Here is a 57,671-nt window from a genome sequence, read left to right as displayed (position 1 = left end):
GCCGTAGTCTTCCGGCCGGACGTAGGGGTTGGAGCTGACGATCACGTTGGGGAGATAAGGGGTCGCCTCCGGCCCCTCGCGATGGACGATGAAGTTCTCCCCGTACTCGATCGCCTCGGGGACGTCGGCGTAGGCATGGAGCCGACCGGTGTCGGTGTGGAACGGCTCGCTGTCGTGGACCTGCTCGTAGAACGGAATCCGCGGATAGGTGCGGAAATTCATCAGGCATCCGCCCGGCGGGCCATACTTGCCGGCCATGATGTCCTTGAGCTTGTAGCCCGCCGTCGTCGTGCAGGTGTCGAGCAGGCGCTGGATGTAGACGTGGCGCTTGTCGGGAGCGGCGAAGGCGAAGTAGTCGCGGAAGCGCTTGTCTCCGGTGACATCCGCCAGGGCGTTGGCGATGCCCGCGAGAATCACGACGTCGTCCTTGCTGTCGAAGACCGGCGGGATGCCGCCTTTCCAGATCTGCAGGAAGGGATTCGAGCAGCTCGCGGTGATCTCCAGCCCTTCGAATTCGAGCCACGAGTTGGCCGGCAGCGCGATGTCGGAGTACTCGATCGACGCCGTCATCTGGATGTCGATCGAGACGATCATCTCCACGTTGGGGTTGACGTTCTTGATCACGCCATAGGCCCACTTGGCGTTGTTGATCAGGTTGACGTTGGAAAAGATGATCGCCTTGGTCGGGGTGGGCATGTGCGTCTTGCCGGTGAAGTTCTTCCGCCCGAATTTCGGCGTGTCGACGATCAGGGCCAGGTCGCCGTGGTTCCAGTAGGCGGGCTCCTCGTCCTTGGTGTACGCGTGCGTGCGGATCTCCTTGCCGTGCGCGTTCGGGTCGAGGTTGATGTGGAAGGGGTCCTCCGCCACCCAGCCCTTGAAGCCCGGCCCGGTCCACGGGGAGCCCTGAAAGAGGGCGGCCTTGTAGTTTCCGGCCCAGGTATGGCAGCCGGAGCCGGGCTTGCCGATGTTGCCGGTCAGCATGAGGGGCAGGTACGCGGCGCGATTCATCTCCGTGGCGTGAAACCAGTGATTGATCCCCTCGCCCTGATGGATCGCCACCGGCTTCAGCGTCGCGATGTCCTCGGCGAGCCGCTCGATCATCGCCCGGGGCGCCTGCGTGATCTCGGCGACGCTGTCCAGGTCGTAATCGCGCAGGTGAGTCCGGTAGAGCGTCCACAGAGTGGCGACCTCGACCTCCCTGCCGTCGACCAGCTTGACCTTGAACTCGCCCTCGAGCGCGGGCTTGAGCCCCTTCCGCTCCATCCGCTCGCCGACGTCGTCGCGGGTCACCGCAGCCGGAGCGTTCTTCGCCTCGTCCCAGACCACGAAGTCGCCGAGCTTTGCGTGCTGCTCGGGGGTAAGGCCCTGGATCTTCATCGAGGGACCGTCCGGAGAAAGGGAGCTGCGGTAGTCGGGGAAGATCTCGTGCGCGCGGAGGCGCCTCAGGTTGTCCTTGCGCACGAGCAACGGGAAATCGGTGAAACGCTTGACGAAGGCCTCGTCGTACCACTTCTTCTCGATCATCAGCCGGGTGACGCCGAGCCAGAGCGCCGCGTCGGTCTCGGGCCGGATCGGGATCCAGTAGTCGGCCTTGGTCGAAGGCGGGCCGTACTCCGGCGCGATCACGACGATCTTGGCGCCGCGCTCCATGCACTCGATGAACCAGTGGGAATCGGTCAACTTGTTCTCGACCAGGTTCTTCCCGTCCATGATGATGAGCTTGGAGAAGCGCAGGTCGTTGAAGTCGCAGTCGGAGGCCTGGAGCCCGTGCACCCACGGATGACCCGGGGCCTGATCGCCGTGCCAGGTGTAGTTGGAAAAATTGCGTCCCGCGAGAGCGTCCTTCTCGCCGACGCCGCGGATCTTCGCGTCGAGCAGCGCGAGCGAGTTGTTGAGGCGGTACATCCCGTACTTGCCGATCACGCCGAGCAGCCCCATGCCGCCGCGCATCTTGATCGTGCGCGTCCCCGCGCCCCGGGTCTCCTCGACCATCTCCGGCTGGTAGCCCTGGGCGAGCAGGCGCTTTTTCCCGGCCTCGCCGCTGTAGCGCGTCGCGATGGCGACCAGGGCCCTGGCGATGTCGTGGAAGGCGTCGTCCCACGAGATCTGGATGAACTCGTCCTGGCCGCGGGCGTCGAACATGTATTTCGCCCGGTTCTCCGGCGTCAGCTCCGGAAAACCGGCGTCGGCCCACGCCTTCCACCCTTTACGGACGATCGGATGCTTGAGGCGGTAAGGACCGTAGATGACCCGGTGAAACGTGTAGCCTTTGGCGCACTGCCTGGGGTTCCAGTTGGCCGTCGCCTTGTTGCCGTAAAGGTCGGCGTAGGTCTGGTAGTCGTAGGTGTTGCCGAGGCGGGTGACGATGCCGTTGCGCACGAAGGCCCTCACGCGGCAGGCGTGGGTGTCGTTGGGCGAGCAGACCCAGTCGAAGACGCGGTCGTAACGGTACTGGTCGCGGTAGATCTTTTCCCAGTTGCGGTCGATCGCCCCGGCCAGGGGATTTTCGGCCGCCTGGGCGGGCCTGAGAAGCTTGAAAGAGAAACCCGCCGTGATTCCCGCGGCGCCGGCTCCGATCCCCATCCATTTGAGAAAGTCCCGGCGGCTCAATCTAAGCATCTGTCGTTCTGCAGTCTCGTCGGCCATCCTCTTCTCCCGAGTTTCGGTTTTTCGCCTTTCGGTCGAACCGGAAACCAGAAACTATTTCGCGATTTTCAGATCCTGCCAGATCGTGACCGATTTCTTGCCGTCGCGATCGCCGGCGCTGCCGTTCCAGACGGCAAAGGCCACCGGTATCGTGCTCCCGGGTTTGAAAGCCACGGCGTTTTTTCCGGAAGGCTTCAAGCTGCGCTTGAACATCACGCGGTAGGAGCCCGCCGAGTAGATGCCCTTGGCCTCGACCTGCTGGTCCGCGGGCGGCCGCGCCCGCAGGGTCCCGAATCCCTGGGCGTTCAGATCCTCGGCCGGGCTCTTGCGCTGCGGGTCGGAAACGATGTTGCCGGCGCCCCATCCGGTGACGAAGGTCCTGTCGGACTGGAGCGTCAGGGCGTTGCGATAGGGCTGCTCCAGCGGCGAGCGCGTGAGATTGGGGTACGAGTCGATTCCCAGATTGGGATAGACCTTTTCGAGATCCTGGAACGCGGGCTCCAGGTCCGCCTGCCGCTCCGATTTCCACATCCAGATGTTGACGAAGCTGCCCGCCTCGCCCATCGCGAAGAAGGGCGGGTCGCTCTTCAGAGAGAACTGGACGGCCGCCGCGTCCCGGAAGTCCTGGGGGCGCATGGCGGTGTGGTCGTGCGTGGCGTCGGCCCAGACCATGAGCAGCGCGATGTCCTTGCCGTCGTGCAGCGCCCGGACGGTGACCTCTTCGGGCCGGTCGCTCCGCCACCACAGCGGCATCAGATGGAGGTTCACGGGAGGCGCCGATCGCCAGACGCCCGAATCCGGGTGCAGCGGCAGCTCTTTGACGCGCGGAGCCACGATCGTGAACTTCTTCATCTCCACGCGCTGGCGCTGGCGCTCGCTCGAAAGCGACAGCACGTAATGGACGAGGTGCCAGGCGTCCTCGCCGTACGCCCAGTCGCTCGACGGCATCGGGCTGCCGGGAATGCCGGCGATGATACGGCGGTACAGCGCGACGGGGTCGGGGCTTCCCTTGAAGATGCCGGCCGTAAGATCGCGCGGACGGGTCGGGTAGCCCTCGTCGTCGATTTGCTCCTGCACGCCGTCGCCCTTGGCGGTCGCCCCGTGGCAGGCGGCGCAGGCGTCCTTGAAGAGCTCCAGAGCCCTGGCTCTCGCGCTCGCGTTGTACGGCGGCTCCGGGGGCACCGCGATGACTCCCTCCCCACCCGTGCCGTCCGCGCCGGGGTTCCTGGCCGGCTTGACGACGAGCGGCTTCTCGGCGAGGGACTTGATGTAGTAAACCAGCGCCCAGCGCTGCTCGGCGGGTAGATGGCTCCAGGAAGGCATGGCCGAACCCGGCATGCCGCGCGTGATCGTATTGAAGAGATCCTGATCGGTCGGCACGCGGTCCCACGTCGATACCAGGCGATAGTTGGCGGCGACGAAATTTCTCGGTTTGGGATAGAGAAGATAAGCGGCCTCGCCGTCGCCCATGCCTCGAGCGCCGTGGCACGCTGCGCACTGCCTGGCGTAGATCTGTTTTCCGAGCGCGAGCAGCTTCGGCGTCGGCGCCGGCGGCTTGAGCTCCGCCGTCCGCGAGGCGGCGGCCAACAAGAGCCCCACGAGAGTTGCGGCCGAAGCGCAGAGGATTCGTTTCATGCCCGTCTCCAAAATCCCCGGCGTGGTCGAGCTGGAACGACCACGAGAGTTTGTTCGGGCGCCGGTCCGTTGACTCCGCGACACGAAGAGCGGTTCAACCGACCGCGCCGCCCCGTGCCTCAGCAAGAGACATACCAGCGGCTACTCCCGCGTCGTCACGGCGCCGGTCGGGCGCGAGGGCCGCAGCGCTTCCTGAAACTGGGAAAAGGGCCTGCGCGTTTTCCAAGAAATTGAAAATCCGCTCGCCGGGGAATCCGGATTGCGCAGGCGCGCACGGGTTTTGAGCTGGCACGTTTCGTGCGGCTGTCGTTACGGCGTGGATTTCGATCACCGCCCGTTCACGGTGGTGTGGGAGACGACCCAGGCCTGTGACCTGCGGTGTCTTCACTGCCGCGCGGAAGCCATTCCGGCCCGCAATCCCGGGGAGCTGACCGCCGACGAAGCACGGCGGCTGGTGGACGGCATCAGGGAATTCGGCCGGCCGTATCCCATCTTCGTTTTGACGGGAGGAGATCCGCTGAAGCGGCCCGATCTCTGCGAGATCGTCGCGTACGCTTCGGAAAAAGGCGTGCGGGTCGCGATGACGCCTTCGGCCACGCCGCTGGTGACACGCCAGAAGATAAAGGACCTGGCCGGTGCGGGGCTGGTTCGCCTGGCCGTGAGCCTGGATGGCAAGGATGCGGCCGCTCACGACGGTTTTCGCGGCGTTGAAGGCTCATTCCGCCTCACGCGGACGATCATCGACTGGTGCCGGGAGCTCGGGCTCGAGACCCAGATCCACACCACCGTCACCCGGCACAACTTCGAGGACCTGCCCGCGATCGCCGAGCTGATTGCTCCGTGGGGGATCAAGCTGTGGGCGCTGTTTTGCTTGATCGCCGTCGGGCGCGCCGCCCGTCCCGAGATCCGCAGGTTGAACATCAGCGCGCGCGATTTCGAAGCGCTGTTTCACCGCCTTTACGATTTGCTGAAAACCGCCCCTTACGACATCACGCCGCGCGAGGGCTACCATTTCAGGCGCGTCCTGCTGCAGAGAAGAGCGGCGGAGCTGGGCGTCCCCGCTCAGCACCTCGTCCAGGAGGCCGCGCAGCGCTCCTTGAGGCCGTCGGATCTCGCGCCTCCCGTGAGCGCCCCGAAGATCGTGCGCGCTCCCCTAGGCGTCAACGACGGGCGGGGAGTGGTCTTCGTCTCGTACAGGGGCGACGTGCAGCCGAGCGGCTTCCTGCCTCTGGTCGGCGGCAACGTCCGCGAGCGTTCCCTGGCGGAAATCTATCGCAGCTCGCCGCTCTTCGTCCGGGTGCGGGACTTTTCCCGGCTCAAGGGAAAATGCGGCGCTTGCGAGTTCAAGACGATTTGCGGCGGCAGCCGTTCCCGGGCGTACGCCCTGACCGGCGACGAGATGGAGAGCGATCCTTACTGCGTCTATCAGCCGCCGCAGTGGAAATCCCGCGTGCCGCGCGGGCCGGTCGCGGCCTCTCGCTGACCGCGCGGGCCGCGGCTCGGGGCTCGAGCCCGGCCCAATGTTCAAGTGAGTTCAAGCCGTTCAGTCGCTTCGCTTCGTTCGAGCCGTCCGCTTCGCCGCGGTCCAAACCAGGATGCGAGTCCAACGTAAAAGACCGGGAACCGGGAACCCGCCGGAAACGGGAAACCGGCTTGCTCCAGGCTCGATTCCGGGAAACGATTGCGTTCTCGGTGGAAACGTCCGATACAGATCGGTGAGGGCGCGGGCGCAACCATGGCGATTCGATTCCCCTTGATGGCTCTTTCCGGACTGCTCCTTCTCGTCGGCGTCTGGGCCGGGCTCGTGCGGCTGGGATGGGAGCTTCCCAGGCCCTTTGCGGATTTTTCCGACAATCATGGACCGCTCATGATCGTCGGCTTTCTCGGAACGCTGATCTGCCTCGAGCGGGCCGTGGCGCTCAAACGGCAGTGGCCCTACGGCGCTCCGATCCTTTCCGCTCTGGCCGCGGCAGGCGCGCTGCTCGGCCTTCCCGCGCAAGCGGCCGCAGCCGCCGCCACTCTCGGGAGCCTCTTTCTCGTCGCGGTCTTTGTCTTTCTCTACCGCCGCCAGCCGGCTCCGCACATCGCGCTGATGGGCGCCGGCGCCTCTCTCTGGCTGGGAGGAAACTTAGCCTGGTACTTTCAGTATCCCCTGAACCACGTCGTTCCCTGGTGGGCCGGCTTTCTGGCGGTGACGATCGCGGGGGAACGCCTGGAGCTTTCCCGGCTTCTCCGGCTGTCGACCTGGGACCGAATGAAGTTGCTGCTCGCGTCCGGCGTGCTCATTTTCGGTCCGTTCGTTTCCCTGAGGGATCCCTTGCTCGGCGCGCGGGTGGCCGGCGTCGGTCTTTTCGGCCTCGCGTTGTGGCTGCTGCGCTACGATCTCGCGTGGCGAACCGCGCGCCTGCACGGGCTGGGCCGCTTCATGGGCATCTCGCTGCTCTCGGGGTACGTCTGGCTCGCCGCCGCCGGCCTTTTGTGGATCGGCCTCCATGATTCTTTCGTGGCCGGCCCGCGCTACGACGCCATGCTCCATGCGGTCTTTGTCGGCTTCGTCTTTTCGATGATCTTCGCCCACGCGCCGATCATTTTCCCTTCGGTTACAGGGCTTCAGATGCCGTTCCAGCAGTTGTTCTACGGCCACCTGGCGTTGCTCCATCTCTCTCTGCTGCTGCGGCTCGCAGGCGATCTGCTGGAGCTTGCGGCGCTCCAGCGCTGGGGCGGGTTGCTCAATGCCGCCGCGATCCTGCTCTTCCTCGCGAACAACGCGCGCGCCGTAAGCAGGGGAAGATCGCTGAGCTCCACCGCTGATTCCCAGATCTGAACCGGAATTTTCCCGGTCTCTCCCAGTTTTAAGAATGGCTTTTTGTTTTTTTTCCGCGAGATCGAGGCAATCGGTCGCTGGCACGGCATTTGCGCGATCCGAGCACGACGGAGGTGATCGATGCCGCTCGACAGAGAAACGATCCTCGAGGCGCTGAAAAGCGTTTACGATCCCGAAATCCCGGTCGACGTCGTGAACCTGGGCTTGATTTACGAGGTCCGGGCGGAAGCCGGGCAGGTGTACGTCAAGATAACGACGACCGCCCCCGGCTGTCCGGTGGCGAACTGGATCGCAGCCCAAATCAAGAATGTAATCCGCAGATTGGCCGAGGCCGAGCTTTCCCGCACGGGGGCGCCGATCCCGGAGATCGTGGTCGAGACGGTATACGATCCGCCGTGGGACATGAGCAGGGTGAGCGAGGAAGGAAGGCGAATGCTGGGCTGGGCCTAGCATCCGCATCCTCCAGAGGCGCCCGAGACTTCTTTCAGGAGGAAAGTGATGAGCAATCAAACGGTGACGCTCGACATCCGGCCGGTTCCGGTCCGGGAAAAGCATCCGACCATCTTCCGCACGTTCGACGCCCTCGGGCCGGGGGAAACGCTTTTGCTGATCAACGACCACGATCCCAGGCCGCTCTATTATCAGTTCGCCGCCGAACGCGCGGGCGAGTTCGACTGGAGCTACGTCGAGCAGGGGCCGGAGACCTGGAAAGTGGAAATCCAAAAGAAAGGGGACTCGCGCCGGGGAGCGGAGGCCCTCGGGCACGGCCATGTCGAGCACCATCATTTCGAAAAGGCGACCGAGGTCTTGAAGCACGAGCACCGGGTGATCGAGCGGGTGCTTGCGGTCGTGCAAAAGCTCGCGGACACTTCGCGCCCGTTCGCCGCCGGCCCGTGGCAAAACGCGGTGGAGTTCATCCGCGGCTTCGCCGACCGTTGTCACCATCTGAAGGAGGAGCAGCTGCTCTTCCCCCTCCTGGAAAAGCACGGCATCCCTCGGGAAGGCGGGCCGATCGGCATGATGCTCATCGAGCACGAGGAAGGCCGCCGATACGTTCGGGCGATGGCCGAAGCCCTGGCGCTCGCGGAGACCGATCCGGAGGGTGCGAAAGGAGCGCTGGTTCAGAACGCCCGCGCCTACCTCCGGCTGCTCCGGGATCACATTCTCAAGGAGGACGAGATCCTCTTCAACATGGCCGACGGGAGCTTGACGGCGGAAGAGCAGAAACAGCTCGTGAGGGAGTTCGAGGAGCACGAGGAAAAGGAAGTCGGCGCGGGAGTGCACGAAAAGTACCTCACCCTGGTTCAAGAGCTGGAACGCGCTTGCGCTTGACCCCCTGGATTCCGCGGTTGTGATAGCGCGGGGAGCGCGGGGCAGCCCCTTTGCAGCAAAGCCGATGGGTTGGTGCCTCGGGGCGATCATCGGCCGGGCTGCCTCGATGAGAGCCGGTGCCCGGCAGCGACGGCTGGAGTCTTGCGGCACCAGGGCCTTGAGGTTTCACGTTTCCGCGTCTTTGCTGCTCCGGGGTCGCCCCGTGCGTTGGCGGCTCATCTGCGGAATCCGCGTTAACGAGTGCAATCCGCTGCTCGCTGCTCCCGCCCGGTTGCCGGTGGGATCATCGCGCCGGCGGCGGTCGAGCGTTTTCCCCCGTACCGGTTCCCCTTCGCTCCGCGCCTGACGCGCGCCCTCAGGTGAAGCAGAAGGCGGTCTGTGCTATATTCGGTCGGTCCGACAAGACCGACACGGATGAGGCTTCCGTCCCAATCGTTTCCCGACTACAGCTGGGCCAGAGAGCGGATGGTCCGCGAGCATGTCATTGGCCGGGGCATCGAGGACGCGCGCGTCGTGGCGGCCATGCGCAAGATCCCCCGCCACCTGTTCGTCGACGCCGCGCTTGCGGACCGCGCCTATGACGACCGCTCTCTGCCCATCGGCAGAGAGCAGACGATTTCTCAGCCGTTCATGGCCGCCTTCATGACAGCGGCGCTTCGTTTGGCTCCCGAGCAGAAGGTGCTCGAGGTCGGCACGGGGTCCGGCTATCAGACCGCGCTGCTTGCGGAGATGCTCGTCAACGTCTTCTCGGTCGAGAGCATCCCGTTCCTGGCGGCGCGGGCGCGTCGGCTTCTCGACCGCCTGGGCTATTTCAACGCGGCGATCCGCGTGGGCGACGGAACTCTGGGGTGGCCCGAGCACGCGCCCTACGACGCGATCGTCGTGACCGCGGCCGGTCCGGCGCCGCCCCGACCGTTGCTCGAGCAGCTCGCCGTCGGAGGCCGGATGGTGATTCCGCTGGGCGATCGCGACTCCCAGGAGCTGAAGCTGATCGTCCGGACGAGACTCGGCTTCAGACAGGAAAGCCTGGGGGAATGCCGGTTCGTCACGCTGCAGGGAAAATTCGGGTGGCGCGGCTGAGGCGGCCCGTCGGCTGTACCCTGGTCGCGGCGCTCGTGGCGTTTGCAGGGTGCGCTCCCCAGCTCCCGCGCGCGCCTTCGCCGGCGCGCGGAGGGATCTTCCACGTCGTTCGACCCGGCGAGACTCTCTACCGCATCGGCAAGGTCTACGACGTTCCCTTCGAGGAGCTGGCGCGCATCAATCGGATCCGCGATCCCGGGCACATCCGCGTCGGGCAGCGGCTCTTCATTCCGGGCGCCGCTCGGCAGCTCCCGGTGGAGGTCATCACGCCGGCAGAGCCCGCGAGCGCGCCGCCCGTGGACGCGGAACCCCTTTCCGCGCGCGATCGCTTTCTCTGGCCCGTGAACGGCACGATTCATTCCCATTACGGCCCGCGCGGCGCCAGCTTTCACGACGGCATCGATATCGCCGCTCCCGAAGGCACCCCCATCCGGGTCATCGCCGACGGCGTGGTGATCTACAGCGACCAGCTTCGCGGCTACGGCAACATCGTGATCGTGCGCCATGAGCGGGAAGTGGTGTCGGTTTACGCCCACAATCAAGTCAACCTGGCGCGCGAAGGTCAGCGGGTTTCCCGGGGAGAGGTCATCGCCCGCGTGGGGAGCACGGGACGGGTTTCCGGGCCGCACCTCCATTTCGAAATCCGCAGGAACAACTTCGCTCAGGATCCGCTCGTCTATCTGCCTCAGCCGTGCTGCGCCGCCGCGACCGACGGATCGTCCCCGGAAAGCTAGGCCGCTTGCTCGGGCACGAAGATCTATCGAGCTGCGGAGCGAAACGCGGGCCGGCTGCTCCCGCCGTTTGCAGTCCGTGCGGCGCGCATCTATAACCAATTGGATAGCGAAAAGCGGAGGGGAACGGAGGGGAACGACGTCATGAACGAGCTGTCGGCCTTGCGTACCGACGTGATTGGAAGCCTGCTGCGGCCTGCCTCTTTGAAACAGGCGCGCGCCGCCTACGACGAGGGGAAGATAAGCGCCGAGGAGCTGCGGGCGTGCGAGGACGAGGCGATCCGACAGGCGGTCCGCCTGCAGGAGGCGGCCGGGCTGGACGTGGTCACCGACGGCGAGTACCGCCGATTGAACTTTCAGGACAGTTTCGGCGAGTCCGTTACGGGATACGACGCCGGCAGGGCCACGCTCAGGTTCTACGAGAGACGCGTCGAGGGAAGCCGGCCGCTGCAACGGTGGGAGATTCCGGATCGCGGCGAAGAAAAGGGAGCCGCCGTGTCGCAGCGGCGGCCCGTGGTGGAGCGGTTGCGCCTGGCGAGGAACCGGCCGCTCGAAGAGTACCGATTCGTCAGCGCAGTGGCGTCCAGACCCGCGAAGGTGACGCTGATCGGCCCCGACCGGATCACACAGCGTTTCGACTGGCAGAGCTCGCGGGCGGTCTATCCCACCGTGGACGATTTCGTAGCCGACGTGGTGGCGATCGAGCGCGAGATGATTCGCGGCCTGGTGGAGGCCGGTTGCCGTTACATTCAGATTGACGCACCGAGCTATACCGCGTACGTCGACCCGCCGTCGCTCGAGGCGATGCGGGAGCGCGGCGAGGATCCCGAGATCAACTTCAGCCGCTCCCTGAGGGCCGACAATCGGGTGGTGGAGGGGTTCCCGGGGGTGACGTTCGGCATTCATCTATGCCGCGGCAACCAGCGCAGCATGTGGCACCGCGAAGGGAGTTACGACGCCATCGCCGAGCGGCTGCTGAACGAGCTCGCGCACGATCGTTTCCTGCTCGAGTACGATACGCCGCGCGCCGGCGGCTTCGAGCCGCTGCGCTTTCTGCCCAAGGGAAAAGTGGTCGTGCTCGGCCTGGTGAGCACCAAGGTGCCCCGCCTGGAGACCGTGGACGAGCTCAGGCGGCGCATCGACGAAGCCGCAAGGTACGTTCCGCTCGAGCAGCTCGCCGTCAGCCCGCAGTGCGGTTTTTCCTCCGACGTCGTCGGCAACCTGCTCAGCGAGGACGACCAGAAGCGCAAGCTGGAGCTGGTGGTCGAGACGGCACGGCAAGTCTGGAAATAGTTTCCGGATTGAAGAGCCGACCGGAAAGCATGAACCGCCGGTCTCTGTCTACGAATCAGCGGAGTTCGGTATTTCGTTGAGGCGCGGGGCAACCCCTTTGCAGCAAAGCCGATGGGTTGGTGCCTCGGGGCGATCATCGGCCGGGCTGCCTCGATGAGAGCCGGTGCCCGACGGGGACGGTCTGAGCCTCGAGGCTGCAGGGCCTTGAGGTTTCACGTTTCTGCGTCTTTGCTGCTCCGGGGCTGCCCCGTTTCGTCGGCACATCGATCGTTGAGGCGCGGGGCAACCCCTTTGCAGCAAAGCCGATGGGTTGGTGGCTCGGAGCGATCATCGGCCGGGCTGCCTCGATGAGAGCCGGTGCCCGGCAGCGACGGTAGGAGCCTTGCGGCACCAGGGCCTTGAGGTTTCACGTTTCTGCGTCTTTGCTGCTTCGGGGTTGCCCCGTGCGTTGGCGCACGTTGATGCGTCGGTGAGGTCGATCCCGGCGGGGCGGATGCGTACCTGGAGAGATCACTCTTCAGGAGAAAGGCGGGCAGAGCCCCGGACCGCGGTTTCGCTCTCCGGGTCGAACAGGTGCAGCTCGTCCGGATCGACGGCAAAGCCAGCGCACCCGCCGGAAGGCGGGGCGGAACGAGGCGCGCACGCGGCCGTGATCCACTGCCCGCCGACATCGGCATGAACCAGCGTTTCGGCGCCGAGCGGCTCGAGCAGGCGGACCTCTCCCGTGATGGGAGCGCGATTCCCTTCGGGCACCGGCCTGAGGTGCTCGGGCCTGACGCCGAGCTTGAGCATTCGGCCTTGCCAGGCGGAGAGGAACGAAAACTTCGCGCGCGGCAAACGCAGGTCGAGCCCTTTCGCCTCGAGGCGATACTCTCCGGCTGCCTCGATGACGCGCACCTCGAGGAAGTTCATCGCCGGCGAGCCGATGAATCCGGCGACGAAGAGGCTCCGCGGGGAGCGGTAAAGCTCCATCGGCCGGCCCTCCTGCACGACGGCTCCGCGGTTCATCACAACGATCCGGTCGCCCAGCGTCATCGCTTCCGTCTGGTCGTGCGTCACGTAGATCATGGTGGTCGACAGGCGGGCGTGAATCTGCTTGATCTCGGAGCGCATTCTGAGCCTGAGCTGGGCGTCGAGATTGCTGAGCGGCTCGTCGAACAGAAAGAGATCGGGCTTGCGGACCATCGCCCGTCCCATCGCCACCCTCTGTCTCTCGCCGCCCGAGAGAGCGGCCGGCTTTCGATCGAGCAGGGCGGCGAGCCCGAGCAGCTCCGCCGTTTCCCGTACGCGCCGGTCGATCTCCCGGCGATCGAGGGCGCGCAGTTTCAGGCCGAACGCCAGGTTCTCGTAAACCGTCATGTGCGGATAGAGAGCATAGCTCTGGAACACCATGGCGATGTTCCGGTCCCTCGGCGCCACCCCGTTCACCAGGCGGTCGCCGATGTAGATCTGTCCCGAGGTCGCCTCCTCGAGCCCGGCGATCAGGCGCAGAACCGTTGTCTTGCCGCAGCCCGACGGGCCCACCAGCACCGTGAGCTGCCGGTCGGGAATTTCCAGCGTGACGCGGTCGATCGCGCCGGTCCCGCCGTACCTTTTCGAAACCTCTTTCAGGAGTACGCCCGCCACGGATGCGTCTTACACCCTCGCAGCGGGGCATCGCAATGTTGTCCGCAGCAAGCTTTTGTGCTACCTGAACGGCATGGCGCACGATACCGAGAGCATCCGGCAGGCGATTCGAGACATACCGGACTTCCCGAAACCGGGGATCGTCTTCAGGGATATCACCCCGCTGCTGGGCGACGGGGCCCTGTTCGCCAGGACCATCGACATCCTAGCCGAACGCTACCGGTTCCAGGGCGTGGATACGGTCCTGGGCATCGAGTCACGGGGGTTCATCATCGGGGCGGCTCTGGCCTACAAGCTGGGGGCGGGCTTTTGCATCGTGCGCAAGCCGGGAAAACTGCCGTACGAGACCCACAGCGCCAGCTACGACCTGGAGTACGGCAAGGACACGTTGGAGATCCACGTGGACGCGATTCACCCGCGCTCCCGCGTGGTGATCGCGGACGATCTCATCGCGACCGGGGGCACGGCTGCGGCGACCGCCGAGCTGGTTTCCAGGCTCGGCGGGACGGTGGTGGAGTGCGCCTTCGTCATCGAGCTGTCGTTCTTGAAGGGAAGGGAGAAGCTCAAGCCTCACAGCGTCTACTCGATCGTCAGCTACGACTCCGAGTAGAGCCGGCTGCCGCCGCGGCGCGGCCGTTTCTTGACATCCCCCGGAGAGGGCCTGTAAGTTGGATGAGTTCCCGGCGAATGCCCGGAAAAGCGCTCAGGCTCCGCCGCGCCTCGCATGACGAGGTCTCCATTTTCACTCTGGAAAAGCGTGAATGAAAAGAATAGAAGAGATGAGCCTCTGGGAGCGACTCTATTTCCCGGAGGTGATCCGCGGTCTTTTCGTCACCGGATACCGTTTCTGGCGCAACCTCGTGATCCATGCCCTGCATCAGGTGGGCCTGGCGCGGGATCTCGAGGCGTCGATCACCGTGCAGTATCCGGACGAGCGGGCTCCGTACCCCGATACCTACCGGGGACGGCACCGGCTGACGCTGAAGGAAGACGGGACGGTCCAGTGCACGGCGTGCTTCCTCTGCGCCACGGCGTGCCCGGCGGAATGCATCTATATCGAGGCCGGAGAGTACCCCGAAAATCCGGTGGAGAAATTTCCGGTCCGCTACGAGATCGACACGCTGCGATGCATCTACTGCGGTTTTTGCGTGGAGGCCTGTCCCTGTGACGCCATCCGCATGGACTCCGGAACCCACCCAGGGAACCTGGGGTCGTCGCGGCGCGATTTCGTCGAGGACAAGGAAACGTTGATGCAGCGCTCGAGGGACCTGGCGGAGAAAGGCAAAGAAGGGCTCTACGAGCAGTACGTGAGACCGTACCGGCATGTCTGAGGCGCTTCGAGGGCCGGTCCCGGGAGACCGGCCGGCGAAACCCAAGGAGGAGCTTATGTCCAACTCGCAGAAGGAAACGAATTCCCTCGGAGGCGGCATTACGACCCGGCCGTTGCCCGCTTCGCGCAAGGTGTACGTTCAAAGCCCGTCGCGGCCCGACGTGAAAGTGGCGATGAGGGAGATCGTTCTGTCCGACACGCTCAACGGGCGCTCGGGCCCCGGCCGCGCCAACCCTCCGTTGATGGTTTACGATTCCTCGGGGCCCTATACCGATCCCGCCGTCGAGACCGACATCCGCAAGGGGCTCAGGCCGTTGCGCCTCGACTGGATCAAGGCCCGCGGCGACGTCGAGGAGCGGCCGGAGCCCAGCTACCGCCCCCCGGCGAACGGGTCGAGCGGGGATCGGGGAGAGCGATTCCCCGAGGCGTCGCGCCGTCCGGTGCTGCGCGCGAAGCCGGGCTGCAACGTCACGCAGATGCACTACGCGCGCAAGGGCATCATCACCCCGGAGATGGAGTACGTCGCGATCCGGGAAAACCTCGGCCGGCAGCAGGCGTTCGAGAACGGCACCGGGAAGCGCGGCGGCGAAAGCTTCGGCGCCTCGATCCCCAGGTTCGTCACCCCCGAGTTCGTGCGCGACGAGGTCGCCCGGGGACGGGCGATCATTCCGGCCAACATCAACCACCCCGAGAGCGAGCCGATGATCATCGGCCGGAATTTCCTGGTCAAGATCAACGCCAACATCGGCAATTCGGCGGTCGCCTCCTCGATCGAGGAGGAAGTGGAAAAGATGATCTGGGCCACGCGCTGGGGCTCCGACACGGTGATGGATCTTTCCACCGGCGACAACATCCACGAGACCCGCGAGTGGATCCTGCGCAACTCGCCGGTGCCGGTCGGCACGGTGCCGATCTATCAGGCGCTCGAAAAGGTCGGCGGCAAGGCCGAAGAGCTGACGTGGGAGATCTACCGGGACACGCTGATCGAGCAGGCGGAGCAGGGCGTGGACTATTTCACGATCCACGCCGGGGTGCTGTTGCGCTACATACCGCTCACCGCCAGGCGGGTGACCGGCATCGTATCGCGGGGCGGCTCGATTCTCGCGAAGTGGTGTCTGGCGCACCACAAGGAGAATTTCCTCTATACGCACTTCGAGGAGATCTGCGAGATCATGAAGGCCTATGACGTCGCTTTCTCGCTCGGCGACGGTTTGCGGCCGGGCTCCATCGCCGACGCCAACGACGAAGCGCAGTTCGCCGAGCTGGAAACCCTCGGCGAGCTGACGCGGATCGCGTGGAAGCACGACGTTCAGGTGATGATCGAAGGGCCGGGCCACGTGCCGATGCACCTGATCCGCGAGAACATGACCAAGCAGCTCGAGCTCTGCCACGAGGCACCGTTCTATACCCTCGGTCCGCTGACCACCGACATCGCGCCGGGCTACGACCACATCACCAGCGCCATCGGCGCCGCCATGATCGGCTGGTACGGGACGGCGATGCTCTGCTACGTCACGCCGAAGGAGCATCTCGGCCTTCCGGACAAAAAGGACGTGAAGGACGGCGTCATCGCCTACAAGATCGCCGCCCACGCGGCCGATCTGGCGAAGGGCCATCCCGGCGCTCAGCTGCGCGACGACGTGCTCAGCCAGGCGCGGTTCGAGTTCCGCTGGGAGGACCAGTTCAACCTGAGCCTCGACCCGGAGACGGCGCGGGCGTTTCACGACGAGACCCTCCCGGCCCAGGGAGCCAAGCTGGCGCACTTCTGCTCGATGTGCGGCCCGCACTTCTGCTCGATGAAGATCACGCAGGACGTGCGCGACTACGCGGCGGAGAAGGGGATCGACGAGCAGGCGGCTCTGGACGCCGGGATGAGAGAGAAGGCCGAGGAGTTCAGGAAAAGCGGGGCGAAGATCTACCGGGAGGTGACGCCCGACGTCGCCGAAGCGGGCGGGCTCAGCGCCGCGGCGAAGGAATGAGGCCGGCCGGTCGCGCGGCCGTGGGGGCGGGCTCGGGCCCGCCCTTTTTTTTGCCGTCGGGCCGCCCGGCGGCGCCGCGGCTCAAGCCCCCGTCAGCCGGCGCAGCGCCTCGTTGTACTTTTCGCGGGTTTTACTCACGACCTCGGGGGGGAGCTCCGGCGCCGGCGGCTTCATGTCCCAGCCCAGGCTCAGCAAATAGTCGCGTACGTACTGCTTGTCGAAGCTGTCCGGGGTTTTCCCGGGCCGGTAGCCTTCGGCCGGCCAGAAGCGCGAGGAGTCCGGCGTCAGCAGCTCGTCGATCAGGATCAGGCGGTCGCCGTCGAGGCCGAACTCGAGCTTGGTGTCCGCGATGAGGATGCCCCTGGCCTCGGCCATCTCTCTTGCCCGGCGGTAGATCGCGATGCTCGTATCGCGAATCGCTCGCGCGAGCTCGACTCCGATCCGCTCGGCCATCTGGTCGAAGGTGATGTTGACGTCGTGCTCCCCGACCGGAGCTTTGGTCGAAGGCGTGAAGATCGGCTCTTCCAGGCGAGCGGCCTCCGGCAGCCCCGGCGGAAGCTCGACGCCGCAGACTCTCCCGGTCTCGCGGTATTCTTTCCAGCCGGAGCCGGCCAGATAGCCGCGGATGATGCATTCGACGGGCACCGGCTTCGCCTTCCGCACCAGCATCGCGCGCCCGTCCAGCCACTCCCGGTGCGGGCGGCAGGCCGGAGGGAAGTCGTCGGGACGGATGCTGATCATGTGGTGCGGAACGATGTCCTGCATCACGCCGAACCAGTAGGCCGAGAGGGCGGTGAGCACCCGGCCCTTGTCGGGGATCTCCGTCGGCAGAACGACGTCGAAGGCCGAAATCCGGTCCGTGGCGACCAGGAGCAAGCGGTCGCCGAAGTCGTAGATGTCCCTGACCTTGCCCCGGCCGAACAGGGTCAGGCCCGGCAGAGTGTCTTTTTCCATATTCTATCCGGGAGCTCGTAACTGCGTAGACATCGCGTCATGGCTCGTGTCGAGTTCAAGGGTTCAAAAGTTCAAGGGTTCAAGAGTTCAAAAGTTCAGGGGTTCAAGGGTTCAAGTGGGTTCAGGCCGTTGGATCGCTTCGCTCCGTTCGAGCCGCTGCCGTGCGGAGCGCCGCAGAAGACGCAACCGGACCCGTGACTCGGGACCTGGGGGACCGCGACGAACGGAAGCCCGCCCTAGAGGATCTCTTTCAGCGCCGCCTCGTTGAATCCCGTCAGCCGGGTCTTGCCTTTGATGATCACGGGCCGCTTGAGCAGGTTCTGGTCCTTGAGCATCAGCCGGATCGCTTCCTCCCTGGAAGGCGGCTTCTGCTTCATGTTCTTTTCGCGGTAGAGCGGCGTCCGCGGGTTCAAGAACTCCTCGATGGGCCCGTCGCCGATGATCTCGCGCAGCTCCCGCTCGGTCAGCGGGTTCCTGCCGTATTCCCTCTCCTCGAAATCGACCTTTCTGGCTTGCAAGAAACTTCTTGCTTTGCGGCACGTCGTTCACGTCGCCTTGTAGATGAACCTGAGCTTGCCGGCCATACCTGCTCCTCGCCTCCTCACTTGAAGAATTTCGCCACGCGGGCGAAGGCCTCGGGATGCACCTCGTTGCGCTTGGGATACCCTCCCGAGAGCGGCACCGTGGCGTCGATGATGGCCACCGCGTCGCCGAGCCATCCGCGGAAGCTCTGCACCTCGCGGATGATCTCGATGTCCTTGTCCCAGTGGACCCGGGTCGCCACCGCCCACATCACCTCACGCTCGTTGAAGACGTCGACGTCGTCGTCGACGATCACCGCCAGCTTGAGGTTGGGCATCTCCACGAACGCCTGCATGCCCGCCTTGTTGGGCTCGTTCTCGAACTCCTTCTTGATCGAGATGTAGCAGATGCAACGGCCCGCTCCGGACGGCGGCAGATGGACCGCCCGGACGCCCGGAATGTTCTTCCTGATCACGTTATAGACGCTGCCTTCCTTGGGGATGCTGCCGAGGTTCCAGTGGTCCATGTGGCCCGGCCAGAAATCCTCGACGATGGCGTCCTTGCGGGCCGTGATCGCCGTCACCTCGATGACCGGGACCTTCATCTCGACCTGATAGTACCCGAGGATCTCGCCGAAGGGATTCTGGCTGTCGCGAACCCCCGGCGGGATCTCGCCCTCGATGATCACCTCGGCGTCGGCGGGGACGAGAAACTTCTCGCCCCATGTCGTCGAGGGCGTAAGGCGCAGCGGTTCGCCGAGAAAGGCCGACGCGGTGAGGTAATCGTCGTTGCCGTAAGGCGTCATGCAGCAGGTCGAGAGAAAGAAGGCCGGATGGTGGCCCAGAATCACGATCACCGGCGCCCGCTCGTTGTGCTCCTCGTATTCCGTGGCGATGGCCTCGAGGTGGTGGTGCTTGTGGGCCGAAAAGCTCATGCGCCGCGGCTCGTAGTAGCGGTTCTTGGTGAAAGTGATGTCGTAGAAATCCGCGTTGAAGCCCTTCATCGCGCAGGCCATGGTGAGATAGGGGCCGACGTCATCCTTCTGGTGCATCGGAATCGGCAGCACCCGCAGATCGGCTTTGTCCCCCCGCAGCACGGTCTCTTTCACCGGCGCTTTTTCCGGAGCGATGACCTCGACGCTGCCCCGCTTGAGCTCGCGCCGGGCGACCTCCAGGCTGAGGTCCATCGGCGATTTGAGGTCTCCCATGTCGAGCGAATCGGCGACGAACTGGCGCGTCACCCAGGGGTTGTAGAACAGGGGAAACCGGGAAGGCTCGCCGTTGAGCGCCGGGACGTTCTCGAACAGCACCATCTTGGCCTCGTTGCGCAGGTCGAGGTGCTTGAGGTAGGCGATGGTCTCGTACTGGTTGCAGTCGATACGGTTCTTTTCCCGGATCACCGAGCCGGGGCGGTTCCTTTCTTCCTGCGCGATGAAAGTGTGAAGGTCTTTTGGCATAAGTCTCCTCTCGAGCGTGCCGCTTCGCGGCGAGTGAAAAGTTCAGGTTATAGTCGCTTCGCTGCCGTTCAGGCGGTTCGAGCCGTTCAACCGCTTCGCTCCGTTCAGGCCGCCGTCGTACGGAGCGCCGCGCAGACGCAAGCTTCCGGGCTCCGGACTCGGGATGCCGGGCGGCGAGATGCGCGAGATCTCGCCATTCGCAATCCGCAATCAACTTGAAAGCTGCTCACGGCTCGCTGCTGACTGACCGGAAACCTGAAGGCCGGCAACCGTTACTTCCGGCCCTCCCTGGGCTCTGCCCGCCGATGAACTCCCTAGTAACTAGATGAAGAGCCGGGCGAGTGCAAGGGGCTCGGTGGAACCGGAGACCACTCGAGACGCGGCCGGCGCGGCGGTCAGATCATGGTCTGGCCGCCGCAGACGTTGATTGCCTGCCCGGTGATGCCGCGAGCGAGGTCGGAAGCAACGTAGACAACGATCTCCGCGACCTCGCCGGCATCGAGGAAGCGCCTGATGGGCACGGCCGCGATCGCCTGTTTCTTGAACTCCTCCGGGGTGGTGCCGAGATACGCGGCGGTGTCCGCGATCCCCCGGGCGGCCATTTCGGTTTCGACCCAGCCGGGACAGATGGCGTTGACCGTGATGCCGCGGCCGACCAGCTCCAGGGCGAGCGCGCGCGTGAAGCCGATCAGGCCGTGCTTGGTCGCGCAGTAGGCCGCATAGCCCGCAACGCCGAATTTTCCCAGGACCGAGGAGATGTTGATGATCCGTCCTCCGGCGTGGTCCGGCATGTGCCTCAAGACCGCCTTGGTGACCCGGTAGGTCCCGGTGAGGTTGGTGTCGACGATGTCGGCCCAGCGGGTCTCGTCCGGATCGCTCATGAGCGTCATCCCGGAGACCCCCGCGTTGTTGACGAGAATGTGAACGGCGCCCCAGCGCTCGGCCACGGCGGCAACGCCGCGCTCGACCTCGCTCCTTTGCCGGATATCCATCGGGACGGCCATCGCCCGGCCGCCACTCCCGGAGACCTCGGCGACCGCCGACTCCAGACGGTTCAAGTTTCGTCCAGCGATGGCCACAAACGCTCCGTTTTTGGCCAAATTGATCCCGATCGCCTTCCCGATCCCGCTCCCGCCGCCCGTCACCAGAGCTACCTTGCCGCGTACCATGAGGCCCTCGAAGCCGCTGAAAGAGCCGTATAAGTAGCGGGTTTTTTGTGAAAAAGCAACGAGAGCCTGGGACATTGGCCGGGCGGCGCGAGAAGCGAAGCAGCGGCGGTCACGAGGCTGGTATCCTTCTTGCTCGCGGAGGCTTTGGTGAATTCGGTGGTGCGCAGACAGGCCATCGTTGCCCGGGCCGGCTCCTGCCGAGCGCGGCCAATGGGCCGTTGCCTCGCAGGCCGCCGGCCCATCCTCCCCGCGAGCGGGCTATCCGGCGCCCGGGGCAGAGCCGAAGCTTCACGTTCCCGTGCCCGCGCTCGCCGGTCTCGGCCCATGCCGGGTGGTGTCTGCGCAAAAATGAAGCCCCCGCAACGTTACAGGGGCCGTTAAACCGGCTTTACTGGGTTCTCGCGGGCGTAATAAAATGACCGAAACCGACTAGGAGCGTCTTCATGGACATCATGCAACTTCTGGCGTTCGGCGTCGAGCAGGACGCTTCCGATTGCCATATCAGCTCGGGAGAGCCGCCGCTTCTCCGCGTACGCGGCGACTTGAAGAAGCTCGACCATCCGCCGCTTACCAAGGAGCAGGTCCACGACCTCATCTACGACATCATGAACGACGCCCAGCGCAAGACGTTCGAGGAGACGCATGAGTGCGACTTCTCCTTCGAGCTGGGGTCGGTCGCGCGCTTCCGCGTCAACGTGTTCATGCAGCGCAAGGGCGAGGCCGCCGTCTTCCGGACGATTCCGACCAAGATCCTCACGCTCGAGGAGCTGGGCATGCCGCCCGTGCTGAAGCAGCTCTGCGACAAGGAAAAGGGGCTGATCCTGGTGACCGGGCCGACGGGATCCGGCAAATCGACGACGCTGGCGGCGATGATCGACTATCTCAACAACACCTTCGAAGGCCACATCCTCACCATCGAGGACCCGATCGAGTTCGTGCACCAGTCGAAGAAGTGCCTAGTCAACCAGCGCGAGCTGGGGCCGCACACGCATTCGTTCGCCAACGCGCTGCGCGCGGCCCTGCGCGAGGACCCCGACGTGATCCTGGTGGGCGAGATGCGCGACCTCGAGACCATCCAGCTCGCGCTCACCGCGGCGGAGACCGGCCACATCGTCTTCGGCACTCTGCACACCTCGAGCGCTCCCAAGACGGTCGACCGCGTCATCGACGTCTTTCCGCCGGCGCAGCAGGCCCAGATCCGGGCGCAGTTCGCCGAGTCGATCGAGGCGGTGATCACCCAGACGCTGCTCAAGAAAAAGTCCGGCGGTCGGGTGGCGGCGCTCGAGATCATGACCGGGACCACCGCTATCCGCAACCTGATCCGCGAGGGGAAGATCCATCAGATTCCCGGAACCATGCAGGTCAGCCAGAAGGACGGCATGCAGACGATGGACATGGCGCTGCAGGCGCTGGTTGCCAAAGGCGTGGTGACCAAGGAAGAGGCGCAATCCCGGAGCTCCAACCCCAACCTGTTCGCGTCCGCCGCGGGGGGCGTGGTGGGGGGCCGGCTCTAGCCTCTTCGCGGAGGCTGCCATGTTGATCGAGGATCTGCTCAAAACCATGGTGGATCACGACGCGTCGGACCTCTACCTCACGGTAGCCAAGCCCCCCATGTACCGCATCGACGGAAAAATCCGTCCGATCGGCGACAAACCCTTCACTCCTCAGGACATCGAGGTTCTCATCAAGTGCGTCATGAACGAGCGGCAGCTGAAGGAGTTCAACGAGACGATGGAGATGAACCTGGCGATCTCGCTCCCGGGGGTGAGCCGGTTCCGCGTGAACGCTTTCCGCCAGCGCAGCTCTTCGGGCATGGTGATCCGCCGCGTCAAGACCGAGGTCGCGTCGCTCGCGGACCTGGGGCTGCCGCCGGTCCTGGGCGACATCGTCATGTCCAAGCGCGGCCTGGTGCTGGTCGTGGGAGCCACCGGCTCGGGCAAATCGACCACGCTCGCCGCGATGATCGACCATCGCAACTCGACCGAGAACGACCACATCATCACGATCGAGGACCCGATCGAGTTCGTCCACCGGCACAAACAGTCGATCGTGACCCAGCGCGAGGTGGGGATGGACACCCACAGCTTCCACGCCGCGCTGCGCAACACGCTGCGCCAGGCGCCCGACGTGATCCTGATCGGCGAGATCCGCGACACCGAGACCATGGAGGCGGCGATCACCTTCGCGGAAACCGGCCATCTCTGCCTGGCCACGCTGCACTCGAACAACGCCAACCAGGCGATCGAGCGGATCCTGAACTTCTTCCCCTCCGAGCGGCACGCCCAGATCTACCTGCAGCTGTCCTTGAATCTGCGGGCGATCGTTTCCCAGCGCCTCGTGCCGTCCGTCGACGGCAAACGGGTCGCCGCCATGGAGATCCTGATCGACACGCCGCGGGTCCGGGATCTGATCCGGCGCGGAGAGGTGGAGCAGCTGAAGGAAGGGATGGAGCAGGGAATCCAGGAGGGGTGCCAGACGTTCGATCAGGCGCTGTTCATGCTCTACAAGGAGGGCAAGATCGACCTCGATCAGGCGCTGATCAACGCCGACAGCGCCAACAATCTCAGGCTGAAGATCAAGCTGGCGGGGCTGAAGGGCGGCGAGGACGCCGAGCAGCCGGCCGCGCGCCAGGAATCGGCGCGGCCGGAGCCGGCCAGGAACGCGCCGGTCTTTCGCCTGCGCACCTGAGGCAGGCGGCGCCGCCTCAGGTGAACCGGGAAAGCGGTTGAAACGATGGAGATCAAGGATTTCCTGCAGGTGATGGTCGAAAAAGACGCCTCGGACGTTTACCTGACCGTCGCGAGCCCGCCGGTGTACCGGATCGAGGGAGTCGCGCAGCCGATCGGGGAGACGAAGTTCAAGCCGGCCGACCTCGAGGCGCTGGCGAAAAGCGTCATGAGCGAGAACCAGTGGCGGGAGTTCGACACCAAGCACGAGATGGACCTGGTGCTGGTGCTTTCGATCCCGGACCTCAGCCGCTTCCGCGTCAACGTGCTGCGCCAGCGGGGCTCGGTGGCGATGGTGATCCGCCGGATCAAGTTCGACATCCGGACCATCGACGAGCTCGGGCTTCCCCCTGTGCTCAAGGATCTCGCGCTCAAGAAAAACGGGCTGATTCTCGTGGTCGGCGGCACGGGTTCGGGCAAATCGACCACGCTTGCGGCCATGATCGATCACCGAAACCAGTCGGGGCCGGGCCACATCGTGACCGTGGAGGACCCGATCGAGTTCGTGCACCGCCACAAGAAGTGCATCGTGACCCAGCGCGAGCTGGGCTTCGACACCCACTCGTTCGCCGAGGCGTTGAAGCACGCGGTGCGCCAGGCGCCGGACGTGATCCTGATCGGGGAGATCCGCGACCGGGAATCGATGGAAGCGGCGCTCACTTTCGCGGACACGGGCCACCTCTGCCTCGGCACGCTTCACTCGACCAACGCCAACCAGTCGTTCGAGCGCATCCTCAACTTCTTTCCCGCCGACCGCCACGCCCAGATCCTCATGCACCTGTCGCTCAACCTGCGGGCCATCGTCTCGCAGCGGCTGATACCGACGCCCGAGGGCAAGCGGGTGGCCGCCATCGAAGTCCTGGTGGACACGCCGCGCATCAAGGATCTGATCAAGCGCGGCGAGTTCGAAACGATCAAGGAGGCGATGGAGCAGGGCACACAGGAGGGATGCCAGACGTTCGACCAGGCGCTTTTTACGCTCTACAAGGAGGGAAAGATCACGCTGCAACAGGCGCTGATGAACGCGGACAGCGCCAACAATCTGCGACTGAAGATCAAGCTGGAAGGGTTGAAGGGGGACGACGCGCTCGACACGCTGCTCGACAGCCGCGAATCCGGCAAGGAGCGGCTGCAGATCCAGCGGGCGTCTTCCGAAGGCAGCACCTTCAAGCGGCTTTGATCCCGGACAGGGTCGGCCGGCGGTTCGCGAGAGCTTACCGGGCACGCTCGCAGCGCCCGACCGGCGCCAACGGCGGGCCAAAATATTTCTATTGACATATTCGCCGCTTAGGCGTAGATATCAAGCAAAACACATTTTTACTCCAGATTTGTAAGGCCTTGCGGCTGTGGAAGGGCCCGATCTAAACATTCGGGGAGATCGCATGGTACAAGTACAGGGGTACGCCCAGTCCTTGCGCGTCATAGGCCAGGCCTTGGAAATGCTTCACGTGCGGGCCTTCGAGATGGAGAACGACGGGGAGGATTTCCTCATCCGCGGCAGCGCCGGGGAACCGGAGCCTGCGGGGCAGGCGGCGCCGGCCGGCGCGCTCAAGTTCGTCTGGGGCCTCCTGCCGGGGCGCGAGGAGCAAAAGGCTGCGGAGCAGGCGCCGGTCTCGTTCACCCACCTCGATCTGCGCTACACGCCCAAAGATCTCGACCGGCTCGAAGGAGAGGGACAGGCGCGCAGAAGCACCGGCGAGGCGATGGCCGACGCCGCGAGCCTGTCGCAGCTGCTCCGAACCATCGGCGCCTACCTGGAACAGAAGCGCTGCCGCATGGTGAAGATCTCCCGCGACCGCGAGCAGTTCATCGTGCAGTATCAGACGCCCGCGGGGCAGCTCACGGAAGAGACGCTGTCGGTCGCCGGGCTATACGATTTCTGGGTCCGGATGTACATGAGAAGGGCGAATCGGGTCACCGCTTGACCCGCGAGCCCGATCGTCCTTTTTCCTCGGTCGTCATTTCGCCGGTCGCATGCCCCAGTCGCTCACGTACGCCCAGCTCCTCCGACCCATCGGCCAGGCGCTGGAAGCGCTCGGCGCCGAATCGTTCCGGCTCCAGGTGGATCGCGACGACTTCGTGATCCGCGGAAAGACCGCACCGAAGCCCGCCCCCGCCGCCGAATCGTCCAGGCCCAAGTCGCTGCGCGTGGTCTGGGAGCTGCTGCGCGGCGGGAAGCCCAAGGGGAATCAACCTCCGGCCGGCCCGTCGGCGGGCGCCTTCGAGGTGACCTACACTCCGGAGGACATCGCGTTCCTCGACGTCGAGGGGCAGTCCAGGCGGCGCAACCCGGAGCTCACGCCCGAGGCGCATTCGCTCTCGCAGATCCTGCGGGCGGTGGGAGCGTTCGTGGACGAGAAGAAGGGGAGGCTGGTCGCGATCCAGAAACAGGACCAGGCGATCTCGATCGAGTACGAGTCCGCGCTGAATCGAATGACGACGCAGGAGTTTACGGTATCGACCCTGTACGACTACTGGGTCCGCATGTACCTGAAGCGCAGCGGCCGCGCGACGGCCAGGAACCGCTAGTCAGGAACCCGACCTCTCGCCCTGGCTTCGAACGTCGAACCGCAAACTCCTTACTTGTTGTTGCCCGCCGAAAAAAGCCCCAGCAGCCGCGCGATCGGGTCGTAGTAGCGGTCGACCACGCGTTCCTTGAGGGGAATGATGGCGTTGTCCGTGATGTGGATGTGCTCGGGGCACACCTCCGTGCAGCATTTGGTGATGTTGCAATAACCCAATCCCGCCTTTTCCTTGATCAGCTCCATCCGGTCGTGGCTGTCGAGCGGATGCATCTCCAGCGCGGCCAGGCGCACGAACATCCTGGGGCCGGCGAAAGCCGGCTTGTTCTCTTCGTGGTCGCGGATCACGTGGCAGACGTTCTGGCAGAGGAAGCACTCGATGCACTTGTGGAACTCCTGAACCCGGTCGATGTCCTCCTGGAACATCCGCCGGGTTCCGTCCGGCTCCTTGGCCCGGGGCCGGAACGGCGGAATCCCCCTGGCCTTCTCGTAGTTGAACGAGACGTCGGTGACGAGATCGCGGATGATCGGGAAGGTCCGGATCGGGGCGACGGTGATCGTCTCGCCGGGCTGAAAGATGTTCATCCGGGTCATGCACATCAGCCGCGGCTTGCCGTTCACCTCGGCGCTGCACGAGCCGCATTTTCCCGCTTTGCAGTTCCAGCGCACCGCGAGATCGTTGGCCTGGGTCGCCTGGATCGCGTGGATCACGTCCAGAACCACCATGCCTTCGGCGGCGGGGACCCGGTAGTCCCTGAACTCGCCGCCTCGGGCGTCGCCGCGCCAGACCCGCATATGGACTTCTTGGGCAGCCATCGAGCTTACTCCTCGAGCAGTTTTTTGAGTTCTTCCGGCATTTCCGGTCGCGGCTCCTTCGAGACTGAAAGGCCGTCGCGTCCCTTGCGGATCACGATGTTGACCTTGCCGTATTCGGGATCGGTGGTCGGATAGTCGTCGCGCGTGTGGCCGCCCCGGCTTTCCTTCCTTTCCAGGGCCGCCACGGTGGCGGCCTCGGCGAAGGAGAGCATGGAGTGGAGGTCCAGGGCGAGATGCCACCCGGGATTGTACTGCCGGTGCCCCTCGACGCTCACCCGCTTGAGCCGTTGCTTCAGCTCCGCGATTTTCTCCAGCGCCTGCTTCAGCTCGGACTCGACGCGGATGATGCCGACGAGGTTCTGCATGCAGTCCTGCAGCTCGGCGTGCAGCGTGTAGGGGTTCTCGCCGCCCCGGCCGTCGAACGGAGCGAGCAGCTCCCGGGCGTAGGCTTCGATCTGATCGCCGTCGACCGAGAGATCGCCGTGGAACGACTTGGCGTACTCGGCGGCATAGAGCCCCGCGCGCCGTCCGAAAACCAGGAGGTCGGAAAGCGAGTTGCCCCCGAGCCGGTTCGCGCCGTGCAGGCCGGCGGCGACCTCTCCGGCGGCGAACAGCCCGGGAACCGTGGTCGCGGTCGAGTCGGCGTCGACGCGGACCCCGCCCATCGCGTAGTGGCAGGTCGGCCCGACTTCCATCGGCTCCTTGGTGATGTCGACGTCGGCCAGCTCCCTGAACTGGTGGTACATGGAAGGCAGCCGGCGCTTGATGTATTCGGCCGGCCGGCGCGACGCGATGTCGAGATAGACGCCGCCGTGCGGCGTGCCGCGCCCGGCCTTCACCTCGGCGTTGATGGCCCGGGCCACCTCGTCGCGCGGGAGGAGATCGGGGGTGCGCCGGTTGTTGCGCTTGTCCTCGTACCAGGCGTCGGCTTCCTCCTCGGTCTCGGCGGTCTCGGCCTTGAAGAATTCCGGGATGTAGCGGAACATGAAGCGCTCGCCTTTGATGTTCTTGAGGGTTCCCCCGTCGCCGCGCACGCCCTCGGTGACCAGGATGCCCCGGACGCTCGGCGGCCATACCATCCCGGTCGGATGGAACTGAATGAACTCCATGTCCATGAGGTCCGCCCCGGCGTCGAGCGCCATGGCGACGCCGTCGCCGGTGTATTCCCAGGAGTTCGAGGTGATCTTCCACGCCTTGCCGCCGCCGCCGGTGGCCAGCACGACGGCTTTCGACTTGAAGACGACGAACTTGCCGCTCTCGCGCCAGTAGCCGAAAGCGCCCGCCACCCGCCCGCCGCTCTTGAGCAGCCGCTGGACGTTGCACTCCATGTAGACGTCGATTCCCTTGTGAACCGCGTGGTGCTGCAGCGTTCGGATCATCTCCAGCCCGGTGCGGTCGCCGACGTGGGCGAGCCGGGCGTAGCGATGGCCGCCGAAGTCGCGTTGCAGGATCAGGCCGTCCCTGGTGCGGTCGAACAACGCACCCCACTCCTCCAGCTCCAGCACCCGGTCCGGAGCCTCCTGAGCGTGGATCTGCGCCATCCGCCAGTTGTTCAGCAGCTTGCCGCCGCGCATCGTGTCGCGGAAATGGACTTTCCAGTTGTCCTCGGGATAGACGTTGCCCATCGCGGCGGCGATCCCGCCTTCGGCCATGACCGTGTGAGCCTTGCCGAGCAGCGACTTGCAGATCAGCGCGGTCCTGGCCCCCTGCGCGGAGGCCTCGATAGCCGCCCGCAGCCCGGCCCCGCCGGCGCCGATCACGATGACGTCGTATTCGTGGGTTTCGTACTTGTCCTCGGCAGCCATCAGAAAAACCTCACATCCTGGATCACGCCCATCGACACCAGCCGCACGTAGAGATCCGCCAGGGCGACCCAGATCAGGCTGACCCACGCGTACTCCATGTGGCGCTCGTTCAATCGACTGACCGCCGTCCATATCCGATAGCGGCCGGGAGAGGAGTGGAACGAGTTCAGGTAACCGCCGCAGACGTGCCGGCAGGAGTTGCAGGAAAAACTGAACAGCGACAGCAAGGCGGCGTTGATCAGCAGCACGAGCGTGCCGACGCCGGCGCCGAAGCCGTCCGGAAAGCGGAACGCCAGGATCACGTCCCACCAGAGAAAGGCGAGGATCACCAGCGAGAGATAAAAAAAGAAGCGGTGCGAGTTCTGCAGGGTCAGCGGGAAACGGGTTTCGCCGGTGTAGCTCCTGGCGGCGTCGCGCACCGCGCACGCGGGAGGGAGTTGAAAGAAAGACCGGTAGTAGGCCTTGCGGTAGTAATAGCAGGTGGCGCGAAAGCCGCCCGGGATCCACAGGATCAGGAAAGCTGGCGATAGATTCCACCACGAGCCGAACAGCGGCAGCGTCACATGCGTGCAGTTCGCGGCGAGGCAGGGCGAATAGAAGGGCGAGAGATAAGGCTCGGCGTAGTAGTGCGCGTTCTGCAGGGCGGCCCAGGTGGCGTAAACCACGAACCCGCCCAGGCCGATAACGACCGCGAGCGGCTCCACCCACCAGGCGTCCGTGCGCAGCGTTCGGTACTGTTCCAGTCCCACACTCTTTCCGTTCACGACGATACCTCTCCGCGGCAGAATCAGTTGCTTTGCGTTTTGTTCCTATACGGCGGCGGCTTCGCTGTCAACCTTTGCAGCCTCCACAGTCGCAGGGACGCACCCGGACGAGAATCTCGTTCGGGCTGGAAATCGACCGACAGTAACAGTTTCTGGTTTTTATTGAACCTGACTGAATCCTCAGCTTCCGAACGGGTAACCGTTTCCGTTCGCCCAGCCCCGGACTTCGGACTCGGGGCCCCGGGAGCTGGGCTTAACAAAATTCGTCCGGCCGCACAGTGAGTCGAGGAGCTGCGCTCCGGCCCGGCTCCCGAGCGACCGTCCGGACTCCGAAGCAAACTCCAACTGGCTGAAATAGCGCCACTTTCCCGAATCCCTCCTCCAGGCCCGCCGTGGTCCGGTTTTTGTAGCAGCAAGGCTCGATGAGCCTGCCCGTTGTCGCCGCAGTTTTCCGCGAAGGCACCGCCTCGAGCCTGGGGCTTCGCCAGCTTCTCTTCGGGAAGATGCGCCCTGCGGGCGAAGACCGCAGGCGCGACCTGACCTCGATTCAATGGTTCGTGGCGATCGCCAGCTCTTATCTTTTCCTGGCCCGGGAAGGCCGACTGCACCATCCCGGCGATCTGGCCCTCGTGCTGACTGCTCTCGGCACGGCACTCGTTTTCACCCGCCTGCCGGACGCGGTCTTTCGTCATCCGTATTTCCTCAACGCCATGGTCCTCGTCGATACGCTGCTCTTTTTTGCAGCGATCGTCATCAACCAGCAGAGCCCCTGGGACCTCTGCCTGGTGTTTTTCGTCGGGGTTCTGATAGCGGCGATCGGCGAGAGCCTGATCCAGACCGTTCTCGGATCGCTGGCGCTGGGAGTCGCTTCCGTTCTTCTCGTTCCGCTCTCCGGCAGGGGAGAGCTCGCGTTCGACGCGGAAAATCTGCTGCGGTTGCCGCTCCTCTTCGGCGCCTCGGTGCTCTACGGCTACCTGGCCGAGCAGGCGAAGGCCGAGAGCCAGAGAGCCGCCCGGGCCGAGGAGTCGCGCCGGCAGCAGATCGAGATCAAGAACCGCTTCTTTTCGCACATCTCGCACGAGCTGCGGACGCCGCTGGCCGCCGTTCATCAGTTCATCACGATCCTCATGGACGGAATTCCGGGAGAGCTCAAGCGCGAGCAGCGCGAATATCTCGAGATCGCGCTGAAAAACGTCAGGCAGCTCCAGGGAATGGTCGGGGACCTGCTCGAAGCGGCGCGCGCCGAAGACGGCAAGATCGTCGTGGAGCCCCGGCCGGTCGATCTCCGCTCCGTCATCGGCGACCTGCGGGCGGAGCTCCAGCCGGCGGCGGCGGAAAAGTCCGTCGCCCTGTCGGCGGAGGTCGCGGACGGCCTGCCGCCCGTGCTCGCCGACCCGCGGCGCGTCAGGCAGATCCTTTCCAATCTCGTCGACAACGGGGTGAAGTTCACTCCCCCCGGAGGGCGGGTAGCGATCCGCGCGCGGCGACCGCACGCGGCCGCGGATTTCGTTCAGGTTTCGGTATCCGACACGGGGTGCGGCATCGCCCCGGAAGCCCTGAACAGGATTTTCGATCGGCTCTATCAGGAGGAGCGGACGGCGCAGGCCAACCGGCGCGGCCTCGGCCTCGGCCTGTACATCTGCAGGGAACTGGTGGCGCGCCACGGCGGGCGCATCTGGGTTGAGAGCGAGATCGGAAAAGGAAGCGCATTCCATTTCACCTTGCCGGTAGTGCCGGCGCAGAAGCCGGCCGGTCCGGGCGTCCATCCGGCCCCGGCCGATCGCGAAACGGAGAAAACATGAAGAGGAAAAAAATCCTGGTGGTCGACGACGACAAGGACCTGCTGCTGGCGCTGCACATCCGGCTGACGGCGCGCGGCTACATGACCTTTTGCGCGCCGGACGCGAACTGGGCGATCCAGATGGCCGTCCAGGAAAAACCCGACCTCATCCTTCTGGATCTCGGACTTCCGGATCAAAACGGCTTTGCCGTCATCGAGGCGCTGAAGCGCCTGAATTCGGGAAACATCCCGATCATCGTGGTCAGCGCGCGGCCGCGCGAGCTTTACGAGGAGCCGTCGCTGCTCGCGGGCGCCGTGGAGTACTTCGAGAAGCCGTTCGATAACGCGGAGCTGATCCGCGCGATTCAAAGCGTCCTCAACGGGTCGTACACCGCGGCATTGTCCTGAACGCGGACTCTGCGGTTGCGGTCAGGCCGGCAGGCGGCGAATCCCACCGCAGTAAGGCGAGTCCGCGGCAGATCAGGAACGGCGTCGCAACGGGCCGGTCATGCGGAGCGGATCGAGGAGCCTTTCCAGCTCGTCGTCGGGGAGGACGCGGCGGGCGCGGGCGACCTCGCGCACGGTCTTGCCGGTCTCGTATGCCTCCCGGGCGATCCGCGCCGCGGCATCGTAGCCGATGGCCGGAGCCAGAGCGGTCGCCATCGCCGGGCTTTGCTCCGCGAGCGCGCGGCAGCGCTCGCGGTTGGCCGCAATCCCTGCCACGCATTTGTCGGTCAGAACCCTGACCGCGTTCGCCGTGAACTCGATCGCTTCCTGCAGCCGCAGCGCCATGATCGGCATCATCACGTTCAGCTCGAAATTTCCCGACTGCCCGCAAAGCGCAATCGTCGCGTCGCAACCGATCACGTGCGCGCAGACCTGCAGGACCGATTCGCAAACCACCGGATTGACCTTGCCCGGCATGATGGAGGACCCGGGTTGGGTCTCCGGAAGCACGATCTCGCCGATGGCGCCGCGGGGTCCCGAGGCGAGCCACCTGAGGTCGTTGGCGATCTTGGTCAGGCTGACCGCGAGGGTCCGCAGGCTCGCGCTGGCGTGGACGACCGCGTCCCGCGCGCCCTGGGCTTCGAAGTGATCGGACGCCTCGCGGAAGGCCAGGCCGGTCGCCGCGGCGATTTTCCGGATCACCCGGGCGGGAAACTCCGGGTGGCAGTTGATGCCCGTGCCGACCGCCGTGCCACCGAGAGCCAGCTCCTCCAGCCCGCGGGCCGCGGCTTCCACACGCTCGGCCGCCAGCTCGATCTGGCGCGCGTACCCGCCGAATTCCTGCCCCAGCCGGACCGGCGTGGCGTCCGCGAGATGCGTCCGCCCGAGCTTGACCACGTCGTCGAATTCGTCCGCCTTCCGCGCCAGCGCCGCGCGCAGGGCGGCGAGCGCGGGAAGCAGCTCGCCCCGGATCGCCCCGAGCGCCGCGACGTGCATCGCGCTGGGGATCACGTCGTTGCTGGACTGGCCGAGGTTGACGTGGTCGTTGGGATGGACCGCCTTGGCGCCGCGCGGCTTGCCGAGAATTTCCGCCGCGCGATTGGCGATGACCTCGTTGGCGTTCATGTTGGTCGAGGTTCCCGACCCGGTCTGGAAGATGTCGACGACGAATTCGCGGTCGTGCCTGCCGTCCATGATTTCCCGGGCGGCGGCGCAGATGGCCCTTGCGACGTCGGGCGCGAGAAGCCCCAGCTCCTCGTTGGTCTCCGCCGCCGCGTGCTTGATGAGCGCGAGCGCGCGGATGAAGCTCTTCGGAAAGCCGATGCCGCTGATGGGAAAATTTTCGACCGCACGCTGCGTCTGCGCGCCGTAGTAGGCGCGCTCGGGGACTCTGACCTCGCCCATCGAGTCGGTCTCGATCCGGTATTTTTCGGCCATCGCAGCCTCCTTCGATTCACGGGTTTGTTCAAGCGGTTCGGGCCGTTCAAGCCGTCGCCGAGCAGAGCGCGGCTCAAACGCAGGTTTCCGGAACCCGGGCTCGCGCCGCCGCGTTGCGCGCCGATCGAACGGGGCACCGGTTCCAGTAGACTATTTTCAGCGCAGGATGTGCAAGGGCGGAGGCGGGCGAAAGACGAACGGTGTGATCGCGCCGCGCGTCAATGCAGGACCGGACCGTGCAGGGACTCGACGCGGTCCTTCCCTTTGCGCTTTGCGATGTAGAGCGCCCGGTCGGCGTCGTGGTCGAGCACCGGCGGATCCCCGGCGGCCAGGGAACGGCAGCTCGCCCCGATGCTCACGGTCACGAGCAACAACCCCTGCGGAGTCTGGAGAGGCGTTTGCTTGATCGCCAGGCGGATCCGGTCCGCGAGCGCAACCGCGTCGGCAAGACGGGTCTCGGGGAGAATCACGGCGAACTCTTCGCCGCCGTAGCGGGCGGCGAAGTCCCCCTGCCGGACGGCGTCCCGCAACGTCCCGGCGACCAGACGCAGCACGCGGTCGCCCCAGTCGTGCCCGAAGGCGTCGTTCACGGCCTTGAAGTTGTCGATGTCGAGCATCAGCAGGGAAAGCGAGCGGCCGTAGCGCGCCGCCCGCGCCTGCTCCTCCTTGATCCTCTCGTCGAAAGCCTTCCGGTTGGGCAAACCGGTCAGGAAATCCCGGCGCGCCTCGAGCTCGGCCTGCTGGCGCGCCGCCCGTTCGGTATGAATGAGCTGAGTGAAATAGCCGTAGAAGACCGACGCGCAAAAGAGGAACGGCACCCGTAGCAGCAGCTCGGCATCCCGGCGCTCCGCGAGGAAAAGGAGCGAGCCGTAGACGGCGGAAATCAGCGCGGCAAAAGCGAGCGAGTAGCGGATGTCCTGCCAGAACGCAGCGATGATGATGACCAGAAAATAGAGGAGATAGAGGTCGGTTCCCAGGTTTCCCGTCACGATCAGGGAAAAGCTCAGCGCCAGCGTGTCGAACACGATCAAGGTTCCGGTGAACCACTGGGCCGACAGCAGGCCGTCGCGGGCGACGTAGAGGAGGGCGTTGCTCGCGACGTGCAGGAGAACCCAGGCCCGGATCAGCTCCCGCCCGGGAATCGGATTGCTCGCCGAGAGCAGCAGCGAAGAAGAGGCGAAGATCACCACCCACCGCAGCAAGACGATGCTGCGGTTCCTGGAAACCGTAAAGAGGTTGTCGGAAACCTCGGTCAGGCAGTGAAGGCCGGCAAGTCCCTTCATTTTCCCGGAAAACCGGCGGCGCGTCGCCCGGCTCGGCGGGCCGCCGCCTCGGCTCTCGCAGGAAAAGCACTCGGCATGCCAGGCCGAATAGCGGCCCAAGTCCTCGATCTCACGGCGAAAAGAGGTGGCCGGAAAAATCGCGAAGAATCCCGTCGCGGCACGTTTGGGCGGATTTGGACAATAATGCGCCGCTTGCGGGCGGGAATGATCTTCGACCGGCTCAGGACGCAGGGGGCTTTCCGGCCGGCCTTTGCGGAATCGTGAGGGTGAACGTCGAGCCCTGGCCGTAGCGGCTTTCGGCGGAGATCGCGCCGCCCAGGAGAGAGGCGAGCTTTTGCGACAGATAGAGCCCGAGGCCGGTTCCCTCGTGACGTCGCCGCAAGCTCGCGTCGACCTGCGAAAAAGGCAGGAACAGCTTCTTCATCTGCTCGGGGGCGATGCCGATGCCGGTATCGGAGACGGCGATCTGAAGCCGTCCGCCGGCCGCTGCCCGGCAGCGGATGCAGACCTCGCCGCGCTCGGTGAATTTCACGGCGTTGCCGGCGAGGTTGAGAAGGACCTGGAGCAGTCTGGTCCGGTCGCTCGTGACGGCGGGGCAGCCGGGTTCCACCTCTCGTATCAGCCTCAGGCCCTTGGCGGCGATCGCGGGGGCGAGGTTTCCCTCGACCTCCGCCAGCACTTCATCTATCGTGAACTCGCTGAGGACCAGTTCCATCCGGCCCGCTTCGATCCGGGAGAGGTCCAGAACGTCGTTGATGAGCGCCAGCAGATGGCGGGCGCTCGTCAGTATATCGTTCAGGTACTCGCGATGTCGCGACGAAATCTTTCCCACCTTGCCGTCGTACATGAGCTGGCTGAAGCCGATGATGGCGTTGAGCGGCGTGCGCAGCTCGTGCGACATGTTGGCCAGGAACTCCGACTTCATGCGGTCGAGGTCGCGAAGCCGGGCGTTGACCTCGGCCAGCTCCGCGGTGCGCTGGGCGACCTTGCGCTCGAGCAGGTCGTGCGACCGCTGCAGCAGCTCCTCCGCCTCCTTGCGCTCGGTGATGTCGAGCACGACGCCCTCCACGCGCACCGGCCGGCCGCTGTCGTCGTAATGGGCGCAACCTCTGGACGCCAGCCAGCGGGTCGTGCCGTCGAGCCGGCGTACGCGGAACTCGGCACCATAATGAGCGCGCTCTTCGATGGCCCGGGTCACGGCGGCTTCGACAAGATCGCGGTCGTCGGGATGGATCGCGCCGAGGAAGCGCTCGTAGCTCGCCGCAGTGTCCGGCGCGATGCCGAGCATTCGCCGGCACCGCTCGCTCCAGATCACCTCGCCGGTCAAAAGGTTCCGGTGCCAGGTGCCCATGTCAGCGCCGTCCAGCGCCAGGCGCAGCCGCTCCTCGCTCAGGCGCAACTGCTCCTCGGCCAGCAGCCGTTCTCTTTCCGCGCGCGCCCTGTCGATGGCCGCTGCCAGCACGTGCGGCAGGCGCCGGATGCCGTTCGGACTTTTGATCACGTAATCGGCGGCGCCACGCTGCAGCGCCTCGACCGCGACTTCCTCTGAACCGCTCCCGGTGAGGATAACGACGGGCAGCCCCGGACGGTCGGCCCGCATCTGATCGATGACTTCAAGGCCTCCGAGGCCGAGGATGCTGATGTCGCTCAAAACCACGTCGTAGCCGCCGCCGGCGAGACAGGCCTCGAACTCAGCGGCGGAACCCGCTTCGGTAACCTCGAATTCGCCGGATTCTTTTTCGAGCAAATCCTTGACCAGCGCACGATCCAGCGGATCGTCATCGATATACAGGACCCGAATCATATCCGTGCAGCCTCCGGACCCTGGCGAGTTCGGCGAGTGTCAGTTGACGTCGGACGATCGCTGCGAAGCGCAAAAGTCGCGCGGGCAGATGGTGGTTGGTCGCTATCGACGGTGCGTGCCGGCTGAAAACAAAAGCCCGGCCCGATGGCACGCCTCGAACCGAGCTTCCTTTGTGGTTCAGCTTGAAAATTACATTTGATTATCATATATGCCTGAAGTGTCAAGGCTCGACGAATCTAAGAGGACGGTCCCGAGCGCACGGCTGAAAGAGAAGATCCGACGGCGGACCGGCTTTCACGCAGCACCCGTCGGTCCGCCCGACGGGATCCGCACCGTGAACGTCGAGCCTTTGCCCGGCGCGCTCTCTACCGCGACCGTTCCGCCGAGGAGAGCGGTGAACTTCTTGACGATGTGGAGGCCCAGCCCCGCCCCTTCGTAGCTGCGCGTGGTCGAGCTGTCGAGCTGGTGAAACATGTCGAAGATCTCCGAAAGGCTTTCCTCGGGAACGCCGATGCCGGTGTCTTTCACCGAGAATTCCACGTACGGCGCGGTTCCCGCCCCGCCCCCGGGCGCCGCCGAGACCGTCACGCTGCCGCTGTCGGTGAACTTCAGGGCGTTGGCGATGAGGTTGCGAAGGATCTGAGCCAGCCGCAACCGGTCGGTCCGCAGGGGCGGAAGCCCGGGCGAAATCCGCCAGATCAACCGCACCGGCTTTTGCTGCGGGACATCGACGGCGAGCTTCAGCTCTTCCATGAGTCGCTCGACGTCGACGGGCCCGAGATCGAGGACGATGTCGCCGGACTCGAGGCGGACGGCCTCCATGATGCTGTTGATCATGCGAAGCAGCTCGTTCGCCTGAAACTCGATCTTCTTCAGCGCGGCGCCGTGGGCCTCGTCGCCCGATCGCATGAGATCGTCCCGGACGACGGAGGCATATCCCAGGATGATGTTCAGCGGCGTCTTCAGCTCGTGCGACATCACGCCGAGAAACTCGCTCTTGACGCGGTTGGACCGTTCCAGCTCCTTCACCTGCTCCTTCACCTGGTCGTAGAGCCGGGCTTTCTGGATCGCCAGGCCGGTCTGGCTGCCGATCGCCTCGAGCAGGCGGATCTCCTTTTCCTGCATGGCCCGCGGCGACCGCGAGCCGAGGAGCATGATCCCGAGGACCTCGTCTTCGGCCGAGATCGGGACGAGGACCGCCGAGCGGGCCTCTTCCAGCTTCAGCGAGCTCAGGCCGTCATGCGCGGTGAGGTCTTCCACGACGAGCGTTTTCTTGGTTTGCAGCACGCGGTAGAGCGTGGGCTTCCGGCCAGCGCCAGCCGGCTCCAACAGCCGGTCATGGATATTGCCGGAATTCCGATAGCCATGGTGCGCGGCAACTTCCATCCGTTTGCCCGCGGGGTCCAGCAACCGGATCAATCCCAGGTCGAACGCGCCCGCCGAAAGCGTCTTCTGCAGGATCAGGTTCAGGATAGGCTTCAGCTCGAGCGTGTTCAGGATACCGCGGTTGATTTCATGGAGGGTCTGAAGCTCCCGGTACGAAGACCGGACGGCCTCGTCGGCGCGGCGCTGCTCGGTAACGTCTTCCGCGACGCCGGCAACCCGGTAGACCGCTCCCGACCCGTCATGGATCGGAAACGCCCGGTCGCGCACCCAGCGAACGGAGCCGTCGGGGCGCACGACGCGGTACTCCTCGTCGTATGCCTCGCCGCGCCCGGCGCCGAGGGTGGCCGCCTCGACCCGGGGGCGGTCTTCCGGATGGATCGCGTCCATCCAGGAGGCCGGGGCGTCGTAAAGCGCTTCCCGGGTCCGCCCCCAGATCGACTCGTACGCGGGACTGACGTAGATCATGTCGCTTCGGTCGCGATTGGTGAGCCAGAAGACCTCCCGGATGTTGTCGGTGAGCTGGCGCAGGTTCTCCTCGCTCTCCTGCAACAGCCGTTCGGTATTTTTTCGATCGGTCACGTCGCGCGAGTTGATGATGACACCCCGGAACGCTCCCGGGCCGGCCAGTCTCTTGCCGATTGTTTCGAGGTAGCGCCACGAGCCGTCTTTGTGCAAGACGCGGAAACCGGACCGCAAGCCGTTATCGTCGGCGGAGGCGACGGCGAAAGCCTGCCGAGCGCGCTCGGCGTCCTCGGGGTGAACGAAATCGAAGACGCTTCTGCCGCAGAGCTCCTGCGGCAGGTAGCCGAGCACCCGCTGCGCCGAGGGGCTCTGATAGCGTATGGTTCTGTCCCGGTCGAGCACCGTGATCAGGTCCATCGCGTTTTCGATCAGCGCCCGGAAATACCGTTCGCGCTCCGCCAGCATCGCCTCGGCCCGCGCCCGCTCGGCGCGGTCGCGCAGCGCCAGAATTCCAGAGGAGACGTCGGATGCCAGATTGGCCAGCAGCTGGATCTCTTCGGCGTCGAAAGCGTCCGGCTCTCCGGCGTAGATGTTCAGGGCCCCGAAGACCCTTTCTCCGGCGGTCAAGGGCAGGGCTATGGAAGAGGCGAAGCCCCGGGCCAGCGCCTGCTCGCGCCAAGGAGCGAAGCTGGGATCTTCGGCGATATGACGGGCGATCGCGGGCTTGCCGGTGCGGATCGCCGTCCCGGTCGGACCCAGGGACGCGGCGTCTTCTCCCCAGTGAACGGAAATGGCTCCTATGTAGTCCTCTCCTCGACCCGCGCGCGCCACGGGCCGCACGGTTTTCTCGCCGTCCTCTTCCGCGAAGCCGATCCAGGCGAGCTGGTACCCGGCTTCCACGACCAGGCGGCAGACCTCGTGCAAAAAGTCGTTTTCTCCGGCGGCGCGCGGGAGCGCTTCGTTGCAGCGGCTGAGCATGTAGAGCATGCGGTTGGAGCGGCGCAGGGCTTCGCCCGTCCGGTGCCGTTCCATCCAGCCGGCGAGGATATTGGCCGCCGCTTCGACGAAATGGACGTCGTCCTCCGTAAAGGCCCGGGGCCTCGAAGCGTAAGCGGCGATCGCGCCGCACGGTCCCCGTTCGCCGGGAACGGGCACGGCGAGCCCGCTGACCACGCCCTGATCTCGGAAAAGGGCGCCGCCCTCGAAGCGGCTCTCGGAGCGGAAATCGCGAACGATCACCGGCCTCCTGGCGGCGAGCGTGTACACGACGTGACTGTCGGCGGCGGATGCGCCGGAATTTTCCGGCCAGCCCGCGCCGGCTCGGAGCGCCAGGCGGGACCCGGAGAGAATCTCGAAGATGGCAGCGCGCTTTAGACCCAGCCCCTCCGCGACGTAACCGGCGGTTTCCCGGAGCAACGTCTCGAGAGAGTCCGATCTCAGGGCGATCTGCCCGAGCCTCGCGATCGCGGCCCGTCGCCGGCGCGCTTGCAGGCCGCGCCGAGGGCCTGCCGGCGAGCCTGTCTTGTGGCCGACGCGGCTCATGAGAACGACCTCCGGGCGGGCCCTGTCCGCCGTCCCGGGCGCCCGGCCCTGTGCCTTGAAGAGGGAGAGCGTGTCGGAAAGGTTCGCATGAAGGCTCGAGCGCTCTCACGACACCCGGCGTGCCGGCGCGGGCGGGCCTTCGCTCGCGGCGGCTGCGCTTCCGAGGGGCACCGTGAACGAAAACGTGGCGCCTTCGCCGGGTCGGCTTTCGGCACGGATGCGGCCGCCGTGGGCCTCGACGATCATTTTGCAGATGACCAGTCCCAGGCCCGTCCCCTTGTGCTTCGAGGCCTTTCCGCTCGCGGTTTGTCTGTACTTCTCGAACAGCGCGCTCATTTCCTCGGCAGGGATCCCGACGCCGTTGTCCCGAACCCAGAATTCGACTTCGGCCGGCCTGCTCGCGGCACCGATCTCGATCCTCCCTCCAGCGGGGGTGAACTTCACGGCGTTGTCGAGAAGGTTCATCAATACCTGCTCGAGGCGGCGGGCGTCGACCCGCAGCCTCGGGAGCTGAGCGTCGACGGCCTTGCGAAGTTCGATGGCCTTCTCCCGAGCGCGCAGGCGGCAGGTATCCAGGGCCCGGTCGATCATGCTTTCGGGTTCCGTCTCCTCCAGGGCAAGCTCCATGCGGCCCGATTCGAGCTTCGAGAGGTCGAGAAAGTCGTTCACCAGGCTCACCAGCTGCCGCGCCGTCTCCGTCGATTTCGTGAGCCAGCGCTTCTGCTCGTCGGTGACCGGGCCGAAGACCCCGTCGGCCATCAATTCGCTCACGCCCATGACCTGATTGAGGGGCGAGCGCAGGTCGTGGGCGATCATCGCGGTGAAATCGGCCAGAGCGCTCTGCGCGCGCTCGCGGGCGGCGATCTCGTTCCTGAGCATCTCGTTGGCCGCTTCGAGCTGGCGCGCGCGCTCGCGAGCGATCTGGAAAACGTGAGCGAGCAGGGCGAGGAGCGCCGTCACGACGAAGCCGGTGACCAGCACCAGCCGATCGAGGCCCGAGCGGATCTCGGCGAGCCACTCGGGCGTGGGCCAGACGCGTATGGTCCAGGCCGGAGCGCCCCAAGCCACGCCGTGCAGTTTGAGATCGGCCTCGCGCGCCCATTCCTTCGTGGTCGCCTGAGCGCCCGGCTTGATGTAAATGCGCTTTTGCCCCTCCAGGATCTCCACGTCGTAACGGCGCACGAGTATGGCGTTCAGGAGCCCCGTCATGGTGGAGTAAGGGTTCAGAACCGCGGCAATGAAGCCCTGGGGCCGATCGCCTCCGGGGCTGAACACGGGCACGTAAATCAGGATCGCGGTCCCTCCCGGGGGCTGATCCAACGCTCGCGTCATGGTGACCGCCTGCCGGCTCAGGGCGTTTCGGAGGAGCTGATCCCGCGACGGGCCCAGGGCCGCCTCCACGTCGCCGATTTTTCTTCCTCCGGTCGATACGCCCCACTGCCGCTGCAGCCTCGAATCGAACCCTTCGATCGCCTCCAGACCGTACGAGTAGGCGAACTCGGTTCGGGCGTCCGTTTCCAGCTCGATGCGCGACAGCTTCCCCGTGCCCCACCGATGGCTCATCCGCACGAGCGATTCGATGTGGGCGGTTACGGCGCCTTCGATCGAACGCGAAAGAGCCTGGACCTCTCCCTCGACGATCCGGAGAATGCTTTCTCGGTTCGCGTCGCCGACGGCTCTGGAAAGCGTCAGGGTCGCGCCGATCCCGAACAGGATCAAGGCGGTGGGAAACCAGTGCCGGACGGCGGCCGGGCGCGAGCCAGGCCGCGCGGAGAAAAAACTCTTCAGTGACGAGATTCTCATTCTTCCAGTCGGGCCTCGGGCGCGCGGAGCTTCCCGGGTCTTCCCGGGCTACGCCGGCTGTGCTTCAGCGCCGGGCCCGGTCCCGTCATTTGCGCGGGGAGGCAGGGCGCGGCTCTGCGTTGTACAGCCGGTCGATGAATCCCGAGCCGTCCAGATCTCTCATAAAAATCGAATTGACGAACTGCTCCGGCCGCGCGCTTTGGGCCTGCGGGATCGTGTCCGACAGCTCGCGCAGGATGACCTGAATCCCGCGCAACGTCGGATACGGCTTCTCTGGAATGAGCGCGAGGCCGATGCTTTCATAGGTCTCCTGGAGCGCGCCGGCGTCGCTGGTCTTCAGGTATTTCTTCAGAATCGCCATAGCCTGCGGAGGACGGGTCTTGTAGTAATGAATCCCTTCCACGATCCCCGTCAAGACCCTGCGCACCAGATCGGGCCGCGTCTTGACGGTCGTCCGGGTCGCGGCGAGCACCGTCGCCTGATATTCGAGCCCGAGCTTCTGGAGATCGGCCAGGACGGGAAAGCCCATCTGCCTCGCCTTGAGCGTCAGCGGGACCTCCAGCATCACGCCCTGAATTTTTCCGTTGACGAGGGCTGCGAACCGCTCCGGCTGGGCGCCGATTTCGACGATCCTCACGTCCTTGCCCGGAACCAGCCCGTAGCGGTCGAGAGCGTAGCGGGTGGCGAAATCGGAGGAGGATCCGAGACGGCTGACCGCCACTGTCTTTCCCTTCAGATGGGCCGGCCGCGCGATCTCCCTGGCGACGATGAACTGGTAGCTCATGGTGTTGAGAAGGCCGGCGAGGATCACGACTTCAGAGCCGCTCAGGGCGCTTTCGATCACCGGAAGACCGGAGACCTGAGCGAACGCGGCATCGCCGGAAAGCAGAGTGCGGACGGCCGATGTGCCGCCCACGACGTGAACCAGCTCCGCATCGACGCCGTGCTTGCCGAAGAAGCCGCCTTCGAGCGCCGCCCAGGCCGGCGCCTGGTTGCCGGACAGGCCGGCGTAAACGATGCGCAAGCGGTCGCGCGGCCGCTCGGCCGCGCGGACCGGCACCGTGACGAAAGCGGCCAGTGCGCAGAGCATCGCAGCCATGCCGGTGATTTTCAGTCGGGTTACAGCCATGTTTCCTCCAGAAGGTCGATGGAATTCCGAGTGCAGGCGCGCGACCTCGACTGTTCTTGTCGCCCGCGGTCTTTGCGCCGTCTTCAAGACAATCGCCGCTGCTGCGGCTGTGTTCCGGGCGGCGCCGGAAACCCGGGACAACGCTTCCGCCGCCGGGCGGAGTGTTCCTCGGAGAGAAGCCGCGCGAGTTTTCGATCGCGCAATGCAACCCGGGTGCCACAGTACCTCGCATATATAAGGATACACTGTCGGCGACGCTGCGCCGGCCGCGCCAAAACGTGCGCGCACGCCCGGTTTGCCTCCTCGAGGCCCCTTTGGAATTCGCGGGGCAAAACGCGGGCGGGCGGTCATTTTACGGTGTCCCGGAGAGCGCTCGCGGGCCTGCGGCCACTCGAGGTCAGTCCGCTCTCTGCAGCACCCGCATCGCGCTTCCGGGCGTCCGCGGGGTGCCCGGCCGCGGTGTCGTTGTCGGCCGCCGCGGATGTATCCCGTTGTGACAGGTTTTGTCTCGATTCCACGGGGCTCAGCGGTATTCGAACGGTGAACGTCGACCCTTTTCCAGGCTGGCTCTGCACCGTGATGGTGCCGTGAAGCAGTTCCGTTAACTGTTTGACGACGTAGAGGCCAAGCCCCATGCCGCGATGCTCTCGGGTGATCGAGGTGTCGGCCTGGTAGAAACGATCGAAGATGCGCGGCAGGGCGTCGGGCTGTATGCCGATTCCCGTATCCGCCACCTCCAGTTCCAGCCATCGCCCCGCACGGTCGGGCGCGGAGGACTCGGGGCTATTTGCCGGAAGCTCCTCGCGCGCTCTGATCGAGATGCGGACTTTGCCCTGGGGCGTGAACTTCAGGGCGTTGTCGACGAGGTTGAGCAGGATCTGTCTGATCTTTCGCGGGTCGCTTCTCAGTACCGGCAGCGCGACGTCGCAGTCCCATTCCAGAGCTACGCGGTCGTTGTCGAGCAACGCCTCGCAGTCCGCCCGGAGCGTCGCCAGAAGGTCGGAGGGTTCGATCGCCTGGCCGCCCGCGGACGGGCGCCGCACATCGGCGGCGGTGGCGTCCAGGATCGTCTCGATCATCCGGAGCAGATCCCTGGACTGGCGGTCGATCTTCCTCAACGCCTCGCATTGTTCCGGCGTCAGCGGCCCGAGGGCTCTCCCTTCAAGAAGCTGCAGATAACCCAGGATGACGTTCAGAGGCGTTCTCAGCTCGTGGGAGATCACGCTCAAGAACTCGTCCTTGATCCTGTCGGCTTTTTCCAGCTCGTCGCGCGAGCGCCTCAGATCGTGGAGCAGATCGAGGTTTTCGACCACGATCGCCATCTGGCGTGCGATGGCGAGCAGGTGCTCCCTCTGATCCGCGTCGAAGTAATTCGGTTTCCGGCTGGAAACGTGGATTACGCCGCGCACCCGGCCGCGAACGGCGAACGGGAGAATGGCGCAGGACCGGAGCCCGAGCTTGAGCTGCGCACCGCTCTTGAACCGCGGATCGGAGGCGATATCCGGGGCGATGATCGGCTCGCCGTGCGTGATCACCCAGTCGATGGAGCCCCCGGCGGGCGCGTCGCCGACGAGCCTGAGAAAATCGGGGGAAAATCCGCGCTGCTCGAGGATGCGGAAGATCCCGCTGTCGGGGTCCCAGAGCCGGATGGCGGCGGCATCGGCGCCGGTCGCCTCGATCAGCCGGTCGATGATCGCTCCGGCCAGCTCCTTCGTCGATTCGCCCGCGCTGAGCGGGGTCATGGCGGCGTAAAGGCGGGCTAACCGGCTCAGCGCCGTATCCAGATAGCGATTGGCGCTCTCGGCTTTCTTCTTCGCCGCCTCGGCCTCCTCGTAGAGCCGCGCGTTGTGGATGGCGACGGCAGCCTGCGCCGCGAGCGTCGTCAGGAACTCCAGCTCGTCCGCCGTGAAGGAATGCTTCTCTCTGGTATAAACTCCCAAAACGCCGATCGTCCGGCCGCGGACGGTGAGGGGCAGACCCAGATAAGAGACCAGGCCGTGCTTCGCGAAAAAACTCGAGTCGTGAGTGTCAGGATCGAGACGGACATCGGGAACGACGACCGGCGCGCCGGATTGCATGACCCGGTAAGCCCGCCCTCCCTGGCTCGTTACCTGACGCTTTCGCCACTCCTGCTCGTCGAGGTTGCGGCAGGCGAGCGACTCCAGGCGTTGTGTCTCGGGATTCCACAGGCGCACCGTGGTCGCCACGGGAAAAGGCAGAACGAGATCCAGCTTTTCCAGGAGCAGGTTCAGGACCTGGCGCAGCTCGAGAGTGGAAGAGAGGGCGAGATTGATTTCATGGAGCGCGCCGATGCGGTCGGGGCAGCGTTGCGCGGCCTCCCCGGCGCGCTCGAGATCGGCGATTTTCCGCACGCAACCCGTCACCCCTGCGGTCTCGCCGTGGCGGATTTGGGGTGCGGTGGACGCGGGCGACGATCTACGATCTTTGTGGCAGGACCGCATAAAACGTGCTTCCTTGCCCCGGAACGCTTTCCAATCCCACGCGCCCGCCCAGGGCCTCGACGATGCGTTTGGCCAGAGCGAGCCCGAGGCCGGCTCCGCCGTATTGTTTGGCGGTTCCGGCGTCGAGCTGCTCGAACGGCACGAAGAGGCGGGGGAGGTCCTCGGAGCGGATGCCGATCCCCGTGTCCCGCACCTCGATCCGCAGCCTGTCGGGCTCCTCAGCTGCGATGCGGATGAACACCCGCCCGGACTTCGCGGTGAACTTCACGGCGTTGGAGACGAAGTTGTAGAGCACCTGCTTGAAGCTTCTCGGATCGACGACCGCGGTGGCAGCGGCCGGATCGACCTCGACCTCGATGGAGACAGGCTTCTGGCCCGCGAGCGCCAGCGCCGCCTCGCGCACTTCCAACGCCAGCGGCTCCAGGGCGACGGCTCGGGGCTGGAACGCGGCCTTGCCCGCCTCGATTTTCGCAAGCTCGAGAACGTCTTCGATCAGGTGAAGCAGGTGGCGCGCGCTGCTCAGGATGTCGTCGAGGTATTCCTTGTGCGGCTCGGCGATCGGGCCCAGCTTGCCGTCGCGCATGAGCTCCGAGAAGCCGATGATAGCGTTGAGCGGCGTGCGCAGCTCGTGCGACATGTTGGCCAGAAACTCGCTCTTAAGCCGGTTGACCTCCTGAATCTTGAGGTACTGCCTTTGCAGCTCCTCGTGGCCGCGCAGCAGCTCCGCTTTGCTCTCGCGCAGCTCGTGCAGCGTCCGGTCGTACCGCAGCGCGTTCTCGTAGGCGACCGCGGCGTGCGACGCGAGCGCGACGGCCGTACGTTCGTCCTCGTCGTCGAATTCTCTTCCGCCGGTCTTGTTGGCGAAGAGCAGAAAGCCGTAAACGCGCCTCGGCGTGACGAGGGGCAGGGCGAGCAGAGAATGGACCGGCGGGTAGCCTTCGGGAAAGCCCAGCGCCGCCGGATCGCCGTCAGGATTGAGGTATCGCGCCGGACGGGGTTCCCGAAGCAAGGAGCCGAAAACCCCTTCTTGCAGGCCAGGCTTCGCCGCGAGCGGAAACTCCTCGCCGTCGTCCCCGCTCAGAGCGAAGTGCTGCAACGACTGTCCCGAGTCGTCGAGGAGCCCGACGGCGCTGAACTGCGCGGGGACGAGGGTCCGGGCGAAACCGCAGTAGCCGACAGCGAGCCGAAGCGGCTCGCTGTCGAGGGCGATTTCGCGGCTCGCCTCGAGCAGCCTGGTGAGGCGCGCGTTGGCGGCCTCGAGTTCGGCAACTTTGTGCGAGAGGTCGCTTGTCATCGGCCGTTAGCCCTTGCGGTCGAGGTTGTTTTGCGCCGAGCGTGCTCCCAGCCGGTGCCACGGCTCTCGGCTCGAGGTCGCGGGCGGCTAAAGACTTCATCGCAATTGCGGTGCCGCTGGCGCGACGCGCAAGTCTTTGATTTTACGGGGTATCGGCCTCGTTCGGCGTACAGATTTTTACCCGCCGGACAACGAGCGGCAGCGATGGCGCCGGGTCCCTACCGCGGTGTCCGCGGCAGCACGGCGTAGAACAAGCTGCCCTTGCCGAACTCGCTGCGCACACCGACCTCTCCGCCCTGGGCCTCGACCAGGCGCCTGGTGAGCGCAAGGCCCAGGCCTGTCCCGGCGTATTGCTTGCCGGAGCCGCTGTCGAGTTGTTGAAACTCGCTGAACAGCTTGCCGATGTCCTGGGCCCGGATGCCGATCCCGTCGTCCTCGACCTCGATGCGGAAGCGATCCGGTGGCTCGGGCCGTATGCGGAGCGTGACGTGGCCGCCTTCGGCGGTGAATTTGATGGCGTTGGAAAGGTAATTGTAGAGCACCTGCTTGAGGCCTCTGGCGTCGGCGACGACGCCGGTGAGCGCCGGGTCAACGTCGACCTCCAACCGGATCCTTTTCCGCACCGCCAACCCCTGAACAACGGTTTTCGCTTCGGCGGCGATGCCGGCGAGGTCGACCGGCACCGGCGTGAACTCCATCTTTCCCGCTTCGATTTTGGCCACGTCGAGGATGTCGTTGATGAGCTGGAGCAGGTGGTGGGCGCTGTGGAGAATATCGCCGAGGTATTCTTGGTGGGTCGCTGAGAGGGGTCCCACCTTGCCGTCGTGCATGAGCTGCGCGAAGCCGATGATGGCGTTGAGCGGCGTGCGCAGCTCGTGGGACATGTTGGCGAGAAATTCGCTCTTCAGCCGGTTGGCCGCCTCGGCGGCTTCGCGGCCGCGCAACGCCGCTTCTCCCCGCTTCCGCTCCGTTATATCTTGCTTGATCGCGATGAAGTGGGTGATCTCTCCCCGCGGGTCGCGCACCGGCGTGATCGTCTGTTCTTCGGTGTAAAGCCCACCGTCTTTCCGCCGGTTGACCATTTCTCCCGACCAAGTCTCGCCGGACAAGATCGTACGCCAAAGCTTCTCGTAGAAGGCCCGATCGTGCGCCCCGGATTTGAGCAATCTCGGGTTCCGGCCGATGGCCTCGGCGGGAGAATAACCCGTGAGCCTGGTGAACGCCGGGTTGACCCAAGCGATGGTACCGTCACGATCGGTGATCACGACCGCGTTGGCCGCCGATTCGAGCGCCGCCGACTGGAGCCTGAGCTTTTCCTCCGCTTGCTCGCGTTCGGTCATGTCCCTGGCGATGGTCGAGAAAAACTGGACGCTCCCGTCCGATGGTTTGTGCACGATGATCACCTGGGATACGGGAATTTCCCGGCCGCTGCGATGCAAAAGCGCCGTCTCACCGACCCACGTTCCGTCGCGGGCGGCGGCGGGAAACGCGACGGCGGTCATCTGCGGGCGCACGCTCGGAGGGTAGGCCTCGGCGATCATGAAACCCCGGATGTCCTCGTCTTCGCCGAATCCCAGCAGCTTGCGGCCGGCGGGGTTGAGGTAAACGGCACGTCCGTCCCTGCCGGCGATAAGTACGCAGTCCGGAGTCGCTTCCAGGATGGCGGTGAGCCTGCGCTGCAGGTCTTCCGCCGCTCGCTTCTCGCGGCGGAGCCGTGTCTCATCGAGCGCACGGGAGACGAGAGGTCCCAGCGGCGCGAGCCGGTCCTTCAGGACGTAGCCGGCCGGGCCGTCCTGCATCCGCGTCACCGCGATCTCTTCGCTGCCGGCGGTGGTGACGGCGATCAAGGGAACGTCCAGGCCGCGCTCCTTCACCAGACGCAAAGCCTCCGGAGCCCCGAACGGAGACATATCGAAAACCGCCAGGATCACATCCGGCGAGGCGTCGAGCCCCGCGAGAAAGCCCCGTTCATGGTTGACCGTTTGCGGCTCCGCATTGAAGCCGCTCTTTCGCAGCTGACCGATCATCGATTCGGCTTCCGCGGGCTCGTCCGCGACGATCAAGACGCGAATCGCTTCCGGCATTGCAGAGCTCTGATCGGCACTGAAGATGTTCGTTCGAATTTATAATAGCCTGCAAACCCGCCGACTTCCACCGAAGGACGTGCCTTCAGGTTAGCGGCCCCGGCGGGGGGCGGTCGCTGCGTCGCAGGCTCCCCGGCTTTTTGCAGGCGACGGCCCGGCGGTCAATCAGCCATCGTTCGCCATGCGGGAAGGGGATTTCGCGGGGTCCAGCCAGGCGAGCAGATCCTCGGAAGGAACCGGGCGGCAGATGTGGTAGCCCTGGGCGAGGTCGCAGCCCAGCTCGGCGAGGCGGTTCCAGGTCTTTTGATCTTCCACGCCTTCGGCGACCACGTCCAGCGCGAGATCGCGGCCGAGATCGATGATCGAGCGGACGATCGCCTCGCTGCGGGGATCCGCGAGCATGCTGGCGACGAAAGATCGGTCGATCTTGATCTCGTTGACCGACAGCTTTTGCAGATAGGACAGGGCCGAGTAGCCGGTTCCGAAGTCGTCGATGGAGAACTTGACGCCCATCGCGCTGAGCTTCTGGAAGGCGACATTGGTCTTCGCCGGGTCGGCCATCAGGGATCGTTCCGTCAGCTCGAAGGCGAGCATCTGAAGCGGCGCTCCGGTCGTGCGGCCGGCCTCGGCGACGAAGTCGGGAAACGAGTCGTCCTGGAGATCCCACGCCGAGACGTTGACGGCGATCGGCAGCTCGAGGCCGAGGTCGCGCCAGCGGCGGATCTGCCTGAGCGCTGCGGTCACCACCCAGAGCGTGAGGGGATGGATCAGGCCGGCGCGCTCGGCCAGCGAGATGAAGTGGTCCGGCCGGATCCACCCGCGGCGGGGATGGTGCCAGCGCAGCAGCGCCTCGACCGCCGCCACGCGGCCGGTCCGGTAACTCACCTTCGGCTGGTAGTGGAGAGTCAGGCGATCGCCGTCGATCGCCTCCCGCAGCTCGCCCAGCAGGGTGAGGTTGTCGGCGTTGTACGGCTCGACGTGCTCCGGATAGACCAGATAATTGTTGCCGGTGCGCCGCGCGGCCCGAAGCGCCATATCGGCGCAGCTCAGAAGCGTGTCGGCGTTGCTTCCGTGCTCGGGAGCGAGGGCGAGACCCAGGCTGCCGCGTACGGCGATGCTCAAATTGTCGATCCGGAAAGTCGGGGCAAGGATGCCGAGGATCTGCCGCGCGGCGCCGTGCACCTGATCGTGCGTCCGCGGACCGGTGAAGCAAACCGCGAACTCGTCGGCGCCGAGCCGGGCGACAAACGCCCGGCCGGCGAATGCGTCCGTGAGCCGCTGCGCCACCTGGCGCAGCAGCGAGTTGCCGTTGCGATAGCCGAGGGTGTTGTTGATCTCCTGGAAGCGGTCGAGGTTGAGAAGGCACACGGCGGTGCGCTCGCCGTCGTCCACGGCCTGCTGCAGCCACTCCCGCAGCCGCGCCCGGTTGGCCAGCCCGGTGAGCGAATCGGTCGACGCCATCGACTGCAGGCGGGAGACCGCGCGGCTCAGCGCAATGACCTGCCCGATCTGGTTCGTGATCGCCTTGGAGAAGACCAGCCAGTCCTCGTCGAGACCGGAGCCCGCCGACATCAGGACGATCACCCCGAGCGGCTCGTCCCGGAAGCGCAGCGGGCTCACGAGCAGCGTCTGCGCTCCGAGGTGCGAGAGTACGTGGGCGAACGGAGCGTCGCGTCCCGGCGAGAGGGAGATCGAGAGCGTCTCGCCTCTGAGCATCGCGTCGTGAAGTACCCCTTCGTAGCCGTAGAAGTTCTGAAGCGGCTGGCGGGCCGTCTCGGGGATCCCGATCTGCGCGGAGAGGACGAGCCGATTCTCCTGCGTCAGGTAAACGGCCCCGCAGGAGAAGCCGATGGCGTTCAGGTACTGCCCCAGAATGTCACTGAGCAGGGCGTCGATCTCCAGCCGGCCGCGAAGAAAGCTCTCCCCCATGCTCGCCAGAACCGAGAGCTGGGCGCTCTGGGCCGCGGAGCGCCTGGCCAGCTCGCGGTTGAGCTTCACGTGGCGCTCGAGTTGTCGGGCGACCCGGTCGAGGTGCTGGCTGCGAAGCGCCTGCGCGTCCGCGAGCAGGGGAGACGGGCCGCTCTCGAGGCTTTCGAGCAACGCCTCGATCGCTTCGCGAAAATCGGGCGTGCTCGTCACCAGGGTGTACGCTCCCACCTGCTCGGCCAGGCGCTTGTCGGCCTCCTGCGCGTAGTTGTTGCTGATCAGCACCACCGGCGTGCGCGCCAGCTCCGGGCTCTCGCGGACCTTCAGGCAAAGCTGAAAGCCGTCCATGCCCGGCATCAGGACGTCGGAGACGATGGCGTCCGGCCTGAGCGCCAGCGCCTTGGCGAAGCCGTCGGTCCCGTCGCCGGCCGTGGCGACTTCGAATCCCATCTGCGCGAGGTAGGTGGAGAGGAGCTTGAGCTGGGCGGGCTCGTCGTCGAGCACCAGCACGCGGCGCCCCTTGCCCGGCTTCTCCGCCACGCGGCGCGAGTGCAAATGCGTGCGCACCGTGCGGATCAGCATCGAAGGCTCTACCGGCTTGAAGAGAAAATCGTTGAAGGGCGACTCGGAGAAGCGCATCGCCTCGGCTTTCGTGGTCAGGCCCGTGAGCGCCAGAATCGGCATCTGCTTGCCACCCGGCAGGGCGCGCAGGCGCGACACCAGCTCGATACCGTCGATGTCCGGAAGCAGCAGGTCCTGGAGGACGAGATCGGGCTTCTCGCTCGCCGCGAGCCCCAGGGCGGTCGCTCCTGTCGCCGCCTCCAGGACCGCGTAGCCCTCGGCTTCGAGCGCCAGGCGCTCCATCTTGCGCGAGATGGGGTTGTCCTCGACGACGAGTATTTTCGGAGTCGGGCAGCCGGAAGGTTCCATGGCCGGTGACCTCTTCGCCTTTCAGCTCGACTTTTTTCCGCCGGCGGCAAGGTGCGCCCGGATGATCACGGGGAGGCTTCTCGTGTCGACCGGCTTCGGTATGTAGCCGTCGCAACCCGCGGACAGGATTCTCTCCTCATCGCCTTTCATCGCGTAGGCGGTCAGGCCGAGAATCTTGATGTCGCGCGTCGCGGGATCGTTCTTGAGGCGGCGCGTCAGCTCCAGCCCGTCGATTCCCGGCAGCTGTATGTCCATCAGGATCATGCGCGGATGGAATTCCTGGAGCACCCTGAGGGCCTCTTCGGCATCAGAAGCGGTGCGCACTTCGTAGCCTTCCCCCTCCAGCAAGACGCGCACCAGCTTCATGTTGAGCGGGTTGTCGTCGACGATGAGAATCCGTTCTCCCGCCATTTCTCAGTTCCCCAACAAGCTATTGTCCTCCGTCTCAGGCTTTTTGCCAAGTCCTTATTTTTGCCCTCCGGAGACCTCCATCCCGTTTCGCTCCGGTCACGTATCCGGCTTCAGTCCGGCGGCGCCCCACCCGGCGGGACGCGGCGCCTGAGCTCCCGGACGACGGAGTCGATCCCGCCCCGGCTCTTGGCCGCCAGCGACTGCGCGGAGCGCCGTAGGCGCTGCCGGTCCTCTCGCGTGGTCTCCTTGTTGGTCCACACGATGACGGGGATGTCCCGGCAGCCGGGGAACCGGCGGAAACGATCGAGAAACTCGAAGCCGTCCATCTCCGGCATCAGGAGGTCCAGGATCACGGCGTCGATATCCCCGCCGGCGGCGATTTCCAGCCCGCCGGCGCCGTTGCCGCGGCAGATCACCTCATAGCCGCTCGCCTCCAGCGCCAGGGCGGCGATCTTGAGGGCGCTTGGATCGTCGTCCACCACCAGGATCTTCTTCCGGGCGCCCCCGGCGGCCACTCCCGACCGCCGCAGCGCGTTCAGGAGCTGCTCCGGCGTCACGGGCTTGGTCAGGTAATCCTGCAGCGGAAAGCCCCTGACCAGCTCTTTTTCCGCGACCACCGTGACCGCGATCACCGGCACGTCCCGGTTGCGCTCCTCCGCGCGGATGGCGTGCAGCACTTCCCATCCGATGATGTCGGGAAGCAGCAGATCCAGCAAAATCGCGTCATAGCGCTTCGCGCGGGACCTGGCGAGGCCTTCGGCGCCGCTCCCGGCCGTCTCCACGGCGTAGCCGGCCTCCGCGAGCGTGCCGGTGATCCATTCGAGATCCCGGTCATCGTCCTCGATCACCAGAACCGTCGGCGCGTTCTGTCCGAACGTGCGTCCGCGCTTCTCGGGCTCCCGCTGGGTGCTCCCGGGCGGCGTAGTGCGCGGCAAGATCGCGTAGAAAAGGCTCCCGCGGCCGAAGACGCTGCGGGCGCCCACGCTTCCTCCCTGGGCCTCGACGATCTTCCTCGTCAGCGCCAGGCCGAGGCCGGTGCCCGCGTGCTTCTTGGCGGTGCCGGAGTCCAGCTGCTGGAACTCGGCGAAAAGGCGGTCGAGATCGTTCGACTTGATGCCGATGCCGTTGTCCTCGACCTCGACGCGGAAACAGCCCTCGCCCTCGGGCCTGGCCCGGACCTCGACGCGCCCGCCGTCGGGCGTGAACTTGATGGCGTTGGAGAGATAGTTGTAGAGGATCTGTTTGAGGCTGCGGGCGTCGGCGAAGACCGAATCGAGGGCGGGATCGATCTCCACCTGCACCGAGATTTTTTTCTGGTCGGCGAGCGGGCGCAGGATGTCGCGCACTTCCGCGAAGGTCTGGAGGAGGCGGATCGGCTCCGGCCGGAACTCCATCTTGCCCGCCTCGACCTTCGCGAGGTCGAGCACGTCGTTGATGAGCTGGAGCAGGTGCCGCCCGCTGGCGAGGATGTCGCCGAGGTATTCCCTGTGCTGCGGAGAAACCGGACCTACCTTGCCGTCGTGCATGAGCTGCGCGAAGCCGATGATCGCGTTCAGCGGCGTGCGCAGCTCGTGCGACATGTTCGCCAGGAACTCGCTCTTCAGCCGGTTGGCCTCCTGGACGCGGCGGTTCTGCTCCTCCAGCTCCTCGTTCTTTCGCCGCAGCTCGTCCTCGAGCATCTTTTGCTGCGTGATGTCCTTGGAGATGAGCAGGTAACCCACGGGAGTCCCGGCGGCGTCGCGCCTGAGCGTCACCGCCGTCGAGGCGACGAAGCGCTCGCCGTTCTTGCGCGCGTTCTCGAAGACCCCTTCGGCCGTCCCCAGCGTCCTGGCCGTCCGGACCAGGTCGTCGAGCCTTCCGGACGCGATCTCCTCGGGCGCGTAGAGCGCCCTGAGGCTCATCTTGCCGATCGCCTCGGCGGCCGTGTAGCCGTAGTTGCGCCGCGCCCCCTCGTTCCAGTTGAGGATGTTGCCGCGCAGATCGCCGGCGACGATGGCGTACTCGGTCGAGCTTTGCAGGACGTTGTCGAGGAAGAGCGTGGTCGCCTCCAGCTCGGCCGTGCGCTCGGCGACACGCCTCTCCAGCTCGGCGTTCAGGCGGCGGATTTCCTCCTCGACGCGGCGGCGCTCGACGATCTCTTCCCTCAGCCGCTCGGTTCGCTCCTTGATTTTTTGATCGAGCTGCTCGTTCAGCTGGCGCAGCTCGTCCTGCGACCGGGCGAGCAGGAGGTTCTTTTGAACCGCCGCCTCGTAGGTCGAGAGGAGGAGATCGAGAATCTGCTGACGCTCGGAGGTGATGAAATATCTCTTGTTGCCGTAAACCACCTCCAGGCCGATCTCGCTCTTGCGAGTCTTGCGCAGCTCGCGGTTCAGCAGGATGTGGTGGATGTGGGAGAGGAGGTATTCTTTCTCGTAAGGCTTCGTGATGAAGTTGTCGGCCCCGCACTCCAGGCCCTTGACGATGTCGACGGGGCTCGAGAGCGAGGTCAGCAGGATCACGGGAACGTCCCTGAGCTCGTCGCGCGACTTGATCTCGCGGCAGAGCGCAAAGCCGTCCATCTCGGGCATCACGACGTCGCTGACGACCAGCGTCGGCCGGCGCCGGGCCGCGGCCGCGAGCGCCTCGCGGCCGTTGGAGGCGATCTCGGTGTCGTAGCCGTTTTCCTCGAGCAGAAAGCTCAGCTGTTGCGCCTGCGTCGGGCTGTCCTCGACGATCAGGATGCGCGGTTCGCGCTTGCCGGTTTGCGATTCCATGGCGTCAACCTCTGAATCCCGCGGGCGGTTTTTGCACGATCTCCCGCAGCGCGGCGGCGATCTTGTCGGGAGAAAGGATTCGCGCGGCGGCGCCGATCCGCACCGCCTCCCCGGGCATTCCGTACACCACGCAGCTCTCGCGGTCCTGAGCGATGGTGGCGCAGCCCTTGTCCCGCAGCAGCTTCAGCTCCTCGGCGCCGTCCCTGCCCATCCCCGTGAGCAGCACTCCCACCGCCTGCGAGCCATAGGCGGACACGACCGAACGAAAAAGATACGAGATCGAGGGCCGGAGCCCGTTCTCGGGAGGGGCGTTTTCCAGCGCGATCCGGCCGCCGGCGCGCACGCCCATGTGGAAACCGTCCGGAGCGACGTAGGCCCGGCCGGGAAGGGTCGTCTCGCCGTCGCGGGCGATGCCGACGGGAAAGCCCGTGGACCGCGCGAGCCACTCGGCGAAACCGCCGGCGAATCCGGGAGTCATGTGCTGCACGATGAGCACGGGAACCGGGAAGCTCTCGCCGAGCCCGGAGAGAATCGTTTGCAGGACGATCGGGCCGCCGGTGGAGGCGCCCATCGCGACGACGCGGACGTCGCCGCCTCGTTCCTCGGCGGAGACGGCGGGCCGCGGGGCCGGAGCGGGCGCCGGCGCGGTTCGCGAGCGCGGCCAGCGCCTGACCACTCTGACCTCGGACATGAGCTTGACGGTGCGGACCAGCTCCCGAGAGCTTTCCTCGTCGCCGAGCCCCCTGGGACGGGGCACGATCGCGAGCGCGCCGGACTCCAGGGCCTTGAACGTCATCGCGATCTCGTCGTGGGCCGAGCTGCCGCTCACGATCACGATCGGCCTCGGGCTGAGCTCCATGATCCTCCGCGTCGCGTCGAAGCCGTTCAATCTGGGCATGTGGATGTCCATCGTGACCACGTCGGGCCGGGTCCGCTCCACCGCCTCCACGGCTTCCTCGCCGTCGCACGCCGTTCCCACCACGTCGATGTCGGAATCGGAGCCCAGGATGTGTGTCAGAAACTCCCGGACGACCGGAGAGTCCTCGACGATCAGAACTTTGATCATGGCGGCGGTGCAGTCGTCGTTACCGAAGATCGAGACGACCCTTCTCCTTTCCGGGGATTCTCGAGACCGGCGAAGCCGTCACACGAGCCTCGCGATCGTTTCCAGCAGGTTGCTGTGATCGAAACTGCTCTTCACGAGGTAGGCGCTGGCGCCGACCTCGATGCCGCGCTCGCGGTCTTCACGCGACTCCAGCGCGGTCACCAGCACGACGGGAAGCTCCGACAGGCTCCGGTCGGCGCGGATCTTCGCCGTCAGGTCGAATCCGTTCATGCGCGGCATGTCGACGTCCGAGACGACGACGTCGAAGCGGCCGGCGCGGAGCTGCGTGTAGGCGTCGATCCCGTCGACCGCGGTGGCGACGCGGTAGCCGGCGGACTCGAGAATGTTCTTGATGAGGACGCGCGCCGTGATCGAGTCCTCGACCACGAGGACGCTTTTGGCCTCGACGTCGCCACGCCCGACGGGCGGGGGCGCCGGCGGAGCGGCGGCGCTCGTGCGCGCCGCGGATTGCATCAGGTCGGCCACGTTGATCACGGGCACGACGCGCCCGCTTCCCAGCACGGCCGCGCCAGCGACGTTGCGCACGCGCGCGAGCTGCCGGCCGAGGCTCTTCACCAGCACCTCCTGCTCGCTCACGACCTCGTCGACGGCGAAGGCGATCCGCCGCTCGGCGGCGCCGAGCACCAGCGCCGGCACGGGCGCACCGGAGTCGGCCGCGGCGCGACCGCGCGGAAGCAGGAGCACGTCGCGCAGGCGGACCAGCGGCAGCACCGATCCGTTCAGCCGGATCGTCTCCCGGTTCTCGGCGGTCCGGATGCTCTGCGGTGCGATCCTCACCGTGCGCTCGACGGCGCTCAGCGGAACGATGAAGAGATGATCCCCGGTCCGCACCAGGACGCCGTGAAAAGTCGCCAGCGCGAGCGGCAGGACGAGCCGGAAGGTCGTTCCGCCTCCGGGCGTCGTTTCCACGAAAACCGCCCCGCCGACCTTCTCGACTTTCTCGCGGACGATCGCCAGACCGATTCCCCGGCCCGAGAGATCGGTGATCACGGGACTGGTGGACAGGCCCGAGTGGAAGATCAAAGGCAGGATCTCGCGGTCGCTCAGCCTGTCGGCTTCCTCGGCGGAAACCGCGCCCAGCCGCAGCGCCGCAGCTTTGACCTTGCCGAGGTCGATCCCGGCGCCGTCGTCGGCGACGACGATCTCCGCCTTGTCGCCGTTTTTCTGAGCGATCGCGATGCGGATCATCCCGGCAGGGGGCTTCTTCTTGCGCCGGCGCTCCTGGGGTTTTTCGATGCCGTGGTCGATGGAGTTCCTGACCAGATGGATCAGGGGATCCTTGATCTCCTGCAGGATGCGGCGGTCGATCTCGATCTCGCCCCCTTCGATCGCCAGCTCGGCTTCCTTTCCGCGCTCGCGCGAGAGATCGCGCACCAGGCGCGGAAAAACCCTCAGCACCGAGGAGAAGGGGAGCATCAACAGCCATTTCATCTCGGCCAGGAGAGCGTCGACCTGGCGGCCGAGTTGCCGGTGATCCTGGTCCGCGGCCCGGGCGATGCTCGCCATGGCGGCGTCGAGCGCGGCGCAGGCCCGGTCGGCCCGTTCCACCGATTCGGCCGCGGCGCCGTCCGAGGCCGGTAGCCGCGCCTTCAATCCCGTCCACTCCTTTTTCCACCCCGCAAGCGCCGCCCGGATCTCGGCGAGATCGGCCGCCCGCTGTGCCGCGGCGAGCTTCGAGCCGAGCAGCTCTTCAGCCTTGAGCAGCAGGGATTCCAGTCGGGCTGCGGGGAGCCGGACGGTGTCTGGCGCCGGAGACGGAAAGGGGGCCGCCTGCTCCCCGGCGGGATACAAGGGCGACTCCTCCGGCGCTCGGGAATAAAGCGCTGCGGAGAGGCTTTCGAGACGCTGGAGAAGAGTGCCGAGATCGGTCCCTTCCGGGCCGGCCGTCGTCTCTGCGGCCGGGGAGAGCCGGCGCCGCAGCGCGTCAACGGCCGAGTGGAGCAGATCGTAAGATCCGGCCGGAGCGGCGATTCCCTCGCGTTTGAGCGCCGCGAAGATCCCCTCGAGGGACTGGCAGACCGCTTCGACGTCGGCGCTGCCCACGGCGCGGGCGGCGCCCTTGAGGCTATGGGCTTCGCGAAAGACGGATTCGACGACAGCGGCTCGCCTCGCCGCGTCGGCTGCTTTTTCCAGCTCCAGAATCCCGGAGGTGATCGCTTCGAGGCGCTCTTCGGCCTCGGCCGCGAACGTGCCGAGCAGCTTCCTGCGGAACTCTTCTTCTCCGGTTGCCATGAAACGGCTTTCCTAAACCCGGTAGCGCTCGACGAGCTGTTTCAGTTTTTGTCCCAGTTCGTGGAGGTTTTGGGCGGCGGACTCGGCCTGTTTGGTGCCGGCGACGTTTTGGGCGCTGGCCTGGCGGATGCTTTCCATGGCCGAGGCCACCTGATCCATGCCCACCAGCT

The 57,671-nt window shown here is 65.6% G+C and carries 40 protein-coding genes and 1 pseudogene (1 of these 41 running past the window's edge); 17 read left to right on the top strand and 24 right to left on the bottom strand.

All coding sequences use genetic code 11. The features are described from left to right. Together VNN77_07885 and VNN77_07880 are read right to left on the bottom strand one after the other, a co-directional pair. Nucleotides 1-2,646, bottom strand: partial view of a molybdopterin-dependent oxidoreductase gene (locus tag VNN77_07885; protein ID HXG51307.1) — the 5' portion only. It extends 828 nt beyond the left edge of the window; only the first 2,646 of its 3,474 coding nucleotides appear in the window; it begins with the start codon at nucleotides 2,644-2,646; the stop codon falls past the left edge of the window. Between the two features lie 54 nt (nucleotides 2,647-2,700). Continuing rightward, a complete protein-coding gene (locus VNN77_07880; GenBank protein ID HXG51306.1) occupies nucleotides 2,701-4,281 on the bottom strand; it encodes an ethylbenzene dehydrogenase-related protein in 1,581 nt (526 codons plus the stop codon). A gap of 280 nt (nucleotides 4,282-4,561) precedes the next feature. On the opposite strand from VNN77_07880, the gene VNN77_07875 reads away from it, so the two are divergent. The 7 genes from VNN77_07875 to VNN77_07845 all read left to right on the top strand — a co-directional run bounded on the left by VNN77_07875 (nucleotide 4,562) and on the right by VNN77_07845 (nucleotide 11,541). Next, nucleotides 4,562-5,764 (top strand): TIGR04053 family radical SAM/SPASM domain-containing protein, encoded by a 1,203-nt coding sequence (locus tag VNN77_07875; GenBank protein HXG51305.1) that lies wholly within the window; start codon nucleotides 4,562-4,564, stop codon nucleotides 5,762-5,764. Between the two features lie 252 nt (nucleotides 5,765-6,016). Further along, nucleotides 6,017-7,105, top strand: a complete 1,089-nt coding sequence (locus VNN77_07870; GenBank protein ID HXG51304.1) for a hypothetical protein — start codon at nucleotides 6,017-6,019, stop codon at nucleotides 7,103-7,105. A gap of 120 nt (nucleotides 7,106-7,225) precedes the next feature. After that, nucleotides 7,226-7,555, top strand: coding sequence for a metal-sulfur cluster assembly factor (locus VNN77_07865; protein ID HXG51303.1), 330 nt, complete (start codon nucleotides 7,226-7,228; stop codon nucleotides 7,553-7,555). Nucleotides 7,556-7,603: 48 nt separating this feature from the next. Next, nucleotides 7,604-8,437 carry a DUF2249 domain-containing protein gene (locus tag VNN77_07860; protein HXG51302.1) on the top strand — a complete coding sequence of 278 codons (834 nt, stop codon included), beginning with the start codon at nucleotides 7,604-7,606 and terminating at the stop codon, nucleotides 8,435-8,437. 414 nt (nucleotides 8,438-8,851) lie between these two features. Further along, nucleotides 8,852-9,517, top strand: coding sequence for a protein-L-isoaspartate(D-aspartate) O-methyltransferase (locus tag VNN77_07855; protein HXG51301.1), 666 nt, complete (start codon nucleotides 8,852-8,854; stop codon nucleotides 9,515-9,517). Further along, nucleotides 9,505-10,251 carry a LysM peptidoglycan-binding domain-containing M23 family metallopeptidase gene (locus VNN77_07850; protein ID HXG51300.1) on the top strand — a complete coding sequence of 249 codons (747 nt, stop codon included), beginning with the start codon at nucleotides 9,505-9,507 and terminating at the stop codon, nucleotides 10,249-10,251. The genes VNN77_07855 and VNN77_07850 overlap by 13 nt, the downstream gene beginning before the upstream one ends. Nucleotides 10,252-10,392: 141 nt before the next feature. Continuing rightward, nucleotides 10,393-11,541 carry a methionine synthase gene (locus VNN77_07845; GenBank protein ID HXG51299.1) on the top strand — a complete coding sequence of 383 codons (1,149 nt, stop codon included), beginning with the start codon at nucleotides 10,393-10,395 and terminating at the stop codon, nucleotides 11,539-11,541. A 510-nt stretch (nucleotides 11,542-12,051) separates the two neighbouring features. Here VNN77_07845 and ugpC read toward each other — a convergent pair. After that, complete coding sequence (gene ugpC / locus VNN77_07840; GenBank protein HXG51298.1) at nucleotides 12,052-13,167, bottom strand: sn-glycerol-3-phosphate ABC transporter ATP-binding protein UgpC; 1,116 nt, start codon at nucleotides 13,165-13,167, stop codon at nucleotides 12,052-12,054. A 73-nt stretch (nucleotides 13,168-13,240) separates the two neighbouring features. On the opposite strand from ugpC, the gene VNN77_07835 reads away from it, so the two are divergent. The 3 genes from VNN77_07835 to thiC all read left to right on the top strand — a co-directional run bounded on the left by VNN77_07835 (nucleotide 13,241) and on the right by thiC (nucleotide 16,476). Next, nucleotides 13,241-13,777 carry an adenine phosphoribosyltransferase gene (locus VNN77_07835; GenBank protein HXG51297.1) on the top strand — a complete coding sequence of 179 codons (537 nt, stop codon included), beginning with the start codon at nucleotides 13,241-13,243 and terminating at the stop codon, nucleotides 13,775-13,777. A 151-nt stretch (nucleotides 13,778-13,928) separates the two neighbouring features. Then, the gene (locus VNN77_07830) at nucleotides 13,929-14,498 is read left to right on the top strand and encodes an NADH-quinone oxidoreductase subunit I (GenBank protein HXG51296.1); all 570 of its coding nucleotides are present in this window, start codon (nucleotides 13,929-13,931) and stop codon (nucleotides 14,496-14,498) included. Nucleotides 14,499-14,553: 55 nt separating this feature from the next. After that, nucleotides 14,554-16,476 (top strand): phosphomethylpyrimidine synthase ThiC, encoded by a 1,923-nt coding sequence (gene thiC, locus VNN77_07825; GenBank protein HXG51295.1) that lies wholly within the window; start codon nucleotides 14,554-14,556, stop codon nucleotides 16,474-16,476. A gap of 81 nt (nucleotides 16,477-16,557) precedes the next feature. Here the strand turns inward: thiC and VNN77_07820 are convergent, their stop codons facing one another. The 4 genes and pseudogenes from VNN77_07820 to VNN77_07805 all read right to left on the bottom strand — a co-directional run bounded on the left by VNN77_07820 (nucleotide 16,558) and on the right by VNN77_07805 (nucleotide 20,577). Next, complete coding sequence (locus VNN77_07820; protein HXG51294.1) at nucleotides 16,558-17,430, bottom strand: phosphoribosylaminoimidazolesuccinocarboxamide synthase; 873 nt, start codon at nucleotides 17,428-17,430, stop codon at nucleotides 16,558-16,560. A 236-nt stretch (nucleotides 17,431-17,666) separates the two neighbouring features. Next, nucleotides 17,667-17,963, bottom strand: a pseudogene (locus VNN77_07815) (ArsC/Spx/MgsR family protein). Nucleotides 17,964-18,031: 68 nt separating this feature from the next. Continuing rightward, nucleotides 18,032-19,408, bottom strand: a complete 1,377-nt coding sequence (locus VNN77_07810) for a UbiD family decarboxylase (protein HXG51293.1) — start codon at nucleotides 19,406-19,408, stop codon at nucleotides 18,032-18,034. Nucleotides 19,409-19,803: 395 nt separating this feature from the next. Continuing rightward, nucleotides 19,804-20,577, bottom strand: a complete 774-nt coding sequence (locus tag VNN77_07805; protein HXG51292.1) for an SDR family NAD(P)-dependent oxidoreductase — start codon at nucleotides 20,575-20,577, stop codon at nucleotides 19,804-19,806. A gap of 443 nt (nucleotides 20,578-21,020) precedes the next feature. Between VNN77_07805 and VNN77_07800 the strand changes: the two genes are divergently transcribed. From VNN77_07800 to VNN77_07780, 5 genes are all read left to right on the top strand, one after another. Continuing rightward, a complete protein-coding gene (locus tag VNN77_07800; GenBank protein HXG51291.1) occupies nucleotides 21,021-22,091 on the top strand; it encodes a type IV pilus twitching motility protein PilT in 1,071 nt (356 codons plus the stop codon). Nucleotides 22,092-22,110: 19 nt separating this feature from the next. Beyond that, on the top strand, nucleotides 22,111-23,265 hold the full coding sequence (locus tag VNN77_07795; protein HXG51290.1) for a PilT/PilU family type 4a pilus ATPase: 1,155 nt from the start codon (nucleotides 22,111-22,113) through the stop codon (nucleotides 23,263-23,265). Nucleotides 23,266-23,310: 45 nt separating this feature from the next. Beyond that, entirely contained in the window at nucleotides 23,311-24,483 is a 1,173-nt protein-coding gene (locus VNN77_07790; protein ID HXG51289.1) for a PilT/PilU family type 4a pilus ATPase, read from the top strand. Between the two features lie 202 nt (nucleotides 24,484-24,685). Beyond that, a complete protein-coding gene (locus VNN77_07785; protein HXG51288.1) occupies nucleotides 24,686-25,228 on the top strand; it encodes a hypothetical protein in 543 nt (180 codons plus the stop codon). Nucleotides 25,229-25,277: 49 nt separating this feature from the next. Next, nucleotides 25,278-25,832: a hypothetical protein gene (locus VNN77_07780; protein ID HXG51287.1), complete on the top strand. Its 555-nt coding sequence runs from the start codon at nucleotides 25,278-25,280 to the stop codon at nucleotides 25,830-25,832. A 50-nt stretch (nucleotides 25,833-25,882) separates the two neighbouring features. On the opposite strand, the gene VNN77_07775 is transcribed toward VNN77_07780, so the two are convergent. Genes VNN77_07775 through VNN77_07765 form a run of 3 tightly spaced genes read right to left on the bottom strand, consistent with a single transcriptional unit; the run spans nucleotide 25,883 to nucleotide 29,210 of the window. Beyond that, nucleotides 25,883-26,641: a succinate dehydrogenase/fumarate reductase iron-sulfur subunit gene (locus tag VNN77_07775; GenBank protein HXG51286.1), complete on the bottom strand. Its 759-nt coding sequence runs from the start codon at nucleotides 26,639-26,641 to the stop codon at nucleotides 25,883-25,885. Between the two features lie 5 nt (nucleotides 26,642-26,646). Beyond that, the gene (locus VNN77_07770; protein ID HXG51285.1) at nucleotides 26,647-28,446 is read right to left on the bottom strand and encodes a fumarate reductase/succinate dehydrogenase flavoprotein subunit; all 1,800 of its coding nucleotides are present in this window, start codon (nucleotides 28,444-28,446) and stop codon (nucleotides 26,647-26,649) included. Further along, a complete protein-coding gene (locus VNN77_07765) occupies nucleotides 28,446-29,210 on the bottom strand; it encodes a hypothetical protein (protein HXG51284.1) in 765 nt (254 codons plus the stop codon). Before VNN77_07765 ends, VNN77_07770 begins: the two co-directional genes overlap by 1 nt. Before the next feature lie 422 nt (nucleotides 29,211-29,632). On the opposite strand from VNN77_07765, the gene VNN77_07760 reads away from it, so the two are divergent. Together VNN77_07760 and VNN77_07755 are read left to right on the top strand one after the other, a co-directional pair. Then, nucleotides 29,633-31,012, top strand: a complete 1,380-nt coding sequence (locus VNN77_07760; GenBank protein ID HXG51283.1) for a HAMP domain-containing sensor histidine kinase — start codon at nucleotides 29,633-29,635, stop codon at nucleotides 31,010-31,012. After that, nucleotides 31,009-31,398 carry a response regulator gene (locus tag VNN77_07755; GenBank protein ID HXG51282.1) on the top strand — a complete coding sequence of 130 codons (390 nt, stop codon included), beginning with the start codon at nucleotides 31,009-31,011 and terminating at the stop codon, nucleotides 31,396-31,398. The genes VNN77_07760 and VNN77_07755 overlap by 4 nt, the downstream gene beginning before the upstream one ends. Before the next feature lie 72 nt (nucleotides 31,399-31,470). Here the strand turns inward: VNN77_07755 and VNN77_07750 are convergent, their stop codons facing one another. The 14 genes from VNN77_07750 to VNN77_07685 all read right to left on the bottom strand — a co-directional run bounded on the left by VNN77_07750 (nucleotide 31,471) and on the right by VNN77_07685 (nucleotide 57,501). Further along, the gene (locus VNN77_07750; protein ID HXG51281.1) at nucleotides 31,471-32,874 is read right to left on the bottom strand and encodes a class II fumarate hydratase; all 1,404 of its coding nucleotides are present in this window, start codon (nucleotides 32,872-32,874) and stop codon (nucleotides 31,471-31,473) included. Between the two features lie 218 nt (nucleotides 32,875-33,092). Next, entirely contained in the window at nucleotides 33,093-34,157 is a 1,065-nt protein-coding gene (locus VNN77_07745; GenBank protein HXG51280.1) for a GGDEF domain-containing protein, read from the bottom strand. A 220-nt stretch (nucleotides 34,158-34,377) separates the two neighbouring features. Beyond that, nucleotides 34,378-35,961 (bottom strand): ATP-binding protein, encoded by a 1,584-nt coding sequence (locus VNN77_07740; GenBank protein HXG51279.1) that lies wholly within the window; start codon nucleotides 35,959-35,961, stop codon nucleotides 34,378-34,380. Between the two features lie 294 nt (nucleotides 35,962-36,255). Next, the gene (locus tag VNN77_07735; protein ID HXG51278.1) at nucleotides 36,256-39,351 is read right to left on the bottom strand and encodes a GAF domain-containing protein; all 3,096 of its coding nucleotides are present in this window, start codon (nucleotides 39,349-39,351) and stop codon (nucleotides 36,256-36,258) included. Nucleotides 39,352-39,456: 105 nt separating this feature from the next. After that, complete coding sequence (locus VNN77_07730; protein HXG51277.1) at nucleotides 39,457-41,154, bottom strand: ATP-binding protein; 1,698 nt, start codon at nucleotides 41,152-41,154, stop codon at nucleotides 39,457-39,459. Nucleotides 41,155-41,239: 85 nt separating this feature from the next. Next, a complete protein-coding gene (locus tag VNN77_07725) occupies nucleotides 41,240-42,283 on the bottom strand; it encodes an ABC transporter substrate-binding protein (GenBank protein ID HXG51276.1) in 1,044 nt (347 codons plus the stop codon). Between the two features lie 347 nt (nucleotides 42,284-42,630). Beyond that, nucleotides 42,631-44,667 carry a GAF domain-containing protein gene (locus VNN77_07720; protein HXG51275.1) on the bottom strand — a complete coding sequence of 679 codons (2,037 nt, stop codon included), beginning with the start codon at nucleotides 44,665-44,667 and terminating at the stop codon, nucleotides 42,631-42,633. Between the two features lie 52 nt (nucleotides 44,668-44,719). Then, nucleotides 44,720-46,039, bottom strand: a complete 1,320-nt coding sequence (locus tag VNN77_07715; GenBank protein ID HXG51274.1) for a GAF domain-containing sensor histidine kinase — start codon at nucleotides 46,037-46,039, stop codon at nucleotides 44,720-44,722. 218 nt (nucleotides 46,040-46,257) lie between these two features. After that, entirely contained in the window at nucleotides 46,258-48,123 is a 1,866-nt protein-coding gene (locus VNN77_07710; GenBank protein ID HXG51273.1) for a PAS domain S-box protein, read from the bottom strand. A gap of 165 nt (nucleotides 48,124-48,288) precedes the next feature. Then, entirely contained in the window at nucleotides 48,289-50,979 is a 2,691-nt protein-coding gene (locus VNN77_07705; GenBank protein ID HXG51272.1) for an EAL domain-containing protein, read from the bottom strand. Between the two features lie 21 nt (nucleotides 50,980-51,000). Then, nucleotides 51,001-51,390, bottom strand: coding sequence for a response regulator (locus VNN77_07700; protein HXG51271.1), 390 nt, complete (start codon nucleotides 51,388-51,390; stop codon nucleotides 51,001-51,003). A 110-nt stretch (nucleotides 51,391-51,500) separates the two neighbouring features. After that, nucleotides 51,501-54,143: a response regulator gene (locus VNN77_07695; protein HXG51270.1), complete on the bottom strand. Its 2,643-nt coding sequence runs from the start codon at nucleotides 54,141-54,143 to the stop codon at nucleotides 51,501-51,503. Between the two features lie 4 nt (nucleotides 54,144-54,147). Continuing rightward, nucleotides 54,148-55,209, bottom strand: coding sequence for a chemotaxis response regulator protein-glutamate methylesterase (locus tag VNN77_07690; GenBank protein ID HXG51269.1), 1,062 nt, complete (start codon nucleotides 55,207-55,209; stop codon nucleotides 54,148-54,150). A 78-nt stretch (nucleotides 55,210-55,287) separates the two neighbouring features. Next, nucleotides 55,288-57,501, bottom strand: a complete 2,214-nt coding sequence (locus tag VNN77_07685; GenBank protein ID HXG51268.1) for a response regulator — start codon at nucleotides 57,499-57,501, stop codon at nucleotides 55,288-55,290. Between the last annotated feature and the right edge of the window lie 170 nt (nucleotides 57,502-57,671).

The organism is Candidatus Zixiibacteriota bacterium, assembly GCA_035574315.1.
Classification (GTDB): domain Bacteria; phylum Desulfobacterota; class Binatia; order UBA9968; family UBA9968; genus DATLYW01.
Note: the sequence above shows the minus strand (reverse complement) of the source record. Positions and strands in the feature narration are given on the sequence as shown.

Coding starts and splice junctions, on each gene's coding strand:
- VNN77_07820 (HXG51294.1), bottom strand. CDS start 17,430: ATGGAAAAAGACACTCTGCCGGGCCTGACCCTGTTCGGCCGGGGCAAG.
- VNN77_07775 (HXG51286.1), bottom strand. CDS start 26,641: ATGGCTGCCCAAGAAGTCCATATGCGGGTCTGGCGCGGCGACGCCCGA.
- VNN77_07735 (HXG51278.1), bottom strand. CDS start 39,351: ATGAGCCGCGTCGGCCACAAGACAGGCTCGCCGGCAGGCCCTCGGCGC.
- VNN77_07760 (HXG51283.1), top strand. CDS start 29,633: ATGAGCCTGCCCGTTGTCGCCGCAGTTTTCCGCGAAGGCACCGCCTCG.
- VNN77_07865 (HXG51303.1), top strand. CDS start 7,226: ATGCCGCTCGACAGAGAAACGATCCTCGAGGCGCTGAAAAGCGTTTAC.
- VNN77_07780 (HXG51287.1), top strand. CDS start 25,278: ATGCCCCAGTCGCTCACGTACGCCCAGCTCCTCCGACCCATCGGCCAG.
- VNN77_07685 (HXG51268.1), bottom strand. CDS start 57,501: ATGGCAACCGGAGAAGAAGAGTTCCGCAGGAAGCTGCTCGGCACGTTC.
- VNN77_07710 (HXG51273.1), bottom strand. CDS start 48,123: ATGCCGGAAGCGATTCGCGTCTTGATCGTCGCGGACGAGCCCGCGGAA.
- VNN77_07705 (HXG51272.1), bottom strand. CDS start 50,979: ATGGAACCTTCCGGCTGCCCGACTCCGAAAATACTCGTCGTCGAGGAC.
- VNN77_07745 (HXG51280.1), bottom strand. CDS start 34,157: ATGAAGGGACTTGCCGGCCTTCACTGCCTGACCGAGGTTTCCGACAAC.
- thiC (HXG51295.1), top strand. CDS start 14,554: ATGTCCAACTCGCAGAAGGAAACGAATTCCCTCGGAGGCGGCATTACG.
- VNN77_07730 (HXG51277.1), bottom strand. CDS start 41,154: ATGAGAATCTCGTCACTGAAGAGTTTTTTCTCCGCGCGGCCTGGCTCG.
- VNN77_07755 (HXG51282.1), top strand. CDS start 31,009: ATGAAGAGGAAAAAAATCCTGGTGGTCGACGACGACAAGGACCTGCTG.
- VNN77_07715 (HXG51274.1), bottom strand. CDS start 46,039: ATGACAAGCGACCTCTCGCACAAAGTTGCCGAACTCGAGGCCGCCAAC.
- VNN77_07785 (HXG51288.1), top strand. CDS start 24,686: ATGGTACAAGTACAGGGGTACGCCCAGTCCTTGCGCGTCATAGGCCAG.
- VNN77_07700 (HXG51271.1), bottom strand. CDS start 51,390: ATGGCGGGAGAACGGATTCTCATCGTCGACGACAACCCGCTCAACATG.
- VNN77_07860 (HXG51302.1), top strand. CDS start 7,604: ATGAGCAATCAAACGGTGACGCTCGACATCCGGCCGGTTCCGGTCCGG.
- VNN77_07830 (HXG51296.1), top strand. CDS start 13,929: ATGAAAAGAATAGAAGAGATGAGCCTCTGGGAGCGACTCTATTTCCCG.
- VNN77_07750 (HXG51281.1), bottom strand. CDS start 32,874: ATGGCCGAAAAATACCGGATCGAGACCGACTCGATGGGCGAGGTCAGA.
- VNN77_07790 (HXG51289.1), top strand. CDS start 23,311: ATGGAGATCAAGGATTTCCTGCAGGTGATGGTCGAAAAAGACGCCTCG.
- VNN77_07870 (HXG51304.1), top strand. CDS start 6,017: ATGGCGATTCGATTCCCCTTGATGGCTCTTTCCGGACTGCTCCTTCTC.
- VNN77_07810 (HXG51293.1), bottom strand. CDS start 19,408: ATGCCAAAAGACCTTCACACTTTCATCGCGCAGGAAGAAAGGAACCGC.
- VNN77_07805 (HXG51292.1), bottom strand. CDS start 20,577: ATGGTACGCGGCAAGGTAGCTCTGGTGACGGGCGGCGGGAGCGGGATC.
- VNN77_07690 (HXG51269.1), bottom strand. CDS start 55,209: ATGATCAAAGTTCTGATCGTCGAGGACTCTCCGGTCGTCCGGGAGTTT.
- VNN77_07725 (HXG51276.1), bottom strand. CDS start 42,283: ATGGCTGTAACCCGACTGAAAATCACCGGCATGGCTGCGATGCTCTGC.
- VNN77_07695 (HXG51270.1), bottom strand. CDS start 54,143: ATGGAATCGCAAACCGGCAAGCGCGAACCGCGCATCCTGATCGTCGAG.
- VNN77_07855 (HXG51301.1), top strand. CDS start 8,852: ATGAGGCTTCCGTCCCAATCGTTTCCCGACTACAGCTGGGCCAGAGAG.
- VNN77_07835 (HXG51297.1), top strand. CDS start 13,241: ATGGCGCACGATACCGAGAGCATCCGGCAGGCGATTCGAGACATACCG.
- VNN77_07740 (HXG51279.1), bottom strand. CDS start 35,961: ATGATTCGGGTCCTGTATATCGATGACGATCCGCTGGATCGTGCGCTG.
- VNN77_07770 (HXG51285.1), bottom strand. CDS start 28,446: ATGGCTGCCGAGGACAAGTACGAAACCCACGAATACGACGTCATCGTG.
- VNN77_07800 (HXG51291.1), top strand. CDS start 21,021: ATGGACATCATGCAACTTCTGGCGTTCGGCGTCGAGCAGGACGCTTCC.
- VNN77_07845 (HXG51299.1), top strand. CDS start 10,393: ATGAACGAGCTGTCGGCCTTGCGTACCGACGTGATTGGAAGCCTGCTG.
- VNN77_07880 (HXG51306.1), bottom strand. CDS start 4,281: ATGAAACGAATCCTCTGCGCTTCGGCCGCAACTCTCGTGGGGCTCTTG.
- VNN77_07795 (HXG51290.1), top strand. CDS start 22,111: ATGTTGATCGAGGATCTGCTCAAAACCATGGTGGATCACGACGCGTCG.